Source organism: Desertivirga brevis (genome assembly GCF_017355835.1).
Window position 1 is genome coordinate 230685 of record NZ_JAFEWF010000003.1, and the last position, 57671, is coordinate 288355.

The window sequence follows — 57671 nt, forward strand, 5'->3', positions numbered from 1 at the left end:
GTTGAGAGACAAGTCAGAGAGTGAGCTTCTGGATCTTGCTTTGCAGGTCCTCAGCAATATCTTCGGGATCACCCAGCAACAGTTGAAAGCGGGTTTGAAGCAAGCATATGCCTGTAATTGGGCTAACAATCCTTTTTCTAGAGGAGCCTATACCTATACCACTGTCGAAGAGCCAAATGCGGCTGCAGTTTTAGGAAATGCTGTTCAGGGAACCTTGTATTTTGCCGGAGAAGGAATTTATCATGGCCCCCAAATTGGAACGGTTGAAGCTGCACTGATCAGCGGCCGGGAGGCGGCAAGGAGAGTAGTGAGCGGACTTTAGCAGGGATTAAGTTTGGCAAAACTGGTATTCTCTATGAATAATCTATCTTTGCGAAATGCACTATCTGCGTCTGCTTCTATATCCTTTTTCTATAATTTACGGAGCAATCGTCTTTGTAAGGAATAAGGCATATGATACAGGTATTTTCAAATCCAAGAGATATCCCATTCCTGTTATTTGTATCGGTAATCTTGCAGTAGGAGGAGCAGGTAAAAGTCCGATGGCCGAGTATATCATTCGCTTACTGAAAAATGAAAGAAGGCTAGCGGTTTTAAGCCGAGGCTACGGACGAAAAAGCCGGGGCTTCCGTTTTGTAGAGGAGGGAGATTTACCGGAATTCTCGGGTGATGAACCATTGCAATTTAAAAGGAAATTTAAGGACATTACCATAGCGGTTTCGGAAAAACGAGTTATAGGAATAGATATCTTAGCACCCAACCATGACGTGATCATTTTGGACGATGCTTTTCAGCATAGAGCAGTAGATGCTGGAATAAACCTCTTGTTATTCGAATATTCCCGCTTAAATGAACCTTTCATTGTGTTTCCAGCAGGCAATTTGCGTGAGCCTTTTGCAGGTAGGAAGCGAGCTCAGGTTATTGTTATCACCAAAACTCCGTCAACCTTAACAATGCAAGAACGTGAAAGAGTTATAGAGCGAATAAGACCTTTTAATCATCAAAAAGTATTTTTCTCCTTCCTGGATTATGGAAACTTGATTCCTGTATTTGATAGAACTGAATCATTAGCGCTTGGTGAACTATGTTCAGAAACTGTTATTTACCTTCTTTCAGGTATAGCAAATCCCCGTCCGCTTGTTGGTAAGCTGGAAAGTATTTTTCGAAATATTAAACATCATGAATATCCCGACCATCATCCTTTTTCAATAAAAAATATTACTAAACTTGTAGATGATTTTAATTCAGGTGCAGGAACCAAAAAAATTATTATCACCACAGAGAAGGATGCTCAAAGGTTGCATGCACCAGGCCTGAAAGAACTTTTAAACAATTTTCCGGTTTATTACCTGCCGGTAGCAGCAAGGATACATCCACCCGACGCTGACCGGTTCGACAATTTAATTAAGGAATATGTTAGTTGATATTTATAGCACTACAGAATATATTAAGAAACGAATAGGAGATTTTGTTCCTGAGATCGGCATTATATTAGGAACCGGCTTGGGTGGCTTGGTTTCTGAAATAGAGATCCAGCACAAACTGATGTACTCCAACATACCCAACTTTCCTATTTCTACGTTGGAGTTCCACTCTGGCCGCTTGATCTTCGGAACATTGAAGGGTAAAAAGGTTGTAGCAATGCAAGGGCGTCTTCACCATTACGAGGGATATGATATGAAGCAGATCACGTTTCCAGTAAGGGTAATGAAGATGCTGGGAATTAAACATCTTATCGTATCAAACGCAAGCGGGGCCTTGAATCCGGATATTAAAACCGGAGACCTGATGATCATTGAAGACCATATCAATCTACAGCATGACAATCCTTTGAGAGGTAGGAATTATGACGATCTGGGTCCTCGTTTCCCAGATATGAGTCAGCCTTACAGCAAAGAAATGATAGCTAAAGCTGTACAAGTTGCTAAGGAAAACAACATTACCTGCCATACCGGCGTTTACGTTTCTGTTGCAGGGCCGAATCTGGAAACTAAAGCAGAGTACCGGTTTTTAAGGATCATTGGAGGAGACGCTGTAGGGATGAGTACGGTGCCTGAAGTGATTGTTGCGAAACATATGGGACTGCCTGTTTTCGCCATTTCTGTGATCACAGATGAAGGATATCATGAAGAATTGGAACCGGTATCTGTTGAACAAATCTTGAAAGTAGCAGAAGAGGCAGAGCCAAAGATGACTCTTATCCTAAAAGAACTGCTGTCCTCTTTATAATGAAATATTATTCGCTACTCATAGGTTTAATTCTTACGTGCATAACATCAGCTTATGCTCAGGTTCGTCCTGCCAATCCAGCATCCGGTCGGAGTGCTGACAGTGAACTTGATTCGCTGAGAAGGCGGGAGGAAGAAAAGCAAGACACTGTTATTTTTACAGCAAAGTACATTCGCTATACCACTGTTGGTTTACTTAAAGACAGCACGCGAACTGTTTTTTTGGATACAACATTAACTCATTTTCATCATTACAATCCGCTTATCCTTCCCGAAAGGCCTACAATAAATCTTGGGAATATAGGTCAGCCAGCAAGGGACCTACTCTTTAATCCAAGAAAGAACATAGGCTTTGATCCCGGTTTTCATTCTTTGGATTTTTACAGATTGAACCAGGATTCCATTAGATACTACCGGGCTCGAACGCCATTTACTTCCCTATACTATGTGAATGGAACATCAAGGGAGCAGATCTTCAGAGTTACCCATGCGCAGAACATTAAGCCTAACTGGAGTTTTGGAGCAAATTACTTCCGCATTAATAACGAAGGTTTTTACCTTAATCAAAATACCAGCAATTTAAATGCAAGTGTTTTTACATGGTATGAGGGGCCTAAGAAGCGATATAATTTACTGCTAAACGGGCTTTTCAACACTCTAAAAAATGCCGAGAACGGGTCTGTTGTGAATGAGAATATCTTTGAAGAGAAAGAGGATAACGGCATTTCGTCAACTGTACGTTTGGGAGGAACCCCGGTGAGGCATGTTTGGAAGCAGAAGGAGTATTTTATAAAGCAGTTCTATTATATCGGAAGGCTGGATACAGCCAAGACAGCAGATTCGGTGATTGCAAGTGTGCGTCCTACCCAGCGCTTGTCGCATCAATTCACTTATGCTAATGATGGATACACCTTTAATAAGCCTATTGCAGGCTCGCAAAATGTATTTCCTGCTATGGTTGGTGATACACTGGCCTTCAAAGACTCCACTACTGTTAAAAGGATCAGTAATGAATTCAGATATAGTTTTTACCTGAGGGGAAGGTCTCTAAGCTTTGTGAAGAATGAATTGAAGCTGGACGTTGGACTGCAACATGATTTGTATAAGTACCAGCAGTTGCCTGTGGGTATAGAAAGCTTTCAAAATGTAACATTGAAAGGCGATCTGGGTTATCGGTTTAGCGACCGGGTTTATATCAACGGATCAATAAATCAAATTACCGTAGGGAGGAATGCAGGCGATTATCTATATGAAGCACAAAGCGAAATTCAGTTAAGTAAATCGGTTGGAAGGATCATTTTGGGCGCTTATATTCAAAATAAATCTCCTGAGGCTTTATTTGAAAGATCTACCTATCATTATCACAAATGGACCGAGTCTTTCGATAATACCAAAATCAATAATCTCTCATTCACCTATCTAAACCCTAAGTACAGTTTCAGGGCAAAGGCGGAGTATTTTTTGATGTCGAAGTACTTGTATTATCAAGTATCTGATACCAGCAGTCTACAGATAAGGCCAGTTCAATCCGACAATCTTATTAACATGCTAAAGATCACCGGTCGTAAAGACTTTCATTTTGGTAGGTTCAACCTTGAAAGTTACCTGGTACTTCAAAAATCAGACTTTCAAGATCTACTGCAAACTCCGGAGATCTATACCTTCCAAAGCTTTTATTATAAGAGAAGGTTTTCTCCTTCGGTTGCTGCTCATGCTGGCTTTGATGTTCGTTGGAGTTCAAAATACAATGCGCCTTCATACGCAATTAATGTCAGCCAGTTCTATGTTGGAAATGAAGTGCGGTTCTCCTCATACCCAATCGTTGATGTTTGGGGAGAGTTTGCTTTGAAGAGAGCCAATATATTCTTGAGGTACGATTACGCCAATCAGGGCCTGTTCTCAAAAGGTTATTATACAGTTAATCGTTATCCAATGCCTGGATCTTTGTTAAGATTCGGGGTTCAGTGGAACTTCTACGACTAGTAATTGTCTTTTAAACAAAGCTTCATTGTTACTGCGCGATTACAAGCTTAGGTCTTTTGTTTTTTCTTTTTAGCAGCTGGAAATAATACGTTGTTAAGTATTAAACGGTACCCTAAAGAATTAGGATGCAAACTTAAATCGGTTTGCGGGTCTCCTACAGCATGTTGATAATCTTCAGGATCGTGACCACCGTAAAAGGTCCATTGTCCTTTCCCAAATTCGCCATGAATATAACGTGCTTCGTTTGCCACCTTCGTTTCGCCCATAACCAATACGTCAGGCTTTAGCAGCTCCTTTTTGAAAGCAGTAGTTTGGCCCATAAAACCCTTAATCACTTTATCATGGCTTTGGGTAAGCATGGTAGGTACAATATCCCATTTAGCGGAAAAATCAAATAAAGTGAAAAAGTCGTTTTGCTGAATGAGATTGCGGGTAGGGGTGGCATCAATGTTAGAAAACTCGTAATTGTAAGGATTCATATCCAGTTTGAAGTTTTGGAAGGCGAAAGTTTTACTGAAATCGAGTTTGGATTGTGCCGATGCATCTACACCGTCTCCGTCAAACATACTTTCACAAATGTCAAGACCCTCAGCCGAAAGTGCGATATCAAAGCTATCGGTACCTGAACACATTGCAAATAGAAAGCCTCCTCCCGAACAAAAGTTCCTTATGCTTTTCGCTACAGCTAATTTCATTTGTGAGACCTTCTTGTATCCCATCTTTTTCGCAGTGGCTTCCTGTAGTTTAACATCCTCTATATACCAACTTGCAGTTCTGAATGTTGACCAAAAACGACCATACTGACCAGTAAAGTCTTCGTGGTGTAGATGTAGCCAGTCGTATTTAGGAAGATCGCCTTTCAAAACTTCTTCATCGTATACCACATCATAAGGTATTTCTGCATAAGTCAGGACCATTGTTACAGCATCATCCCAAGGAAGTTTATTCTTTGGAGAGTAAACGGCCATTTTTGGCGCCTTTTCCAACTTAACAATATCCATATTGACTGATGGATCTGCTAACTCTGTTAGTATGCTATTTACTTTTGCATCAGTGATCACCTCGTAAGAGACTCCCCTAACTTTGCACTCGTTTTCAAGTGACTGTGCATACCGGATTAAAAAACTGCCTCCCCGATAGTTAAGTAACCAGTCTGCTTCTGCTCCATTTTTTAATGTCCAAAATGCAATTCCATAAGCTTTAAGATGATTCTTCTGATCTTCATCCATTGGAATAAGTATAGAGGCTGCATTAGACAGCATCGATACAAATAATAAAATAAGCGTGATACCTAATTTTGGCATGCTTAAATAACGTAAATAATCCTGAGAAGTTATAGGTGTTGAGTTAATGAATGAGTGAATGAGTCAATTAGTGAATGATTGAATGAATGAATGAAGGAATGAATGATTGAAGGAAAGAATGAATGAGGGAGAGAATGATAGAATAAATGAAGGATTGAAGGATTAATTGTATACTACTTTGAAATAATTAACTTTGCCATCTTCAACATTAAACAGAAAGACATGAGCAAAGCGATTATAAAAACAGAGAAAGGCGACATGACCGTAGAGTTTTACGATAAAGATGCGCCTAATACGGTAGCTAACTTTTTAAAATTAGCTAAAGATGGATTTTATGACGGCGTTACTTTCCACCGTGTAATTCCTGATTTCGTTATCCAAGGCGGAGACCCTACAGGTACAGGTGCCGGCGGTTCAGGTACTCGTATCAAATGTGAGTTAACAGGTGAAAATCAGTATCATGACAGGGGTGTATTGTCTATGGCTCATGCTGGTCGCGATACAGGTAGCTCCCAGTTTTTTATCTGTCATAGCCGTAAAAATACAGCTCACCTTGACCGTAATCACACTTGCTTTGGTAAAGTAGTTGAGAATGTTGAGGTTGTAGATGCAATCCGTCAGGGAGACAAGATTTTAGGTATAGATATTCTTGAAGAAGACGCTAAATAAGATATAGAAACGGGACGAACCTGTCCCGTTTTTTATTTAAATAACCGTCAAATCTAAAATTAAAATGAATTTAAGAGGAATAGTTGCAGTTTCCGGAAAGCCGGGATTATATAAAGTGATAGGACAAAACAAGTCGGGGTTCGTACTGGAAAGCCTTGATGCCCAGAAGTTGAAGCTGGTAGTGAATCTAAGCACAGCAAAGCTCGCATCACTTGAAGATATTACAGTTTTTGGCGAGGATGATGATCTGAAACTGGTAGATATTCTTGAAAAGATCAAGCAAAGTGCTTCAGTACCTGATGCAAAAGCAGACGGAAAAACCTTACGGGATTTCTTCCGCGAAGTAGCACCAAGCCACGATGAGGATAGGGTTTATGGGTCGGATATGAAAAAGATCATAACCTGGTTTAATATTCTGAAAGATCTCCCTTTGTTTAATGAAGAACCTACTGCCGGAGAACAAGAATCACAGGAAGAATTAGTTGATAGTGAACCTGTAGCGCAGGAAGAGAAATCTGTTAATGAATCAAAAGAAACTAAGAAGGCTGAGTAATCAGCCTTTCTTGTTAAAAGAAATATATAATAATAATCAGGAACGCAATCCCGATTAAGAAAGCCAGCCAAAAGTGGTTTTTTTCAGATCCCGTGTTCGCTCCCTTGAAGCGATAGTTACGAGGTTTAAATCCTTCAATCATATTCCGAACGTTTATTATTAGTTAACGTTTTTCTACTCGTGGTGATATGGCTCCCCCTTTAAAATTGTAAAAGCCCTGTACAATTGCTCCACAAAAAACAGCCTTACCATCTGGTGGGAAAAAGTCATCTTAGAAAGAGACAATTTATCTTTAGCCTGTGTTTGCAAAGATTGATCGAATCCGTAAGGGCCCCCAACAATAAAGACTAGATTGTGCACACTGCTAAGCATTTTTTTATTGATAAATCCGGAGAATTGTACAGACGTAAATTCATATCCGTGTTCATCCAATAGTATAATATGATCCTGCGGACTTAAAAATTTATTGATTAGCTCTGCTTCTTTAACCTTCTGCTGATCTTCTGTAAGACTTTTTGTATTCTTTAATTCAGGAATCTCCTGTAGTTCAAATTTGATATAGTGCTTTAAACGTTTAAGATATTTCTCAATACCTTCTTTCAGATATTTATCCTCCGTTTTACCGATAACAAGTAAAGTAACTTTCATTATTTGTGCGAAGCTGGTTTAAGGCTTCCCGCTGAGTCAAAGGTATTGCTATTATTTATTTATCATAGGGATAATAGTAATGTAAAAAATCCGTATAGATCCAAGCTACGTATATTCAGGTGTCTTACAATAGCGTTACCTTTAATAAATATATGAAAACCTTACGTATTTTAGGCTGTCTTCTTTTTGTCGCTTTTACATCCTGTGCGCAGGAAAAGAAACAAGTTCAGTCGACGGATAACTCAAGTAAAAAAATGGAATATAATAAATTAACCCCTGAAGAAGAAAGAGTAATTGTTCACAAGGGTACCGAATATCCTGGGACCGGTAAACTGCTGAACAATAAAGAGAAGGGTACTTATGTATGCCGGCGTTGTAATGCTCCTCTGTACCGTTCAGAAGACAAATTTGACTCTCATTGTGGATGGCCTAGTTTTGATGATGAAATTCAAGGAGCAGTAAAGCGTATACCAGATCCGGATGGTATGAGAACCGAGATTGTGTGTGCTAAATGCGATGGTCATCTTGGACACGTTTTCCTTGGCGAAGGTTTTACTGGTAAGAATACCCGTCATTGCGTAAATTCGGTTTCTATGGCTTTTGTCCCAGCAAGTAAAAAGTAGTGTTTTTGTTTGTCTGGGGCAGTACCGGGGTACTTGCTAGGACAAACTTGTTTCAAGATACTTTGAAACCTCCATCATGTTTTTATATTTGTGTATATGAAACGGACGGTTGGGATAATTAGTAATAAGTATTTTCTTGTTTCGGCATTCTTTGTTGCTTGGATGCTTTTTTTCGACAGGAACGATTTATTTTCTCAATATGAGTATCGTAAGCAACTTCATAAATTAGAAGAGGAGAGAGACTTTTATACTACAGAGACAGAACGGGTTAAGAAGGATTTGAAAGAATTGACTACGAATCAGGAGATGCTTGAGAAGTTCGCCCGTGAAAAGTATCTAATGAAAAAAGATAATGAAGATGTGTATGTAATTATCAAAGAAAAGAACAAGGAAAAATCTTCGTTCTTCTAAAAGACACTAACCAGTAGCTGCCTGTGCTGAAATTATGCCCTTATATTATCCTATTGCCAGTATTGCTTCTTGCTAATGCTCCCCACACTTTGGCTGTTCAGGAAAATCCTTCGCAGACTGAAAGGATAGATGAACGCTTGGCATTTATTGGAGAAGTTAAAGGTCGCTCATATATTAAAATAGATATTCGTCCAATTAAGAAATCAGGCGAATTTGCTGCTGAAAACGAAAGTTTTCTGCGCTACCAGGGCACCTATTTTGAGTCTGTAACCGGTAATAAATACACCGTAACGGCGGATTTTAGTGCAGAAGATAGAGTTTGGACATTCCGTTGTTTTGATACCAATAACTGTCTTGTTTACGTGTTAAAAGGTAAACAGAAACAGGATGGTGACATAGATGGTACCTGCAAGGCTAAACTGAAATCTTATTCTTTTTATTTGCGGCCTCAATAGTTTAGATCTCTCCGTTCCTTTTTCTGCTGAACCATTCGAGAGTCAGGAGCGCAAGGATGATAAAGAATAACCACCAAAGGCTTATCATATCTTCGTAGCGCCTGTTTTCATAAGATATGTTTTTAATTAGCTCATTCTTTTCAAGCTTACCGGTTAGTGTATGAATAGCATCAGGATACACTAACTCTCCATCGCTTTGATTCGCAATATTATAGAGTATTTGATGATTAGCTGTAGTTTGTCGAAGTTCCAAAAGTGCTTTTGTAATAACTATCTTCCCGGATGACTGATATTTGTCGGATCCCAGCTGGGTAGTGCCAGTAAACGAGTATTCGCCCGAAGGCAAAGTTCCAGCATCTAAGACATAGGAGTTGCCGGTTCGTGAGAATTGGAAAGAATAGCTTCTGCCTTTGCTGTTCTTGAGTGTCAGCAAAACCTCTGGGGCGTTTATAAGCTCGTAAGCATTATTGTATAACTCGGCATTAAAGTTAATGTGTTCGTTCTCATCAAAAGTGTTTTTTGCCGGGTAAACTCTGAATTTTCGCTTATCATCCCTGCTTGATATAAACTGAACAGTTTTAGTTAGCAATTCATCTACGGCTTGGTGCGAGCCGTTGTCTTTGAAGTCCTCCAATCGCCAGCGCCATATTCCTTCTCCTGCAAGTACCGCAATACGGTGCTCTCCTTCTTTAGAGAATAAAAGCAATGGTCGCTCGGTCGCAATCTTCCCTATTTGCTGGCTGAATATGGTTGTTGTGTTAGTCTTAATCGCATAGTTCCCAAAGGGTGCGATAAGCGGAGGGAATCGTGTTATTTTAGTTTTAGAAGCTTCACTAATTACAAAATCGTAGAAGTTAGGATTATATCTGGGGAGCGCCTCATGACTATTGCCACTGCCAGTAATTGTTAAAAGATCCTGAATGGAGGAGAAACCACTAAGGTTTGTTTGCTCACCCAAAATAAAAAGCAGACTCTTACCAGAAATCAAGGGCTTTAAAGTAGAGGCGGGAACAGATTGAGAAGGCAGCTGATGAAGGACAATAAGATTTGCCTTCAAGATATCTTCACGGTTGAAGCTTCCCGCGAACTGAGTTTTTACTTCATAATTCTTATTTGTCCCAATGCTTTGCTTTAATGCTGTGATATCCGGGTGAGGTGAATTTGCCAGAATCAATACGTTTTGACGGCCATCTAAAACTTCAATAAAAAAGGTATAAGTATTATTCTCTGTTGATAGTTCTCCCTTAGTCGGACTAACATGGACTGAAAACTTCTGAATTCCTTTTTGTTTGGCCGAAAGAATGACCGGTATACGTAATCTGTACTCGTTGAGCGGAATGGAGATAGCTTTGTTAAATATTGGACCAGAATTGCCTGAAACAGTCAAGCGCGTGGAACTTCCTTTGCTTTGGTAAGCCTCAAGCTCTACCTCTATCTGGAAATCGTTGCCTAGATAAACGATATTGTTATAGTTGACATTTGCTATCAGAAGATCTTTTTTAGGAATAGTGTCCCCAAGAGCCACTGTATAAATAGGCGATTTAATACTTTGTGCTTCATACTGTGGATTACTCCCTCTGTTGTAGATGCCATCGGTAGCTAGAATAACAGCGCCAATGTTCTTGTTTCCAAAACGACTGTTAATGTAGGTAAATGCCTCTCCGATATTGGTTACCTTATCAGTATAGGACGAGGTGCTGTATGGTCTTATTGCCGCGCCAAAGTTCAGGGCTTTTACCTCGTAGTTCTTAGAAAGGTCTTTAATTAGTTTTCCGATGGATCTGTTATAGCTGTTAATGTTAAAGCCAGGCCCTTTTGATGCTTCAATTGAGGCAGAGTTGTCCTGCAATAGAAAAATAAGAGGTTTTTCAACAGTTTTATTTTCTGTTCTTACTAAAGGAGCAAGCAGGAGGAAGGTAATAAGGCTAACTGCTATTGTTCTTAAAGCAAACAAGACTTGCCTTATTGGTTTAGGTAGCTCGCTTTTTTTGGTATATAATAAGAACGCATAAGCTAAACCAACCAGTAAGCTAATCAGTACCCAAATTATCGAGAACGAGGTGAATTGTATTTGAAATAAAAATGGCATATGCACTGAACGTAAATATGCCATTTTCATTTAATTAATTTGCTTGTTACAGGCAAAGAAGCTATCATGGATAATTTTATTATTTTCTAAATAACGCAAAATTAGCCCGTGATAGTTTTATATAATTAGGAATTCCTAGTACCTTACAGCATTCCCCCATCAACAGCGATCACCTGGCCTGTGATGTAAGCCGCCAAATCAGAAGCAAGGAATACGCAGGCATTAGCCACATCCTCTGTTTCTCCGGCACGTTTTAATGGAATTCCAGCTTCCCAACCTTCTACAACTTTAGGATCAAGAACCTCGGTCATTTCCGTTTTAATAAACCCAGGAGCCACAACGTTAGTACGGATGTTCCTCGAGCCAAGTTCTTTAGCCATAGATTTAGAGAAACCAATGATACCAGCCTTAGATGCAGCATAATTTCCCTGACCAGCGTTACCCTGAACACCAACAACCGAACTCATGTTAATAAACACACCTTTACGGTTTTTCATCATGATCTTGGATGCAGCTTTGGTAACATTGAAAATTGATTTGAGGTTAACCTCAAGCACTTCATCCCACTGTTGTTCGGTCATTCTAAGTAATAGACCATCTTTAGTGATACCGGCATTATTAACAACGATATCCAGCGTGCCAAAGTCGGCCACAATATCATTAATTAATTTTTCAGCTTCGTCAAATTTAGAAGCGTCAGAACGGTAGCCTTTCACTTTTGTGCCTGCAGCCTGAAGTTCCTGCTCTAAAGCTTGTCCTTTTTCTACAGACGATAAATATGTAAAAGCTACATTAGCGCCCTGCTCTGCAAATTTTTCAGCTATTTTACGGCCGATGCCTTTTGATGCTCCGGTAACTAAAGCGGTTTTTCCTTCAAGTAATTTCATTGTTATCTATTTGAGGGCGTGAAGTTATAGAAATTTACAGAAAGTAGAACTCGCAAAAATGATTAAGTGGCAGGTGATTATAGGGTTATCCCCAATTTCTGCAAATGCTCGGTTATCGAAACAGGTTTTTTCGTAGCAGCATCTATCGCGACAAATGTTAAAACACCATGAATAGCCAATTCCCTACTTTCTTCATACATTTGCTCTATATAAATATCTACAGAAACCTTAACGCTTGTGCGGCCAAGATCTGTAACTTTTGCAACCACTTCAGCAATAGTGCCTTCAGGAATGGGCCTGGTAAAGTTGATGCGATCTGAAGAGACAGTAACCACAGGAAGCCGGGTAAAACGTGTTGCCGCAATGAATGCTGTATCGTCCATCAGTTTCATTGCTACCCCTCCATGTAGGGTGTTGTAATGGTTGGTGTCTGTAGCAAATACAGGTTTAAATATCTTAGTTTCGGATAAGGATTTTCGTTCTTCAAGAGTCATAGTCAGCGTTTTCGATCAAAGTTAAGTATTCTTGTTTCAGCTCCACCAAACAATTAGCACAAAGACAGCCTTCATAACGCTCGCTGATGTATTGCACCTCGTTTAAATTTAGCTGAACCCCACTGCATTGACATTGTGTGAAATTGTTAGCCTTACACTCAATTCTGGTCCGGCAGCGTTCACAACCGATTATTTCATGCTTTGTCAAACTTCTTAGCGTATTTCTGTAATGGATTTAAGCGAAAGTAGATAATTATTCTTTGATGTAGGAGAATGTATAATTATTAAGGTAATCCGTAATTCTTTATTACCGCGATGGTGGCACTTTCCATTCTTAATATTATTGAGCCCTTAAAGGATTTGTAGTGCTGCACAAATTAAGAGAGGGCTATGTCTTAGAATAAACACGCCCTCTTTCATTTAACAAACTTGACCTCTTTGATTGTGTTCTTATTTTTTTCTGCGGTTCTTTGATCCTTTACCATCACTGTAAACATCACGATCTTCAAAATCATGATCTCTATTTATCAAAGGATAATTTCGAGAATAAGATTGCTGTATTTTTTTTCTTTGTCCCGGAGGCATTCCATGGGGATGTTTTCCACTCCAACCCTTTTGCCCATCACTATAGTGGCCGCCTGGATACCGGTTGTAAACCTTTACCTGTTGGCTTCGGGTCTCGTAATGGCCGGGAATAGTTCTACCGCCTACTCCGAAAATTCCACCAACTCTTTGTTCGGGTATCCAGACTTGTTGTTTGCGAGTTTCATAATGATATTCCCCTTGCTGATCCCGGTATACTCCTTCTTGAGCATTGGCGCCCACAATTCCCGTTGCAGCCACCAATAGGGTTAATAATATCTTTTTCATCTGTGTGTGTTTGATGATTGGAATACGATTGATGTAAAAGGTTTAGTTACCCTAATATTTGTAACAAAATTTATCTCAGACCGTATATGCCATTCCATTAGAAGATCCCTATGCATTTTAAATCGTTCTCTGAAGACGTAAAGATTAGTGGCGAAGCGATATTAGCCTCGCTCAAGGCCCTGTCGGAATACTCATTATCAATTGACGGGCTTTTAAATAAATATGGTTTGAAGGATATAAAAGAAGGTCAATGGTACAATTTTCAGAACTGGTTAAACGTACTTAAGGACGTATCGAGTAAATATGGACCTAATACCATCTTCACTCTTGGGAAAGGGGTAGCGAATAATGTTCCTGATATGAAGCTTGATTTTCGGTCTCTACTTGGAAGTATTGATCGGGGATATAAGATGAACCACATTGATGGAGATGTTGGGTACATTGAGCTAGAGGCCTTCGATGATGCTGGAAGATCCGCTCGCTTGAAAAACCGGACTCCATACCCCGGCGATTATGGAAGGGGTGTGTTGGTTGGTCTTATCAGAAAATTCAGGCCTGTACCAGGGGCTGTTCCAAAAGTGGAAATAGAGACTACAGATGAGGAAGATGTGGTTTATCTAAATGTTTATTGGTGATTTAGAGACTAAACACATTTCATAAAAGAAACCTGATCCACTGTTTATTATAGTATCAGGTTTTTTTATGGAAATATAAGTGGTTCGGAAAGGTCAAAAAGACCTTTCTGAAAATGAATTCTCCGCTGTTGAGTTGCTGCTAATCAAATTTATGCGTAATGTAGAAGCAGGGCATCATTCAGTTTTTAAAGTTGGCCTGTAACTAAAAACTGAGCATTTAGTATAATAAATTGTAACCATTTATCAAGCCCAAGAGATGTTATTATGAGTAGAAAAACTCCACTCAATATTTGTACCTATTTAAGTTTCCTATTAACTGTAGTGATGGTCCTAGGTAGATCTGCGTCAGGACAGGATTTTCAACGCTTAACCAGTCTGGAGGGATTGTCGCAGAGTAATGTCACATCTGTTGTTCAGGATAAAAAAGGATTTGTTTGGGTTGGGACTACGGACGGACTGAATCAGTATGATGGGTATAAGTTCAAAGTTTTCCGTCATAACAGCACCAGGAAGGGTAGTATTAGTAATAATAATGTTGTTTCCACTTTCGTCGATAAAGCAGGGGTACTTTATGTGGGTACTCACGAGGGTGGATTGAATGTTTATAATTATGCAACTAACTCCTTCACTTCCTACCGCCATAATCCTAAAAATTCCTCCAGTATAAGTTCTGATCGCGTAACAGCAATTTATGAAGATCACAAGGGAGAATTATGGATTGGGACAGAAGGAGGTCTGGATATTTTCGACCGGAAGAGAAAGGTGTTTATTCATTTTGAAGGGAAGCTCGTTAGTAATCTCATAAGAGCAGTAACAGAAGACAAGAGTAATAATCTTTGGATCGGAACAGAGGACGGTATATCTGTAATTGCTGCGGATAGGAAGTCTTCAATTACCTACAGGAATATTCCGGGTGACGAGAAGAGTTTAAGTGCGAATGGAATTAGGGCGATTTTTACTGATAGTCGAGGCAATGTATGGATAGGAACTGCTTTTGGCGGTCTTAATGTTTTAAGAAGAAAATCTAAGGCATTTAGTCGTTTTAAACATAAGCCCGGTGATAGTTCAAGTTTATTAGGAGATTATGTTCCAGGAATTTGTGAATCGAGAGATGGAAAAATTTGGGTAGCTACCAACTGGGGTGTCAGTGTTTTTGATGAAGACTCAGCATCCTTTGAAAATCACATTTCTGATCCATATAATTCTAAGTCTCTTATTGATAATGGTTTAAACGGCATTTATTGTGATCTTGAAGGTAATATTTGGGTAAGCAGTATCGTTGGGCTTTCGGTAAAGGATTTTCATCCTCCAAAATTTGCCCATTATTTGAACATCCCGGGTAGACTTGAAAGCCTGGGAAGTAAGGAAGTCTTCAGCTTTTATGAAGACTCAAGGCAGAGAGTATGGATTGGCTTAAGGGAAGGATTTGATGAATTCGATCGTAAATCAAAAACATTTATACATCACAGGTTTAAACCAGGAGGGCAAAGGGTAGGAACAGTCACTTCTTTTTTAGAAGATAGCAGAAATAATTTTTGGATTGGGACATTCGACGCAGGATTGCAGATTTACGATCGCGAGAAGGGAACATTCAAGGCTGTGAAGGGTTATAATTCCATCACAAAACAGGAGGTACCGCTACGGGATATCTGGTACATAAAAGAGGGAACAAAGGGGGATATATACATTTCTACCTTTACCACTGGCATCTTCAAGTATAACTTCCGTGACGATTGCTTTTACTCATTGTCCTGGCCAGGAAAAACTTTACCGGGAAGAGGTGTTACAGCTCTTCATATCGGAAAGGATGAAACTCTTTACATCGGAACTAATATTGAAGGGCTTTACCGGATTAACCAGCAAAAAGGTGTCTTCCAACAATATACTCACAACGCTAAGAATGCTTCATCCATAAGTAGCAACAATATAATTCAACTTCATGAAGATATAAAGGGAAGGCTCTGGATCGGTACAAATAATGGGCTCAATTTAATGAAGGGTTCTGGTATCTTCCAAGCGTTTGGTGAACATGAAGGAGTTTCTAACAATACGATCAATAGTATCGAGGAAGACTATCAGGGAAATTTGTGGTTAGGGACAAACAAGGGTCTTACTCGTTTTAAGCCTGATACCCGGTCATTTAAAATTTTCAGTGTAAAGGATGGCCTTCAGCATAATGACTTTCTTCCACGAGCTTCCTTTGCCCTTTACAAGGGTGAAATCCTTTTCGGGGGGCTAAATGGCTTTAATTTATTTAATCCATCCCAAATCAATGTTAATTCATTTGTGCCTCCGGTATATATTACTAATTTTCAATTATTTAATAAACCTGTTCCATTAGGTGAAAAGGATTCGCCCCTGAAAAAGAGTATCATCGAAACTAAGACAATCGTACTCAAGTACTGGCAGTCGGTTTTTTCCTTCGAATTTGTCTCGCTCGACTTCAGTGGTATAAAGAACATCCAGTACGCCTACAAGTTGGAAGGCTTCGAAAAAGATTGGAACTTTATCGGCCCTGAGAACAAGGCCTCTTATACAAATCTGGATCCCGGAGAGTACACATTCCTGGTAAAATCAACCAATACCGATGGGGTTTGGAGTAAAAGCCCAACCCGGCTTACAATTATAATTACTCCTCCTTTCTGGATGACCGTATGGTTTAAAGTTCTGGTATTTGTTCTGGTTGCGGGAAGTATTTATTCTATTTATCTCTACAGGATAAACAAGATAAAGGCTCAGAAAGCCGAATTAGAGAAGCAGGTAGAAGAGCGTACGGCAGAAGTTCGGCAAAAAGCGAGTGAACTTCAGGATATGAACGAAGAGCTGCAGGTGCAGGCTGAAGAGCTTACGGTGCAGTCAGAGGAGTTGCAAAATCAGTCTGAGCATTTGCAGGTGTTAAACGAGGAACTGCAACTGCAGAGAGAATATGAACAAAAAGCCCGGGAGGAAGCAGAGAAAGCTAACCTGGCTAAAAGTACTTTCCTTGCAACTATGAGCCATGAGATAAGAACACCAATGAATGGAGTGCTTGGTATGGCTGCACTATTGTCGGAAACTAAACTGGATGAAGAACAGCGAGAGTATACCGATACCATAAGAAATAGCGGAGATGCTCTGCTAAGTGTTATTAATGATATCCTTGACTTCTCAAAGATAGAGTCGGGAAGCTTAGAAATAGATCCTCATGATTTCTCTATACGCCAATGTGTAGAAGATGTAATGGATGTTTTTTCTACAAAAGCAGCAAACATAGGTATCGACCTTGTTAGCTTCATTGATCCTGAGGTGCCGGTCCAGGTCGTAGGAGATAGCATGCGTTTAAGGCAAGTGCTTATTAATTTGATAGGTAATGCTATTAAGTTTACCCAAAACGGTGAAGTATACCTGAGTGTGAGCCTGAAGAAGCAGATAGGCAGTAATGCTTTCGAGCTGTTGTTTCAGGTGAGGGACACCGGTATAGGAATTCCGGAAGATAAGGTTAACAGGCTATTCAGAGCATTTTCACAAGTTGATTCTTCAACCACCAGGAAATACGGAGGCACGGGGCTTGGTTTGGTTATAAGCCAGAGGTTGATTCAGTTAATGGGGGGAGAGATTAGCGTGAGAAGTCGCGAGGGAGAAGGAACTACCTTTGAGTTTTTTATAAATGTTGAAGGAAGTTCTGCTCCTATTGCTGTAGTACCAGAAATATCTTTAGAAGAATGCGCAGGGAAAAGAGTATTGATCATAGACGATAACCATACAAATCTGCGGATATTGAAACTCCAATTGGAGCAGTGGAAGCTTGTGCCCGAAACAGTCATCTCTGGCACAGATGCTTTGCGGATGTTGTCGGAAGGAAGAGAATTTGAACTGGTAATAAGCGATATGCAAATGCCTGAAATGGATGGTGTTGAACTAAGCAAGCAGATTAAAGGCAAATTTCCGAAGCTTCCTATTATACTCCTAAGTTCTATCGGAGATGAGACAAAGAAAAAGTATCCGGATCTGTTTAATGCTATACTCACAAAACCAATAAAGCAGCAACAGTTAGGAAAGGTAGTAAAGGAAACACTTACATCAGTTGTGCGAGAGTCTTCTTCTCAGCCTCAGGCCACTTTACTAAACTCCGATTTCGCTGCTCAAAATCCCCTAAACATCCTGATTGCCGAGGATAATCTTGTAAACCAAAAGCTGATTACAAGGGTACTTAATAAGCTAGGATACCAACCGCAACTGGTTGAAAATGGACTGCAAGTAATAGAAAAGGCTCGCGAACTTAAACCCGACCTTATCTTTATGGACGTCCATATGCCAGAAATGGACGGATTGCAAGCAACGCGGGCGATAAGAGCAGACTTTGAGGAACAACCCATAATTGTAGCGATGACGGCAAATGCCATGGTTGAGGATAAAGAAGAATGTTTAGCTTCAGGAATGGACGATTATATTTCGAAACCGATTAAGATGGAAGAACTACTGTCTATGCTACAGAAACAATCTAAAAAAGTATCTGATAATAACTAAGCAGAGGAACCCTGCTAAAAGAGAAAAGCTCCGTATTTACAACGGAGCTTTTCTCTTTTAGCAGGACCTTATTTAAGCAGGCATTTTAAAACAGCCTGTCAATTTCCTCACTTATGCTTCTTCCAGATTAGCGCCAGTAACGGCTTCTCTGATCTTTGCTTCAAGCTCATCCATTAGATCAGGATTATCAAGGATTAACTGTTTAACAGCATCTCTTCCTTGGCCCAGCTTAGTGTCATTGTAGCTAAACCAGGATCCGGACTTACGAATAATTTCATATTCTACACCCAGGTCTATGATCTCACCAGCTTTGGAAATTCCTTCACCGAACATGATGTCAAATTCAGCTAAGCGGAAAGGAGGAGCAACTTTGTTTTTAACAATCTTAACCTTAACCCTGTTCCCTGATACTTCGTCAGAATCTTTGATCTGAGATATACGACGAACATCCAAACGAACTGAAGAGTAAAATTTCAACGCGTTACCACCTGTTGTAGTTTCAGGGTTACCAAACATCACCCCAATTTTATCCCGCAATTGGTTGATGAAGATACAGCAACATCCTGTCTTAGAAATTGTACCAGTTAATTTACGCAATGCCTGAGACATCAAACGTGCCTGAAGACCCATTTTAGAATCTCCCATTTCCCCTTCAATTTCACCTTTTGGTACTAAAGCTGCAACAGAGTCGATTACGATAATATCAATCGCTCCTGAACGGATCAGATTATCGGCAATTTCTAACGCCTGCTCTCCATTGTCTGGTTGAGATATAAGAAGGTTTTCAATATCTACACCAAGCTTTTTGGCATAGAACCTGTCAAAGGCATGTTCTGCATCAATAAAAGCTGCAATGCCGCCTTTCTTTTGCGCTTCAGCAATGGCGTGTATAGCTAAGGTAGTTTTACCAGAAGATTCAGGGCCATATATTTCGATAATACGCCCCTTCGGCAACCCACCAATTCCTAATGCAATGTCAAGACTGATCGATCCTGTTGAAATAGCATCAAGAGGCTCTACGGCAGTATCTCCCAGCTTCATAATCGTGCCCTTACCGTATGATTTTTCTAATTTATCCAGCGTCAGCTGTAACGCTTTTAATTTATCTGCGTTGCTCATTATTTTAGTTAATGTAATTGCGAATGTAATAAAATAACTTAAATTGCTAAAAATTTTATCAAAATAATTAAAGCTCTTAGCAACAATAAAATTATTCTTTTACTTCGAGTTTTTTCAGTGCAATAGAAAGTTTATTTGCTTTTTTTCGTTGTTGTGCTTCCCGCTCTTTTTTTCGGAGTATTACCTCTGCTTTCTTCAATGCACCAGCCGTTTGCTGTTGTTCGTAGTATTTGCAGAAATGAGTTATAGGACAAATATTGCATTTTGGACTGCGCGCTACGCAGATATACCGGCCATGTAGAATTAACCAGTGATGGGCATGTCTGATCGTTTCTTCTGGCAGGTATTGTACCAGTTGCTTCTCAACAGCAAGGGGTGTAGTAGCATTTCTGGTTAAACCTAAACGGTTTGCCACTCTAAACACATGGGTGTCGACGGCAAGGGCTGGAGCTTCAAAAACAATGGAAGTAATAACATTGGCAGTTTTTCTTCCAACTCCGGGAAGTTTTTGCAGATCTTCCATGGATGATGGAACTTCTCCGTTAAATTGTTCCACCAGGATCTTTGACATTCCCGCTAGATGCTTCGCCTTGTTATTTGGATAACTTACAGAGCGGATATATTCAAAGATCTCCTCAACGCTTGCTTTTGAAAGGGCGAAGGCATCAGGAAAACGTTCGAAAAGCTTAGGAGTAATTTGATTAATGCGCTTGTCTGTGCATTGGGCCGACAAGCTCACTGCAACCAATAACTCGTATGGATTGGTATAATGAAGTTCAGTTTTAGCTTCAGGATTGTTTTTTGAAAAATAATCCACGAATGCTTTAAAACGTTCTTTTCTAAGCATGTATAAACTAAGGTCGGAAAAATTGAACTAAAGACTTTTTGAGTAAGCCATTATCCTTTCGATTGTAGAAAGGTGCGGCTCTCTGGTTTCTTTGTTTAACTCTGATTTAATCGAGTTGTAAAAGCTTTCGTCCTCACGGGTAAGGGAACAAGCAGGCTCCTCTAAATTCTCAAGGAGCAGGTGGTAATGTTCTTGTGTAGAAATTTGAATCATAAGCAACGCCGTTTTTTAATAAATATATCAAATAAACGGCGTTGCAAAAACTATTATTTTACTGATTCAAAATTATTTTTGAAATTAAGTCAGCCTTAGGCTTAATTCCTTAGTTTGCAGCATTTTGCGTAGATTGTTCAATGCGTAGCGCATACGGCCAAGGGCAGTATTGATACTAACATTAGTCACATCTGCAATTTCCTTAAAGCTCATTTCACCGTAGTGGCGCATAATGAGCACTTCTTTCTGCTCTGATGGTAGCAATTGAATCAGTGCCTTCAGATCCTTATGGGTCTGATCGCGAACAATTTTGTCTTCAATGCTCTCGTCGTAAAATCCAAGCACATCAAAGATGTCGAAACCATCGCCATTCGTAATTACTGGGGTACGTTTCTCCTTACGGAAAAAGTCGATCACCAGGTTATGCGCAATTCGTAAAACCCAAGGCAAAAATTTACCCTCTTCATTATACCTGCCCGATTTTAACGTATTGATTACCTTGATGAAAGTATCCTGGAAAATATCCTCAGCAAGGAACTCGTCTTTTACGAGCATATAAATAGAAGTATAAATTTTGGTTTTATGGCGCCTGATGAGTTCTGACAAAGCGGCCTCTTTACCCGCAATGTAAAGCTCTACCAGTTCTTGATCATTTTTATTTTGAAACATCATAGGACTCTCTCGTTTAATTCCCTCTTAACTAATTCGTGTACAATAATTTGAGTAGAGTTTTAGCCTATAGTTTAATCTCCTTTAAAAAATAATTTATGAATGGAATTTGTGTGTGTTGCAGTTCAAATTTAATTACAAAAAAATTAATGTGCAAACATTTATCTAAAAATGTTCCCTTGTTTGATAGTACTTTTGCCCTTTGTTCAGATCGAAATACTACGGTTTGAAACTAAAAAAATGAACGATTAGCGGTACTGCAGCAAGTAATTATAAAAACGTCATGCTACTTTTGCTGTTATACCGTTTACGTTACTTACGATATATTTAGCACTCCGGTTTTCAATGAGTACAGAATCAGAAAAAGATCCCCAGAAACATATAATAATTAAAGGAGCACGCGTTCATAATCTAAAGAATATTGATGTTGCGATCCCAAAGAACAAGCTTGTAGTCATTACAGGGATGTCGGGATCCGGTAAATCGTCCTTAGCTTTCGATACACTGTACGCTGAAGGACAACGACGGTATGTCGAAAGCCTTTCTTCCTATGCACGCCAGTTCATGGGAAGGATGAATAAGCCTGATGTTGATTATATCAAGGGGATAGCTCCGGCTATTGCTATCGAGCAGAAAGTTATAACAAGTAATCCGAGATCAACAGTAGGTACATCTACCGAGATCTATGATTACCTCAAGCTGTTGTTTTCAAGGATTGGAAAAACTTATTCTCCTGTTTCAGGAAGAGAGGTGAAGCGGGATAATGTTACTGATGTGGTAAATTTTATCACAGCATTGCCTGAAGAGACAACTGTCACTATATTTTGTCCTTTGCATCCGCATAATAACCGGGCGGTTAAAGAAGAGCTTGCTGTACTCCTGCAAAAGGGTTTTCAACGCGTTTACTACAAGGGACAATTGTCCCGGATCGAGACTTTGTTGGAAGATGAATCAATCAAGAACGATAAACTTCTAGACTCCGAAACACTTCGTATCGTTATCGACCGGATTTCAGTGAACCAGGAGGAAGAAACACTAAGCCGCATGGCTGATTCCATTCAGACTGCCTTTTTTGAGGGTAAAGGCGACTGTTTCGTGGAGGAGAATGAGAATGAGCATTTCTTCTGCGATCGCTTCGAACTTGATGGGATGCGTTTTGAAGAACCTAATCCAAATTTTTTTAGCTTCAATAATCCCTATGGAGCTTGCCGGCGTTGTGAAGGATACGGAAAAGTTATAGGCATTGATGAAGATCTGGTTATTCCAGATAAGAGTAAGTCATTATACGATGGAGCAATAGCACCATGGCGTGGTGAGAAGATGCGGGAATGGCTTGATGAGCTTCTTAAAAGCGCCCTTAAGTTTGATTTCCCGGTCCATCGTTCTTACAATCAGTTAACTGATGAACAAAGAACCCTGGTGTGGACGGGGAACAAGTATTTTCGCGGCCTGGATGCTTTCTTCCAGCATCTGGAAGAGCAAACCTATAAAATTCAATACCGTGTGATGTTGTCCCGTTACCGCGGAAAAACAACCTGTCCGGATTGTAAAGGAAGCCGCCTTCGTAAAGACGCATCGTATGTTAAGGTGGAGGGAAAATCCATTACAGATATTGTTCTAATGCCATTAGACTCTGCCTTGGAATTTTTTCAGGCCCTAAAGCTGAACGAGAACGAGGCCAAAATATCGAAAAGATTATTACTGGAAATTTCTAATCGCATCAAATTTTTAACTGATGTGGGTTTAAGTTATCTCACATTAAACCGCCTAAGTAACACTCTTTCCGGTGGAGAATCGCAACGCATTAACCTTGCAACTTCACTAGGAAGTTCCCTTGTCGGCTCGGTTTACGTATTAGACGAGCCAAGTATAGGCCTGCACCCCCGGGATACCCACCGCTTAATCGGTGTGTTGAAGTCTTTAAGGGATGTGGGTAATACTGTTCTGGTAGTTGAGCACGAGGAGGAAGTGATGAAAGCTGCCGACTATCTTATAGATATCGGCCCGGCCGCGGGAACCCATGGGGGGGATTTAATTTTTACAGGCGTTTACGATGAAATTGTAAAGGACGATAACAGCTTAACCGGGAAATATCTGAGTGGGAAGGAAGCCATTGAAATTCCAAAGAGCAGAAGAAAGTGGAGTGACTTTATCGAGGTAAAAGGAGCCCGTGAGAATAATCTTAAAAATATAGATGTAAAGTTTCCCTTAAACGTTTTAACCTGTGTTACCGGCGTTTCTGGTTCAGGAAAGACATCACTTGTGAAACGGATCTTACAGCCTGCAATCCAGAAGGCGATAGGTAATTATTCCGGAGAGCAGACCGGGGCTTACGACGAGCTTATAGGGGATATAGATAAAATACAGCAGGTTGAGCTGGTTGATCAAAACCCGATAGGAAGGTCTTCCCGCTCTAACCCCGTAACGTATGTAAAAGCTTGGGATGATATACGCAACTTATATGCATCGCAAACGTCTGCCAAAGCAGCGGGGTTGAAACCTGCAGCATTTTCATTTAATGTAGAAGGGGGGCGTTGTGACGTATGTCAGGGAGAAGGAGAGGTCAAAATTGAAATGCAATTTATGGCTGATATTTTCCTGCCCTGTGAATCGTGCAACGGTAAGCGCTTCAAACAGCATGTTCTTGATGTTACCTATAAAGAAAAAAGCGTTTCGGAGGTACTAGATCTGACTATAGAGGAAGCCCTCGAGTTTTTTAAGGATGAAACAAAGATCGTAACTAAACTGCAACCCCTCGCAGATGTCGGCCTGGGCTATGTGCATCTTGGTCAGTCTTCAAACACCTTATCCGGTGGAGAAGCGCAGCGGATTAAGCTCGCTTCATTTCTTATAAAAGGAAATAACAGCAGCAAAACCCTGTTTATTTTTGACGAGCCAACTACCGGCCTTCATTTTCATGATATCAAGAAGCTATTGAAATCTCTTAATGCGCTTTTGGATCAGGGAAACTCTATCCTAGTTATTGAACATAATATGGATGTAGTAAAGTGCGCCGATTGGGTTATCGATATTGGACCTGAGGGTGGAGACAGGGGAGGTTATCTCGTTTTTGAAGGCACTCCCGAGGAATTGGTTACTCACAAAGATTCATATACTGGTACTTTTTTAAAAGATCATCTGAAATAGTTTAAAAATAAATCTATAGATGCTATATGCTTTGTATTTTTGCTCCCCGTAAATAAGACTGGCATTAATATGGATAATCAAAGTCCCGCCGAACCGGAAGTGTACACCGACGAAGACGTAGCGGAGAATAAGAAGGAGCAATCAAAGCTTAAGATTGCATTTAATTTTATTGGTTTATTAGTGATTTGTCTATCGGTAGGACTTCTGTGGAGTTATGTTCCTGCCTTCAAGTCAACGTTTACCGATGTGTCTCCAACCTTCTATTATTTCCTTATTGCGGGTTTCATTTTCGCAATGATAGATGGAGCAATAGGCATGTCCTATGGTGTAACCTCTACAGCTTTTAGTATTTCCATGGGAATTCCGCCGGCCTCTGCAAGTACGGCTGTTCACTTGTCAGAAATTCTCAGCAATGGTATAGCTGGAGTGATGCATTATCGCATGGGGAACGTGAATAAGAAACTTTTCTGGCTACTCGTTATCCCCGGAATTATTGGCTCTGTAACGGGCGCATACATATTATCCTCACTGGAATATTATAGTAAATACACGAAACCTGTTGTTTCCTTTTATACACTTATTTTAGGTATTGTCATTTTACGTAAGGCATATGCCATGCTTAAAAAGAAGAGTTCTTCAGCAAATAATTCGTCAAAGGGTGGTAAGATCAAAAATATAAGAGCACTGGGATTATTTGGAGGCTTTGTAGATGCAGTAGGTGGCGGAGGATGGGGCTCTATCGTCCTTTCGACACTTATAGCTGGGGGGCGTCATGCACGATTCTCTCTTGGAGCCGTTAAGGCTTCCCGGTTTTTCGTAGCTTTTATGAGTTCCTTAACATTTATAACGATGTTAGAGCATTTGCACTGGGATGCCATAGGCGGTTTAATCCTGGGCAGTGCCGTTGCTTCTCCAATAGCAGCCAAGGTTGCCAATAAGATTTCTGCTAAATCTATCATGATTGCAGTAGGGATTATTGTTATTTTGGTCAGCCTCAGGTCTATTTTAAAGTTTATACTATCAGTAATTTAACAGGACTTCAGTAAATTGCCTAATTTGGTAACAGCCCATCAGGTGTTTCTGAAAACCCTAATACTTATTTTTAATGAAAGAACAATCGAGACTAATACGTAATCAGGCAGAGCGAACACACAATCGCGAGCACTCTGTTCCCTTATACCTTACATCAAGTTTTATTTTTGACGATGCTGAACAGGGCAGAGCCATTTTTGCCGACGAGATGGAAGGAAATATTTATTCCCGTTACTCTAACCCTAATACCACCGAGTTTATTAATAAGGTGTGTGATTTGGAAGGGGCGGAAGCTGGTTTAGCATTTTCTTCAGGTATGGCTGCTATTTTTGCTTCTTTCGCAGGCCTACTTAGAAGCGGCGATCATATTATTGCCTGCCGGTCTGTATTTGGCTCAACTCACCAGTTGTTAAATCAATTGTTTCCTCGCTGGGGTATAACCCACACTTACGTAGATGCAGGGAAACCTGAGGAATGGGAAGCTGCAATTCGTCCGGAAACAAAGATGATTTTCCTTGAAACTCCATCAAATCCAGGATTGGAGCTGGTGGATCTGGAATGGTTAGGTGAGTTAAAGAAAAAGTATCCGAACATTATATTCAATATAGATAATTGCTTTGCCACGCCCTACTTGCAGAAGCCTCTGCAATATGGCATCGACCTGGTTGTTCACTCTGCAACAAAATATATGGATGGACAGGGACGGGTGTTGGGTGGTGTAATTGCCGGAAAAGCGTCAATTATAAAAGAGCTGATGTTCTTTATCCGCCATACTGGCCCGGCTATGTCAGCCTTTAATGCCTGGCTGCTTTCTAAAAGTTTAGAAACACTTACTTTAAGAATGGACAGGCATTGCGGTAACGCTCTTAGATTGGCTGAGATGTTAGAGCAACATCCCGAGATTGAACTCGTGCGCTACCCTCATTTGCCATCACACCCACAATATGCATTAGCTAAAAAGCAGATGAAGCTAGGTGGAGGGATAGTAACCTTCATCGTTAAAGGAGGTTTTGAAAGAGCAAAACGGTTCCTGGATGCTTTACAAATGATCCTGTTTACGTCGAACTTGGGCGATTCCCGTTCTATTGCTACCCATCCAGCTTCCACAACCCATTCCAAATTAACGGAGGAAGAAAGAGGCCTACTAGGTATTCAGCCAGGTTCAATTCGTATTTCTGTCGGACTTGAGGATATCGACGACATCCTTGAAGATGTAAAGCAGGCTTTAGAGCGTTCGAAATAATATTGAGAGGGAAAGTATAAAGGTTTTACTACTAACTTTGTAAAAGGGTAAACAATACATATGAAAGTAGAATTAAAAAGAGTTAATGACGCCGTTCATTTTGAAGCAAGCGGCATGACTGATGTGAAAATAAGTATAGATGGTTCTCCCGAAATCGGAGGACAGAATTTAGGAGCCCGCCCAATGGAGCTGGTATTAATGGCACTTGGATCCTGCAGTTCCCTTGATTTATTATCTATCCTGAAAAAACAACGCCAGGACGTACAGGATGTTAATGTTTCTATCGACGGTGAAAGAGCGGACAAAATTCCTGCGGTCTTCACTAAGATTCATATGAATTTTGACCTTATTGGTAATATCGACGAAGCTAAAGCTGAAAAAGCAGCTGAGCTGGCAGTGAAAAAATACTGTTCTGTTCATGATATGCTTGCAGCAGGTGGTGTAGATATCACCTATTCTGTAAATGTGAAGGCAGCAGAAGAGCCTTCTAAATAAAGCTTCGGTATAATATTGATAGAGAAGGCGGATAATAGTTATTCGCCTTTTCTATTTTATTTAACTGTTATTGTCTTCTTTAACCCTTTCTGGCTTTCTAGAGCCATTTATATTCCATATACGCTCGGCACGACTGCCAATTAGCCAGAACGATATTGCCAGTATGGAGAAGAATAGCGCTTTATTGGTGATGTCCCAGAAATATTCAAAGTATCTTGTATAGATATTGATCAGCAGAAAACTAATGCCGAATTCACGGGCAATAGAATCTTTTTTCTTCAAACCATATAACATCAGACCAAAAGAGAATAGTGCTGACAAAATTCCCCAGTAGAAAAGGTCTTTCTGCTTTACTTTCAACCAGTCCTCTATATTCCCGAAATTTCCGAATATAGACAACAACCAAAGAGATACGAATAGATAAGAGAGGCCGATGACATAGGTTATATTTTTAAGGAAAGCAAAGCGTTCAATTCTTGCCATTAGTAAGGCTAGTCCCGAAAGAAAAGCCCCAAAGAACACGAAGCGTAGAGGGTAGTTCATTTTTAAAAAATAGTCGCCCCATTGTGTCTGGTATCCTGTCTCTGTGCCGAACCAACTTCCCAAAGATATTAGAGCAAAAGCCCAGATAAGCTGCGAGCTGAACCTCAAGGCAAGCAGGCCGTACACGAATACTGAAAAAAGAAAAAGCAGCGAGAAATGCCCTTTACCATTATCAATAACCTTTCCCAGGAAAGCTATGGCACTGGCAGTAAAAAGTACACCAATAAACAGAATGGCTTCGTTACTGAATACACGTTCCGGGTTTGCGTTCTTACGTTTCTGTCCAAGAAAATAGAAATAGGCAGCCAGAATAGCGGATATGATACTGATAACGATATCAGGAGTGTCGGATAGTTTGGCTATGAGGTTAAGTATAGCATCATCTACAACTAGCGAAGCGAATGCGATCAAACCACAGGCTAGCGCAATCCAAATACTGTATTGAGCCAAACGCCGCCAGTCAAACTGCTTGACATCATAAGATCGCAAAAGTTTGTCACTTGTTGTTTCGTCCAGCAAACCTTCACTTTTCCAATGATGGATCGTTTGATTGAGGAAGTCGGCTTCTTGTTTATCCAGGTTAAGTTTGGCCACCTAATGTTAATTTAATTCCTTTCGGGATAACAAAATCTGACCATCTTAGTTCTGTGACTAATCTTGTATCAGTAAAGTAGCTTCAACACCGCTTGTTTATCCTGTTCAATCTGGTTCTTAAGCTCATCCATATTATTGAACCGCATGTCGTGCCTTACGAAGTTCTTGAAATGAACGCGGATGTATTGCCTGTAGATCTCTTTGTCAAACTCAAATATATTAACCTCTATATTACGGGTCATGCCGTTAATAGTAGGGCGGTTACCTATATAAGCCATTCCTTTCAAGATGTTTGCAGTGACGGGTGATTTGGAAGTAACCAGAGGTTGGTCGAGGGGATAAGCTCCCTGTTTTTCCATTAATTCAACTTCCACAGCGTAAATACCGTCTGAGGGAACCAGTTTGTAGCTTTCTTCTATCAGGAGGTTGGCTGTTGGGAAACCCATTTGCCTTCCAAGTCGGTCACCCTTAATTACCTTACCAGTTAGAAAGAAGGGATAACCAAGGAAGTCCTCAGCAGTTTCAACATCACCAGATAGTAGTGAATCCCGGATTTGTGTGGAGCTAACCTTTACCTCATGGATGTCCTGTTCAGGGATCTCTTCTACCTCATAGTGGTATTGAGCAGCGTGACGTTGAAGTTCAGCCAAATTTCCCTGACGATCTTTACCAAAGCGGTGATCAAAACCGATAATTATCTTTTTTGTGCCGATCTTTTCAACGAGGACTTGTTGTATATAGGTCTGTGCAGAAAGGTTAGAGAAATCCCTGGTGAATGGAGTTATAATGAGGTGATCAACCCCTAACTTCTCAATCAGTTCGGCTTTTTCTTCAATTGTCGTGATTAACTTAAGTGAAGAGTTTTCCGGATGAAGGATCATCCGGGGATGCGGAAAAAAAGTAAGGATAACACTTTCTCCACCGCTTTGATCTGCTACTTCGGTAAGCCGGTTTATTATCTTACGATGTCCAAAATGAACGCCATCAAAAGTGCCAATTGTTACAACAGCATTATTCAGTTTTTGGAATTCATTAATGTGTCTGTAAACTTTCATCTGCGTTGTAAAAATATAAAAGATGCGTTATTTAAGAGCAGGTTCTTCTTTGTCTTTCAATCCCCTGATATGATTTACCAATTCCATAACCTCAAAAGCTTCATCTATTTTAAAATCTCCGCTTCTGGTTCTCCGGAGTTTGGAAAGATATGCGCCTGAGTTTAACGCTTTTCCAAAGTCGAAAGCCAAAGATCTGATATAGGTTCCTTTGCTGCAAACCACCCTGAAGTCTACTTCTGGAAGCTCTATGCGAGTAATTTCGAACTCTGTGATGCTAACCTTACGTGATTTTAACTCAACCTCTTCTCCTCTGCGGGCTTTTTCATATAAACGCTCCCCATTCACTTTAACAGCAGAGTGAGCTGGTGGAAATTGTTCAATATCTCCAAGGAATAATTTGCATGCTTCAACTATTGCATCGTTTGTCAGACCGCTAATATCAAAGGTCTGATCAATTTCAGTTTCCAAGTCGTAGGAGGGAGTGGTGGCGCCGAGTACCAGTGTCCCGGTATATTCTTTTTCCTGAGCCTGGAAATTGTCAATCTGCTTCGTCATTTTGCCCGTGCAAATAATAAGTAAGCCGGTTGCAAGCGGATCTAATGTTCCTGCATGCCCCACTTTCAATTTTAAAGGCTTAAATGAATTCCTGATTTTTCCGACAACGTCAAAGCTTGTCCAATGATAAGGTTTGTTAACTAACAAAAGCTCGCCCTCTGCAAAGTTAAACTCCCTGAATTTTGTATCTCCCACAACTAAACCCGTAGAATAAAATGATCTTAAATAATTTCAAGGCTATGTCCTGATAAAAGGAATGCCAGGATAACAAGTCCTACAATAATGCGGTACCAGCCAAAAATTTGAAAGCCTCTCTTTTGAAGGAAGGTAATGAAGGATTTAATAGCTAGCATAGCTACAATGAAGGCAACGACATTACCTATTGCTAAAAGCTTAATCTCTTCGCCGGTAATAACGTATCCGTCTTTATAAAAATCGTAGATCTTCTTGGCGGTAGCGCCGAACATAGTAGGAACCGCAAGAAAAAAAGAAAATTCTGCAGCAACGGTCCGTGTCATGTTTTGCGACATACCGCCTACAATAGTTGAAGCTGACCGGGAAGTGCCGGGAATCATAGCCAGGCATTGAAAAACGCCGGTTATGAAAGCTGCCTTGTAGTCAATATTACGCGTATCACGAATACTATTGCGCTGGAAAAACTTATCAATGAAAAGAAGGATCACACCTCCAATTACCAGGGCTACTGCAACAGTGGTCGGGCTCTCTAGTAGCTCGTCTATTTTATCACTGAATAACAAGCCTGCTATCGCAGAGGGAATAAATGCTACTAATAGTTTAAAATAGAAATCCAGCGTTTGGAAAAAACGTTTCCAGTAAAGAACAAGCACAGAAAGGATTGCGCCTAATTGAATAACTACCGTGTAAAGTTTTACGAAATCGTTAGACTGAATGCCCATCAACGACGATCCTATGATCATATGACCGGTTGAAGAAACAGGAAGGAACTCTGTAATACCTTCAATTATCGCGAGGATAATGGCTTGAATAATGCTCATTAATTCTCGCGTTTTTTAAGAATAGAATAGAATCCAATACCAAAGCCTACCAACACTACAAACGGAGCAATCACGGTTTTCCTGAAATCGTAAATGTCTGTTTCTCCTATCATCAGAATAAATCCTAAAGCAATTACTGCTATTGAAACCAGCATAAGCCTGTAATTGCTTTTACCAAACACAAATTCTACCGGTGTATTTGTAGATGTAGTTTTCTTTAATGCCATTATCTGTAAAGGTTATTAACTTTTAATCTTAAGTATTTTGTTACTGCAAAGTAGGTGCTCAAACCTGCTATCAGGATACCTATCGCTACCACTCCGGCAAATACAAGTGCAAATTCGTACCAGTTCTTCAAGATAACCAATTCCGGAATTTGTTGTTGAGCCAGGTATAAGGCTCCCAGAAGCAGAATAATAGCAATCAATGATCCTAGCAGCCCGTGTATGATACCATACCCAATAAAAGGAGCCCGGATGAAGTTTTTCGTAGCGCCAACCAGTTGCATAGACTTGATCAGGAAGCGTTGTGAATAGATCGCCAGACGTATGGTGTTATTAATAAGAGCAATAGCAATAATTAATAAGGTACCTGCGAAAGCTAAGATCACAAGACTGATAACTTTGATATTTTGATTTACCATGTCTATTAGCGACTTCTGATAGATCACTTCTTTTACCAATGGATTTTTGGATAATTGCCTGCTGAAGGTCTCAATGCTGGCGTTATTAGCATAGTCTTCCTTCATGTACACATCGATAGACGAAAGTAGTGGATTATAGCCGAGAAATTGTACAAATTCTTCTCCTAAATCTTTCTGCAGGTTACGTGCTGCAATCTCCTTACTAACATATTGAGATCTTAGTACATAAGCATGGGTATCTAATTGCTTCTGCAAAGCAAGCACATCTACTTCCTTAGCTCCATCACTTACAATAATATTGAGAACGATGTTTTCCTTAACGTATTTAGAAAGATTGCGAGCATGAACCATGATCAGTCCAAGCAGGCCAATCATCAACAATACCAGTGCAATACTAATCACAGTTGATATATATACTGGTTTAGTTTTCTTTGCAGCGGTGCTTCCTTCGAATTCTTCCATAGCCTGTTTAATTACGCGAAAATAACTATTTAACTAAAGCCCTTAACGTAAATTTCAATATTTAGATATTTTTAACAAAGAAAGAGCGGGGAATTTACGAATTACGAATTACGATTTACCCTTTGTGGGATGCCAATGCGATACGTTGGTGGGTGGGAGGGAGACATAATAGAGTTGAAGAATGTAATGTCAATGTCAGGCTTTATTTAAGTCTAAAGTTTTGGTAACCTTCTGTTTTTTAGTGCGTAATAATCATCAAATACCAAATTGAAAAACATGGGAAAGCAAATATCTAACCTGATTGAAGGATTATCAAATCAGATCTTCGGCCTAAAGCCACAAGCAGTAGCAGTTTTAAAAAATGGAAAGCAAGTAGTTGTTCCGGTTCGGAGATAACTAGTTTAAGATATATTTAGAATAAGGGTTTAGTTTTTTAGTGTATTTTTTAGGTTAAAGGTTGATTGTTAAGAGGCTGTTCCAGGAAAGAACAGCCTCTTTCTTTTTATAATCCTTCCTTATTGGAGTGTTACGGTATAACTTGAGTTTAAAGCAGCTTTTAATTGGTTGTAAAGTTGTACGTTAGAAGTAGAACTGATAATAATTTTATTATCTGTCCATGTTGCGGTTGGCAGTTTAGAAATATCAATAGCGGCCAAAAGCTTATTTACCTCCATCTTTACAACTGCTAAGTAGTTGTCGCGCCTAACTTGTGCCGGAAGGTTTTTAACGTTAACGCGTAAAGCAGCTTCGTCATTGAAGTGAAGCTCAACCGGAACCACACCTTTTGTAGGAACAGTAACAAGTGCCTTTAAAGTAAGTGGTGGACGTTCTGCAGATGGTTTTAAATAAACCATGCCATCCACTTCATCAAATTTACTATAGGTACGGAATGTAATAGTTAAAAGCTCACTATTATCGGCGAGCATATTGACATTCCATAATCCGTCCATTGCATTGCCTCCTACCACATTTCCATTACTTTTTAATTTCACATCAAAGCTTGCCAGATTTAACATAGCGTATGTCCATTCTACCGACGGAAAGCTGGTTCCAGAGCTTGATGTGTTATCCAGTTGGAATTTAAAATCAATGGTTTGTTCGGCTTCTTGAGTTTCGTCTTTCTTACAGCCTGAAAATGTTACGGCACTAACAAGTAGAGCAAAAATGCTAAGTTTTAAATGTTTTATCATGGTAGTAAAAGTTTACAATATCATATCGTCAATTAAGATATTAGAAGCAAGTAAGAAGAGCTGGCAATTGTTTCTATAAACTTAAAAATGTTGATTGCCTTCTATTAATCCCAACCTTAACAATTACTAGTCAGTGGGAATTTGTATTTTCGCAACCCAAGTATTAGTACAATGGATTACCAGTATAAAGAGATTGAAAAGAAATGGCAGGAGTTCTGGGCCGAAAACCAGACTTATAAGGTTGATAACAACTCTGAAAAGCCAAAATATTATGTCCTTGATATGTTTCCTTATCCTTCAGGTGCAGGCTTACATGTGGGGCATCCGCTGGGATATATTGCGTCGGATATTTTTGCCAGATATAAACGATTAAAAGGGTTCAATGTATTGCATCCCATGGGTTACGACTCCTTCGGGTTGCCCGCAGAGCAGTACGCTATTCAAACCGGTCAGCACCCTGCGCTTACCACTGAACAAAATATTTCCACTTATCGCCGTCAGTTAGACCAGATCGGCTTCTCTTTTGACTGGAGTCGTGAAGTCCGTACCAGCGATCCCGAGTACTATAAATGGACTCAGTGGATATTCATGCAGCTTTTCAATTCCTGGTATAATCTTGCTGCTGAAAAAGCAGAGTCGATCGAGGTCCTGGTTAACCATTTTGAAACAAAAGGAAGCTCAGGCGTTAAAGCTGTTTCAGATGAGGATGTTTTAAGTTTTAGTGCCGAGGAGTGGAATGCTTTCAGTGAGGCACAGAAACAGGAAGAACTTCTGAAATACCGTCTAACATATTTGAAAGAAAGCACTGTAAACTGGTGTGCAGCCCTTGGAACTGTTTTAGCTAATGATGAAGTTAAAGACGGAGTTTCCGAGCGGGGTGGATATCCTGTTGAACAAAAGAAAATGATGCAATGGAGCATGCGCATCACTGCTTATGCTGACCGTTTACTTCAGGGTTTGGATACCATTGACTGGCCGGAACCTTTGAAAGAAATGCAAAGGAACTGGATCGGGAAAAGTACCGGAGCGAGTGTGAAGTTTCCATTAGAATATGGTGAAGGAGCGATTGAAGTTTTCACAACCCGTGTCGATACTATTTTCGGAGTAAGCTTCTTAGTAATTGCTCCTGAGCATGAATTGGCAGCTTCTTTAACTACTCCGGAACAAAAGGAAGAGATCGAGTCGTATATCACTCAAACTAAGAAGAAATCAGAACTTGACCGAATGGCTGATACTAAAACTGTATCAGGTGCATTTACCGGAAGCTACGCCCTAAATCCTTTAGATGGAACTAAGATTCCGGTTTGGATTGCAGATTACGTATTAGCAGGATATGGAACGGGAGCGGTGATGGCAGTGCCGTCAGGCGACCAGCGTGACTTCCTGTTTGCAAAACACTTCAACCTTCCGATTATTCAGATACTGGATGGTCAGCAAGATATCGAGCATCAGGCAGACCCAACCAAAGAAGGTAAATATATTAATTCGGGTTTCATCAATGGGCTTACTTATCAGGAAGCGATTCCTGCTTTGATCGCCAAGTTGGAGGAATTGAATGCTGGTAAAGCAAAGATTCAATATCGTATGCGAGATGCCATATTTGGTCGTCAGCGTTATTGGGGAGAACCTGTTCCTGTTTACTTTAAGGATGAACTTCCTCATCTTATTGAGGAAAATGAACTTCCACTATTGCTTCCGGAAGTAGATAAATACCTGCCTACAGAAACCGGCGAGCCTCCATTGGGCCGGGCAACAGATTGGAAATATAAAGGCGAGGCTCACTATGAGCTAAGTACCATGCCTGGCTGGGCTGGCTCAAGCTGGTACTGGTACCGCTACATGGCTTCGCCTGAAGATCGTAAAGAAGATGCTTTCGCACCGAAAGCTGCTATAGAATACTGGAAAGATGTCGACTTATACATTGGCGGATCAGAGCATGCCACTGGCCATTTGTTATATAGCCGTTTCTGGAACAAATTCCTTAAAGACCTGGGTTATGTGGTTGAAGAAGAACCTTTCAAGAAACTGATTAACCAGGGTATGATCCAGGGTCGTTCTAACTTCGTTTACCGCGTATTGGATGAGGAAGGAAAAGGCACAAATACCTTTGTTTCTTACAACCTTAGAGACGAGTACAAAACCACTCCTCTTCACGTTGATGTTAACATTGTAGAAAACGATGTGCTGGATCTAGACAAGTTTAAAAAATTCAGGGCAGAGTTTGAAAATGCCGAGTTCATCCTGGAGAACGGTAAATACGTATGTGGTGTAGAGGTAGAGAAGATGTCTAAATCCAAATTCAATGTTGTTAATCCTGATGACATCATCGAACGTTATGGTGCAGATACTCTTCGCTTATACGAGATGTTCCTTGGCCCGTTAGAGCAAAGCAAACCATGGAACACTAATGGTATAGAAGGAGTATTTAAGTTCCTCCGTAAATTCTGGAAGTTATTCCACAACGATAAGTTCGAACTTTCAATTTCAAACGAAGAGCCAACAAAAGCAGAGTACAAAGCTTTGCACAAGATCATTCGAAAGGTAGAAGAAGACATCGAGAGGTTCTCTTTCAATACCTCGGTTTCAAGCTTCATGATCTGCGTGAATGAGCTGCAGGACCTAAAGTGTAACAAGCGCAAGATCCTTCAGGACCTTGTGATTGTGCTTGCTCCTTATGCTCCTCATATTTCTGAAGAGCTTTGGTCTCTTTTAGGCAATGCCTCAGGCTCCTTGTCGTATGCCCAGTATCCTAAATTCAATCCTGACTACCTTGTTGAGGATGAATTTGCTTATCCTATTTCGGTAAATGGGAAGATGAGAATGAATTTGAATATCTCATTGACATTGGAAGCTGCCGATATAGAGAAGCTTGTACTAAGCAATGAAGACGTTCAAAAATACCTTGACGGAAAGACACCTAAGAAGGTAGTTGTTGTGAAAGGCAGGATCGTAAATATTGTTATTTAAGAGCTGAGTTCAGTAAATATATTGATACAAAAACGGCGGGGACAAAGGTCCTTCGCCTTTTTTTATGCGTTTGTTCATCTTTCAATCGATTTCCAGTGAACAAGTATGAGAAGGCTGTATTTTATCATCTTTATCTAAAAAGCCACTAATTCCCGCAGCTGCTTGTAACAAAGCATATACCTTTGCGACTAATTCTACAGTCCTGTTCATCAAGGTTCAGGACCCATAACGATTTTATTCAATGAAACACTTATTCATAGCCTTATCAGCATTTTTCTTTTTTAATACTGCTTTCGCACAAGTGCCCGTTGGTGGGGCAAGCATAACAGGTCGAATATCAGGAACGGTGCTCGACTCCCTTACTAAAAAGCCTGTAGACTATGCTTCCGTAGGATTGGGAAGAGCCAGCTCAACTAAAAGTACTAACGGTTCGATCACCGACTCAAAGGGAGTATTTAAGATAGATAATATTTCTCCGGGCAAGTATAAGTTAACGATCAGCTTTATTGGCTACCAGACTAAAGTGATTACCGGTATCGAAACAACTCCGGGTAAGCCTGATGCAAATCTTGGACGAATACTGCTTTCTCCTTCTGCAAACGCATTAAAGGAGGTAACTGTTACCGGCCAGGCTGCAATAATCGAGAACAGGGTAGATAAAGTGGTTTACAATGCAGAAAAAGACGCAACGGTTTCGGGAGGAAATGCGGGCGACGTCCTGCGTAAAGTTCCAATGGTTACAGTAGATCAGGATGGTAATGTGGCTTTAAGGGGTAGTCAGAATGTACGGGTTTTGATTAACGGAAAACCTTCAGGAGCGGTAGCAAGCAGTCTGGCTGATGCAATGAAAATGCTGCCAGCAGATCAGATCAAAAATGTGGAAGTGATCACCAGTCCTTCTGCTAAATACGATGCAGAGGGTTCGGCAGGTATCATTAACATTATCACCAAAAAGAAGGAAATGTCGGGTGTAAGTGGTTCTGTAAGTGGCGGTTTGGGTACAAGGCAGAATAATGGCAATGCAAATCTTAACATCAATAAAAACCGGCTTAGTTTTACCGGGAATTTCGGGGGAAACCTTACGTGGCCTCAAACTTCCCTTACGGATATATTTATTGCTACGAATGATTCTACCCACAGTCAGATAGGAGAGACGCGTCTTAAAAGATATGGCTACTCTACTTCTGGAAACTTAAGCTACGACTTTAATGCAAATAACAGTATTTCCTCCGGTATAAGATATAACCAGGGTGGATTTTCTACAGACGGAGCATCAACTAAGCTTAGTAATGCAATAGCCAGCTCCCTTGGTCCCAATTCTGAGATAATAGATAACGAGAATGATAACAAATTCCAAGGCTTCGACTGGAATGCTGATTTCACACATAAGTTTAAAAAAGCAGGACATGAGTGGAGTGTGGCAGGGCAGTGGACCGAATTGAAATCTAACACTGATTTCGAAACCTTTAATAGCCGCGCGATTAATAATGACCAGATCGGTAAGAATACCGGAATTAATGACGAGTATACATTTCAATCAGATTATTCCCTACCGGTATCGTCAAAAGTAAAATTGGAGCTGGGCGGTAAGTTTATTGCCAGAAGGATAGACAGTGATTACGATTTCGATAAAAGAGAGGGAGGTGATTTCGTACGGAATACAGCCTTGTCTAATATTTACCATTACAATCAAGATGTTTATTCAGGATATTCCGTGTGGACTTTTACTTTGAAAAATAACTGGGGTTTACAGGCTGGAGGACGTTATGAATTGACGAAGATTACAGGGCAAGTGGAAAATGAAACACAGAATTTGAGTCCACTGGGCAATGACTACGACAATTTTATACCAAGCCTTTCTATCTCAAAAACGATCAAGACAAATTCCTTCAGGCTAAGTTATAGCAAGCGTATCCAACGTCCAAGCTTGCAATATTTGAACCCTTTCAGGAATACAAGTAATCCGCTTACCCATACTGTAGGAAATCCGGAATTAAGCCCAGAGATTTCACAAAGCGTTGAGTTCAACTTCTCAACATTTATTAAAACTTCGGTAATTAATGCCTCAGTTTATTTCAGACATACCGACGATGTAATTGAGAATTTCGTTGCACGCGAGGCATACCAGTTTTCTGACGGAGTTACCAGAGATGTTTCTGTTTCAACCTTCCAGAACATTGGAAACAACAATTCAATAGGCGCCTCATTCTTCGGACAGATTCAGCCGGTTAAAAAGCTGACTTTAAGAGGAAACGTAAATCTTTATACGTACAAACCTACAGTAAACAGGACCTTTGCATCTGCTGCATCTAATAATAACGAAACTTATCTAATGTATAATGCATTTCTTGGAGGCTCTTATACGATCCTTCCTGGATTCTTAATGGAAACTTTCGCTATTATCAATGCCCCACGCCGTACTGCTCAGGGACGCAACCCATCTTTCAACATGTGGCAGCTCTCGTTTAATAAGGAGATCCTGAATAAGAAAGGTAAGTTGGGCTTGAATATGGTAGATCCCTTTAACGAGCGTAAAAGCTTCAATAGCAGCTTCGTTGGTAATGGTATAACTCAAACCAATTCTTTCTCTGTGCCATTCCGTTCTATTGGTATTAACTTTAGTTACCAGTTCGGTAAAATGAATTTCGCGCCACAGCAGCCTAAGAGGAAACGTGGTGTTAATAACGACGACTTAAAACAGGATAGCGGACAGGGAGGTCAGGGCCCAGGAATGTAGACCTAAGAAAATATATATTGGGAGACCGGCAATTTTTGTAGCCGGTCTTTTTTTTGAAGTTGTTTTCCTTCTTGCTTGCAGGAAAAGCGGAACTTCACTCTTATCACCTCGCTGGTGTGTTCAAGCTTATTATCGCAGGTTCAGTCCTAAGGTTTTTTATTATTCGGTCAATTTATGTGCAATTGATATTAACTTTGACACCAAATTAATAGCCATGTCCTCTAAAAGAATTGTATCGCTTCTACCGGCCTCAACAGAGATAATTTACGCCCTTGGACTTGAAGGTCAGCTGGTAGGACGATCGCATGAATGTGATTATCCTGAATCTGTAAAGGAACTTCCGGCATGCTCCTCAACCGTAATTGAAGAAGGAGTTTCCAGCAGTGCGATTGACACTCAGGTAAAACAGACAATAGCAGAGGCCTTATCTGTGTATAATGTTGATTCTGTGCTTTTAAAGCGTCTTAATCCTGATCTTATCGTAACCCAGGCTCAATGTGAAGTGTGCGGAGTGAGCCTTTCGGATGTCGAAAAGGCCTTGGGTGAGGATCAGAATAAGGATGTGGAGGTATTATCCCTAAGTCCCAATACCCTGGAGGGCATTCTAGCAGACATAAAAGAAGTCGCCTGCAAATTGGAGGTTTCTGAAAGGGGTAAGGTTTTGTTGGAGGAGTTGGAGGAAAGGCGGGACCTGATAAAGCACAAATTGAAGTTTGTCGAAAATAAGCCAAAGGTTGCTTGCATCGAATGGCTAGATCCTTTGATGATCGCTGGGAACTGGACCCCTGAACTTGTTGAAATAGCAGGAGGAGTACCCGTTCTCGCTACTAATGGTTCGCACTCTCCGTACATTAAACCGGAAGACCTTTGCGCAGCCAACCCTGATATTATTGTTGTAGCGGCTTGTGGATTTTCAATAGAGAGAACCCTTCAGGAAATTTCCTTGTTGATGCAGCTTTCTGGTTGGAATGAAATAGAGGCGGTGAAAAACAACAAGGTATTCATAGCCGACGGAAACCATTATTTCAACCGTCCAGGTCCAAGGATCATTGATACGATTGAGATACTTGCGGAGATCATTAATCCTAAGCAATTTATTTTTGGTTACGAGGGACAGGCTTGGGTGAAGTTTGACCTGGTGTAGTCAAATTAGCTGAAAGCCGATTCGTAAAAACAAAGCCTTAAATGCTTTGTCATTATCGCACAATACATTTGAGGTTATGAGCTTGCTTTTTAGTCCCTTGAAAATAAGGGAAGTTGAATTTAAAAATCGTATCGGTGTTTCACCCATGTGTCAATATTCCAGCGATAATGGCTATGTAAATGATTGGCATCTTGTTCACCTTGGAAGCAGGGCAGTTGGTGGAGCAGGTCTTATCTTGGTGGAAGCCGCTGCAATAGCTCCAGAAGGCCGGATAACTCCTAAAGACTTGGGAATCTGGAGCGACGACCATGTTCCGGGCCTGAAACGTATAGTTGATTTTATGCATGTTCAGGGGAGTGTAGCTGGTATTCAACTAGCTCATGCCGGTAGGAAGGCAAGTACCAGCGAACCCTGGAATGGGGGATCTTTTATTCAGGGCCAGGAAGGTGGATGGCAGACAATTGCGCCTAGTGCAGTTCCCTTTTCTGAAGGTCACGGCACGCCACAGGCATTATCTTCTGGGGATATTGAGCGGATTAAAATAGAATTTCAAAATGCTGCTAAACGCGCGCTGGATGCAGGATTCAAGGTTGTCGAAATACATGCTGCCCACGGATATCTTCTTCACGAATTTTTGTCGCCTTTGTCAAACTTGCGTACTGATGAGTACGGAGGTTCTTTCGAGAACAGGATACGGATGCTACTGGAAGTTGTAGAAGCGGTAAGAATAACCTGGCCCGGGCACTTACCTTTATTTGTAAGAATATCAGCAACGGATTGGGTAGAAGGTGGCTGGACAAAGGAAGATTCTATTGCCCTGTCTGAGATCCTGAAAACAAAAAGTGTTGATTTGATAGATTGCTCTACCGGAGGAAATGTACCTAAGGCCAATATACCAGCAGGTCCTGGATATCAGGTGGAGTTTTCCGAAGCTGTAAAACAAACAGGGATACTAACAGCTGCTGTTGGAATTATTACATCTCCTGAACAAGCAGAAGCCATTATTGCTGAAGGCAAGGGAGATATGGTCCTGCTTGCTCGTCAAATGCTTCGGGATCCTTATTTTCCGCTGCATGCAGCAAAGGCACTAGGGGTAGATGTTCCCTGGCCTGTTCAATATGAGAGGGCAAAACGATAAAAAAAACCTCCAGGCAATTCACCTGGAGGTTTCTCTAATATATATCTAACTATATTCTTATTACAAACCGGCATTCAACTGTGCTTCATTTTTATTGAAGCTATCTACAGCTAATTTCTCGTCAAGAAAGGCAGATGCATAGGTTTTAGTAGCAGGGCCATTGATAAATAGGGTTGTTCCTCCTTTAATTGCATCAATGATAGCTGGTGTCAATTCTACCGGTAAGGCAGGACATCCGTGACTGCGACCAAGGCGTCCATGTTGGTTAATGAAGCTTTGGCTTACATACTCTGCACCGTGCACTACAACAGCTCTGTTTAAAGCATTAGTATTGTAACCGTTATCCATTCCGTTTAGCTTTAACGACAGGCCATGCTTACCGAAATAAGTATTGCTTGTAATATAGAAGCCAAGACTGCTTTGATGAGAGTTTGCAAGGTTGGAGAAACTGGTAGCATAATTATCTCCGCTACCTTGACCATGCGCAACTAAAGTATTAAATAATACCTTTTTAGATGCAAGATCAACAATCCACAAACGTTTTTTTGTGCTGGCTCTTGTAAAGTCTACGATTGAAATTACTTCTTTTGCAGACGAAACCAGGCTAGAATTTTTTAAATTATAATATCCCGTAACTGCTTTCTTAAACACACCATAATCAAGACCAGAGGCATCCAGATCTGCTGAATAATAAATTTCAGAAATGTGTTTGTTAAAAAGCGCTTCGGCAGAAACTGGCTCGGCAGCTACAGATGTCTCAACAACGGTAGTATCTTTTGCGATGGCAGCTTTAACATCAGTAGAATCACTTAAACTCCAACCGATAGCAGGTAAACTTAATGTTAAAAGAGCTACACTTGCCCCACGAAAAATCCTTTTCCTCATAATCTTTCCCTCAGTAAATTAAGTAGAGTTTTATACGATAGACGTTGTATTAAGTTTCTCTGGTTTTGTGTTACAAAGGTAACACCTTTTTATTGAATGTCAAGGAGTTCGGTGATTTATATTTGTCATCTTAGTTTAATTAATCTCTTAGAACTTTCTGCCCATTGCATAAAGAAAGTACTAAGAATTAATTTTTGCCCTTATTCAGGGTAGACAATTACAGCTAAGGTGATAAACGACCAAAGCCGTTCGGTTGAACGGCTTTGTGATATTATAACTTTCGATTGCTGGTTTTATCCCAGTAAGTTTTTCCAGCTAACCATATTTCCGATGATCTGATCTAACTGATCAATGGCAACACGTTCCTGAGCCATTGAGTCACGATGACGGATAGTAACCGTGTTATCCTCTAAGCTTTGGTGGTCTACAGTAATACAGAACGGTGTTCCGATGGCATCCTGGCGGCGGTAACGTTTTCCGATTGCGTCTTTCTCCTCATAAACTACATTATGATCAAGCTTCAACCTGTTCATAATCTCGCGGGCTTTCTCTGGAAGTCCGTCTTTTTTAGTAAGAGGGAATATCGCTGCTTTGACAGGAGCAAGGCAAGGATGTAATCTCAATACGGTACGGCTATCTTTCTTGTCACCTTCACTCAGATCCTCCTCCTCAAAGCAGTTGATTAAGGTTAACAAGAACATACGGTCAAGACCTATTGAAGTCTCGATAACATAAGGCACATAATTCTGATTAATTTCAGGATCGAAGTACTGCAGTTTTTTACCTGAAAACTTCTGATGCTGACTTAAATCGAAATCTGTACGGCTGTGGATACCTTCCACTTCTTTAAATCCAAATGGGAATTCAAACTCAATATCTACTGCAGCATTTGCGTAGTGAGCTAACTTCGTGTGATCATGGAAACGATATTTCTCGGGATTCGTTCCCAAGGCTTTATGCCATTTTAATCGGGTTTGTTTCCAGTAATCATACCATTCCATTTCAGAACCGGGACGAACGAAGAATTGCATCTCCATCTGTTCGAACTCTCGCATACGCATAATGAACTGGCGGGCAATAACCTCATTACGGAAAGCTTTTCCAATCTGAGCAATTCCAAATGGGATTTTCATCCTACCCGTTTTTTGCACGTTAAGGTAGTTAACGAAAATACCTTGAGCCGTTTCCGGACGAAGATAGATCTTGTCTGACTCTTCAGCGATGGCACCAATTTGTGTAGAGAACATCAGGTTGAACTGACGAACATCTGTCCAATTACGAGTTCCTGACACCGGGCATGCAATTTCGTGTTCAACGATCAGGTCACGTAAAGCAGCAAGATTATCACTTTTTAAAGCCTCGTCCATTGCTTGTTGAAGCTCTTCTGCTTTCGCTGTTTTACCGTCTTTTTCGTATCGTGCAATTTTGTCTTCAAGAAGTTGGTCTGCACGGTAACGTTTTTTAGAATCCTTATTATCGATCATAGGATCGTTGAATCCGTCAACGTGTCCGGAAGCTTTCCATGTGGTAGGATGCATGAAAATCGCGGCGTCGATGCCGACAATGTTCTCGTGCATCTGCACCATAGATTTCCACCAGTATGTTTTTATGTTGTTTTTTAATTCAGAACCGTTTTGACCATAGTCATATACAGCACTTAAACCGTCGTAAATCTCACTTGATTGAAAAACAAAGCCATACTCCTTAGCATGGGATATAACGTTTTTAAAAAGCTCGTCGTTATTTTTGCTCATGATCCTGCAAATATAAATTGATTTGTGAATTGTGACTTAGGATTTACGATTTTGTTCAATACTCAAATTGCTATCTTGCAGCTATCAAATGGCTACCCCTAATATACCCGCTCTCTGTTGCGCTCATTTTGCTCCTTACTACCTCTTTGCGATGTGGTATATAGAGGAGTGCTCTTTTATAAAATCTTTTTTAGCCTTATCCTTGTATTAATTATGCAGATTGAAGATTCGGTATCGTCTGTCTCTTTTTTCAAATCTGAAATCTCATTCATATAACTATGAGCGTAAAAGTAGAACAGCTTACCAAAATATACGGAGAGCAAAAGGCAATAGATGCTATCTCTTTCTCAGCAGAACCTGGTAAAATTCTTGGTTTTCTTGGTCCGAATGGTGCTGGTAAATCTACTACGATGAAGATTGTCTCTTGCTTTATTCCACCAACCTCAGGAAAAGCAAGCCTTTGTGGCTATGATGTGACTGAACATCCGCTGGAAGTTAGACGTAATCTGGGGTATCTTCCGGAACATAACCCTCTATATCTCGACATGTATGTGAAGGAAACCTTATCCTTTATAGCGAACATCCATGGCTTGTCAAATGTAAAAGGCCGCATTGATAAGGTAATTGAGCTTACTGGCCTAGGTCTTGAGCAGCATAAGAAAGTTGGAGCTTTGTCAAAAGGGTATCGGCAACGTGTAGGCTTAGCTCAGGCAATTATTCATGATCCACAAGTATTGATCCTTGACGAACCTACTTCAGGTCTGGATCCTAATCAATTGATAGAGGTACGGAGTTTAATTAAGGAATTAGGTAAAACTAAAACGGTGATCCTGTCTACACATATAATGCAGGAGGTTGAAGCTATATGCGACAGCGTAGTGATTATCAATAGAGGTCGGATTGTGGCAGATAGTATGCTGAGCGAGTTGCGTCAAAAGTTCTCAAATCAATCTTTAGAGCAGGTATTTTTACAGGTTACAAGAGGCTAATTTTGAAAAGTAGCGCTTTGCCGTTCTGTTCTTAAAAAGGAAATTCAATATCGATTTCAGGTTTCAGAAAACTGTTATTAATTAAAAAGAAAAGGATAGTAGTTCTTTCTACTCCAAGACGTTCCTCAACGGGCATCCTACAGGGACTTAACCCGGGAATAACCCGGACCTCACCCGGTAAAATGCGGGTAAGGCACGCGCTATTTACCTGCTATGCTTAAGTTAATTTTAGGTTAAGATTAGTGTCTTTGTTGTTCTGCCTTCCTTTCGGACAATAATTATTTGGTCTAATATCTACTGTTTCTGATTCCCTGTTTTCCAATATTATAGTAAGATTTCGTGAAGAATAATTGAAATGTTTGAAGTTTAATCATGGTTCGATTAGTAAACTTTATTCACCTTTTTGTGTCTTTTGTTTAAGGTCCAAATAGTTTTGTTCCGATTAACAAAATCACATTTATGAAAAAACTTTTTTTACTTATTGCGATGTCGGGCGTCTTTTTTTCTGCCTCCGCTCAAATTGAGCCAATGAGAACAAGATACGGAATTGCTCTAGAAGCTGGTCTTCCTGTTGGTAAAACCGGAGACATTTATGATCTGGCAATTGGAGGATCTTTATTCCTGGATTATCCTGTATCTCCAACGTTCAATGTCACAGGTTCTGCCGGTTTCACAAATCTAACTATTAAGGAAGAAGTTACCTGGGCTGGTGATAACCCAAACTTTGTTCCCTTAAAAGTAGGGGCAAAACTTTCCTTCCTTAACAATTTCTTTGCGCAGGCTGAAGTGGGTGCCGCTGTTGCTGTGAGCGGCAACCGGTCTACTGCGGCTATTATAGCACCGGGAGTAGGATTATCATATCCTGTATCTGGTCGAACTAATTTCGAAGCTGGTGTTCGTTATGAAAGCTGGGCTGCTGATGGCGGGAGTATAGATCAGGTTGCATTCAAAGCAGCGTTAAAGTTTTAACCAGGTGACCCCAAGCTTTTCGACGTATCTTAAGTAACGCGTTTTAAATTGAGTTTTATTCCTAAAACTTCATATTCAGTCAATCAAAAAAAAGAATCTCCCGTTAGTTTATACTAGCGGGATTTTCGTTTCGGTCCTGCTGCCCTTAAATCCTTAATCTGTTGATGGTCGTGCTTTTGAAGCATTAGCCGCTACAGTTATTGTTTAACGAAATATTTGTTACTACTTTCGGCAATCTATTATGCTTTCAGTTTTCAATAAAGAGATCGGTAGTTTTTTCAGTTCCCTTGTGGCTTATATCACTATAGGTGTCTTTTTATTGGTGATGGGACTATTCCTTTGGGTATTTCCAGATTCCAGTATCCTCGAGTACGGTTATGCTGGTCTAGATAGTCTTTTCAGTACTGCACCCTATGTATTTATGTTCCTTATACCCGCCATTACAATGCGTTCCTTAGCGGAGGAAAGGAAAGAAGGTACATTCGAGTTGCTCGCAACCCGGCCTTTGACGGACTGGCAAATTGTGCTGGGCAAATATTTTGCCTGCCTTTTAATAGTCCTTTTCGCCCTATTACCTACCTTGATCTACTATATCACTGTTTATCAATTAGGAACTCCACAGGGAAATATTGATACAGGCGCAGTAATTGGATCTTATATAGGTTTGTTCCTGTTGGGCGCATCATTCGTTGCAATAGGGATCTTTTCCTCGTCGCTTTCAAAAAATCAAATCATAGCTTTTACTATAGCTGTTTTTCTAAGCTTTATAGCCTTTAGTGGTTTCGATTCAATTAGCAGGCTCCTGTCGTTACAGTCGGTCGAGACCTATATAACAGCCATAGGGATCAATGAACATTATGAGTCGATAAGCAGGGGAGTACTTGACACCCGCGATCTTGTTTATTTTCTAAGTTTTATTGCAATCTTTCTCGTGATAACGAAAACGATCTTAGGAGGTAGAAAATGGTAAACAGAAAGAAAAAAGATCTAAGTTATCTGGCTGCATTTGGTCTGGGCTTAATCGTCGTTAACGTCCTGTCTTCTTTTCTTTATACACGATTCGATTTTACCGCCGAAAAGAGGTACACGCTTTCTGATATCACTCGTAACGAACTCAGTAATCTAAATGACGATATCCTGGTAACGGTTTACCTTGAAGGTGATTTTCCTTCAGCGTTCAAGCGATTAAGGAACTCGACACGCGAATTGCTTTCTGATTACAAGTCTTATTCCAATGGCCGGCTTCGGTTCGACTTTGTTAATCCCTTAACAGGAAATGAGCAAGAGCAACAAAATGCTTATCAAGACTTGCTTGCTAAAGGGCTTGAACCAACTAATCTTAGTGTGAAGACTGAGGAAGGCCTGACACAAAAGATCATTTTTCCCTCAGCTTTAATCACCTATCAGGGCAGGCAAATGCCGGTTAGCCTTTTTCAAAACAGGGAGGGCTTACCACCAGAGCAAGTACTTAATAATTCTATCCAGAACCTGGAGTATGCTTTTACAAGTGCAATAAGAAAAGTGACCAGTGGAGGAAAGCCGAGAATTGGTTTCACTGAGGGGCACAGGGAGTTGAACGACCTGCAGTTGGCCGATGCAATGAATGCCCTGCAGTCTGGTTATGAAGTAGGCCGGGTAGATCTTAAAAGCATTACATTCGAAGGACTTGCAAAACTGAAGGTTCTTATAGTGCCTAAGCCCGACAAAGAGTTTTCTGAAGCAGAGAAGTATAAAATCGATTATTTGCTGATGAACGGTTGCCGCGTATTTTTTGCTCTTGATAACGTTAATGCCGAATTGGATAGCCTTAGAGGTGCTGGAAGCCAGCTAGCTTTTCCAAAAAAGTTAAACCTAGATGATATGCTTTTCAAGTATGGTGTTAGAATTAACTATGATCTGATCGCTGATATGAGTTGCTCCCAAATCCCGCTTAACATAGGCAATGTAGGAGGACAGGCGCAGCTGCAAATGGTGCCATGGCTTTTTTATCCGATCTTTGTTCCTGTATCTAAACACCCGCTTGTGAAGAACCTGGATGGTATCCGCAGTGAGTTCGCCAGCACAATTGATACTATCGCTGTAAAAGGCTTGAAAAAGACGATTGTGTTAGCAAGTTCGCCCTTTAACCGGACCTTAAAAACACCGAACCTGATCTCCTTACAAATGGCTGCAGAGGAACCTGACCCCAGAGCGTTCAGGAGTCAACCGAAGCCGGTAGGAGTACTTCTCGAGGGTTCTTTTTCATCGAACTTCGCGAATCGTCCACTTCCTGAGGGTGTGGAAGCAGGGCATAATCTTCCCGAAAGAAGTAAGCCTACCAAGATCATCGTGGTTTCTGACGGCGACATCCTTAAAAATCAAGTTAGTTCACAAGATGGCTCGCACTTTCCTCTCGGATATGACAGGTACTCCCAGAAACAGTATGGAAATAAGAATTTCTTGTTAAACATTGCCGACTTCCTTACAGATGAAAGCGGAATTATTGAGCTCCGTAACAAAGAAATTAAAGTGCGGCTGCTTGATCGCGCACGAATTAAATCAGAAAAGGCTTTTTGGCAGGCAATGAATATCGTACTTCCGCTAATACTGTTACTGTTATTTGCGCTGGGAGGGCAGTATTACCGAAAACGGAAATACGCTTCTTAAGATTTTGTGCTTCAAAGGAGATATTACCTTTATAATCTGCTTTTCCACACTATATTTTAGAATGTTAGGATTTTTCTTTCCTGTATGGTTTAGCTTTTTCTATTTTTGGTCTTCGCTGTTATGTCCATTAAGTAACAGTCGCATTAATTCAGATTTTTAAGATATCAATTATATGAGATTCATCGTTTCGACGTCGACTTTATTGAAGCAGTTGCAGGCAGTTAACGGAGCATCAAGCAGTAGCACTGTTTTGCCGATACTCGAAAACTTTCTTTTTGAAATCAGAGATGGGATTTTAACTATTTCAGCTACAGACCTGCAAACTAGCATGACCACTTCTTTGCCTGTAGAGTCGAAAGAGGAGGGTAAAATCGCTATCCCTGCTAAAATTCTGATGGAAACGCTGAAGACTCTTCCCGATCAGCCGATTGCTTTCAATATCGATGAAACAACTTTCGCTATTGAGATTAACGCAGGAGATGGGAAATATAAACTAAGCGGAGAAAACGGTGATGATTTTCCTAAGATCCCAACTGTTGAAAATGCTTCAGCCGTAAATCTTCCAGCATCTGTACTATCAGAGGCTATCAACAAAACAATCTTTGCTGTAAGTAATGATGAGTTGAGACCTGCTATGACCGGTGTGTACTGTCAGTTAACTCCTCAGCATCTTACTTTTGTTTCTACTGATGCTCATAAACTGGTTCGCTACAGAAGAAAAGATGCGCGGTCGGAGACGAACACCTCGTTTATCCTGCCTAAGAAAGCCCTTACCCTTTTGAAGTCCTCACTTCCTTCAGATGACGTGAATGTTTCTGTAGAGTATAATTCAACAAGTGCGTTCTTCCGCTTTGGAAATATCAACCTTATTTGTCGCCTTATCGACGAGAGGTACCCTGATTATGAAGCCGTAATCCCACAGAACAATACCAATCAGTTAAGTATCGACAGAGCGTTGTTCTTAAACTCGCTGCGCCGTGTGGTTATCTTCGCTAATAAAACTACCCATCAGGTGCGTTTGAAGATCACAGGAAGCGAATTGAATATTTCCTCTGAAGATATCGACTTTTCTAACGAAGCGCATGAGCGTTTAAGCTGTCAGTATGAGGGCGAAGATATGGAGATCGGCTTTAATGCGCGTTTCCTGATCGAGATGCTGAATAACCTGAGCGGGGAAGAAGTTACCTTGCAAATGAGTACACCTAATCGCGCAGGACTGTTAATTCCGCAGACCAATGATGAGCGCGAAGATGTTCTTATGCTGGTAATGCCGGTGATGCTTAATAGCTATGCATAGCTGTGTAAGATTTAGTACGATCTATTATTAATATAAAAAAAGGATCCCCGGGTTTATCCACCTGGGGATCCTTTTTTTAGGGTAATCTCAAGCACTTGCAATAATAGTTCAGGTAAGGTATATTAGAACGGGATTTTGGCGAGACTTTTGTTAATACTAATCTCTCTAACTAATGCTTCAACACGATGAATAACATACCTTTACGATCTAGAAAAAATCAAGGATATTTTTTAGTAACTTTATTAGCGCTACTTTTTGTTTCTGTCCTTTCGTCCTGTAGGAAAGACGATGATGAAGTAGTTAGCCCGGATCTGTCTTTTATTACGTTTGTTCACTCCTCGCCCCAGTATCCGGCCACACCTTTAGATTTTTACATTGGGGGTGTCAAAACTACCCAGGCGCTGCAGTTTACAGAAAGCTCGACCCGTTATACAGGAACTCCTTATTTCGGTCTTTATTCAGGGGCTTATTACATTCAGGTAGGTCTGGGTGGGACCACGCAGCAAGTTTTAGGCGGAAATATGGAATTTAAAGCGAATGAGACTTATTCGTTTTTCATCACTACCAAAAGTCCTACCGTCGACTCAGCTTTTGCCATTGTAACTACTGATAATCTTTCTGCACCATCTGCGGGTAAGGCTAAAGTGAGGTTTGTTAACCTGTCAAGGTCGGCAACAGCACTTGATCTGGCTCTAGGTGGTCAACCAATCTTTACTAATAAGGCCTATAATACGTACACCGACTTCATGGAAGTAAATCCAGGGCAGTCTTTAACTTTCCAGGCTAGAGATGCAGGTACAAGCAACGTAAGAGCTACTTCTGCAGCTTTAAATATAGAAGGCGGAAAGATCTATACGATCTGGGCAAGTGGAGCAACCGGAGCCTACGGATTGCAGATGATCGTTAATAAATAATTAAAAATACAAATAGGGGTATCAGACTTGAACTGATATTCCTATTTTTGGGCGATACCAAAACAAATTGCCTTGGAAGTTATCCAATCTATCATCGACTTTATTCTACATATTGATAAACATCTTGTTGATATTGTAAGCGAATATAAAACCTGGACCTATTTAATTCTTTTCCTGATCATCTTTGCCGAAACAGGTTTTGTTGTAACTCCATTCCTTCCCGGAGACTCATTGCTTTTTGCTGCGGGGGCATTAATTGCCACTGGCGATACAGGTTTGGATATTTACCTAATGGGTGTTATCTTAATCGTTGCCGCAATCACTGGCGACGCAGTTAACTATTTCATGGGTAGATCAATTGGCCTCAGAGTATTCAAGCCAGGAAATAAGATCCTGAAGGTGGAATATTATCAACAAACCTCAGCCTTCTTTAATAAACATGGCGGTAAGGCGGTTATGTTTAGCCGGTTCCTGCCTATTATCCGTACCGTTGCTCCTTTTGTTGCCGGAGTAGGACATATGCCTTTCCATCGTTTTACCATGTATAATATTATTGGTGGTATCTTTTGGATCATCAGCTTCTTAGGCCTGGGCTATGCATTTGGTAATATTCCAGTAGTGAAAGAAAACTTCACACTTGTAGTATTTGCTATTATATTGATCTCGGTGATCCCTCCGGTCTATGCTGCTGTCTCTGCTAAAATGAAGAAGCCTGCCGTTTAATATTCCGGCCGGCCCATTGCTTCATTTTCTTTGTAAAGGGCTTCAGCTTTTTCGAGGCTGTCTTTTTCTATTATAGCTGAGGTGCTTAGTTTAAACCTTGAGAGTTCTGGCTGCCCGGCGTCTATCCAGGCCGAGTACCAGTAACTTCCGATAGAAAGTATAGAATTACGCATCTGGTGTTCAACCATGCCGTCTAAAAGCTTGTGGTATTCTTCCGCGTACTCCTCAGAATATTGTTTAAGTGCCTTCCCATTTCTATTGAAGTAAGAGTATTTCCGGTCTGAAGGGAAGTTTTTGACGAGGCGTGCTTCCACTAGAAGTACCGAGTCTTTTAAACTAAATGTGTGTTTTATTATTTTCCAGGCTTCTTTCAATGGGTCTTCTATATATACTGCCCTTCCTGTGAAGAAGTCATAGTCACCCGAAAAGAGTTCAGGCAACCTACTTTCCCAAAAGGCATGAATGCCCACTTGATTTGTAAGCTGGCCGTTATGATTTTGGGTGGTATGCAAAGGAACATGTGCGTCGGCTATGTAGTGTCCCAGATCGGAGGAGTATTTAAGTATTTTAACGGAATCCCGATCCTTAAAAGCTTTAGTAAGCGACCCGTAGGTTCGTTGTATTTGCCATGGAAGCAGTCCATGTTCTTTCAAGGTGTCGAGGGTGTACTTTTTCACGGCATCGTTCCATCTTTCAGGTAAACTATCGAAAGGTGAGATACCGTAGTGGTCTGAGTCGAGATAATGACGAGGAGCTTCAGCGGGATCAATATACCGGCGCTTATCTGGGTCGCTGGCGTGTTCGGTGACGTATGAAATGTTGTTTTTATAAAACCGGACCATTGGCTGTGGTAAAGTAAACACTGCCAGATGATTGATTTTTCTGTGTGCAAAAAATCCCCAGGAGCCGAAAAGCAGGGTGATTGCAATGAGAGGCAAAAGGATTAAGGTTTTCCTGAACATCTGTTGAAGTAATAAGGTGCTTGAAGTTAATACATTAGCTGCAGAAATAAAGGAGAAAATTTTAAATAAAAGTTTTGTAGTTAAAATAGATCATCCTATATTTGCAGTCCGAAAAAATAGAAGTTAAAAAGCTTACAAATGGCAAATCATAAATCAGCGATTAAGAGAATCAGAGCGAATGCTACTAAGCGCTTACGTAACCGCTACCAGGCGAAAACTACACGTAACGCAATTAAGAAATTACGTGGAACTACATCTAAAACAGAGGCAACTCCACTTTTAGCTAAAGTTTCGTCAATGCTTGATCGCCTTGCAAAGAAAAATGTAATCCACAAAAATAAAGCTGCTAACAACAAATCGAAGTTAACTAAATTTGTTAACAGCTTAGCTTAAGATATTCTTTATTATAAGTTAGGAAAGGGATGTTCTGCATCCCTTTTTGTTTTTTATAAAGGTTTTTATAGTTTTAACTTTACTATGGAACCTTATAGTCAAAAGATCACAATTAAATCCTGGGCAGAGGAAGATCGTCCCCGGGAAAAACTGCTTTCTCAGGGCAGAAGAAGTTTAACAGATGCAGAGCTGATTGCAATCCTAATCGGATCGGGAAGCAGAGAGGAAACAGCAGTTGAACTTAGTAAACGAATTCTTCATTCTTTAGATAATGATCTTGAAAAATTAGGGAGGCTTTCTGTAACGGAGTTATCCAAGTTTAAAGGGATAGGCGAAGCGAAAGCTATAACGATCATCGCGGCCTTAGAGCTTGGCAGGAGGAGAAGAGATTCTGATAAACCTAAAAATCCAGCTATCACCTGTAGCAGAGATATTTTTAACCTGCTTCACCGGCAATTTCGCGATCTTAATCACGAAGAATTCTGGATACTTCTGCTCAACAGGGCGAACATAGTTATTTCTCAGCATTTGATCAGCAAGGGTGGTCAGGCAGGCACTATCGCCGATCCCAAGATCATATACAAAACTGCGCTGGAGAACAATGCTGCTTCCATAATCCTTGCCCATAACCATCCTTCGGGAAATTTAAAGCCAAGCCAGGCCGACGTGAATTTAACCAGGAAGCTTCGTGAGGGAGGGAACTTGCTCGATATTTCAGTTTTGGATCATTTAATCTTTACCGACACGGCTTATTTGAGCTTCGCGGATGAGGGGATAATTTAAGGATCGCTTGGGTTGGGCAGCTTTATCTTTTTCCTATCTTTGCCGCAATTACCTTTATAGCATATAATGAAGATATCCTACAACTGGTTAACACAGTTCATAAATACTGAAAAAACGCCTGAGGAAATATCTCAGATCCTTACCGCCATTGGTCTTGAGGTAGAGAGCCTGGAAAAAGTGCAAACTATCCCGGGTGGACTTGAAGGGCTTGTGGTTGGTTATGTTAAAGAATGTGGACAACATCCTAATGCAGACCGGCTGAGAGTAACTAAAGTAGATATAGGCCTTGGACAAGACCTTGCTGTTGTTTGCGGGGCACCAAACGTAGCTGCGGGACAAAAAGTAGTGGTAGCAACTGTTGGAACTACAGTGCATCCTACAAATGGCGATCCCTTTAAGATCAATAAATCAAAGATCAGAGGCGAGGTTTCGGAAGGAATGTTGTGTGGAGAAGATGAGGTAGGCTTGGGGAATTCTCATGCAGGTATCCTGGTATTGGATGAGAACGCTGTAGTGGGAACAGCAGTAAAAGATTATTTTGGAGTTAAGGATGATTTTCTGTTTGAGATAGGCTTAACCCCGAATCGTGCTGATGCAGCGTCACACTTAGGTGTTGCTCGGGATCTGGCCGCTTATTTAAGAACTACGATAACCCTTCCTGAAGTGGCGGGTTTCAAACCGGATAACCTTCATAGACCTATTCCGGTAACGGTAGAAAACGATCAGGCTTGTCCCCGTTACTCCTCTTTGACTATCACTGGTGTTGAAGTAAAGGAATCGCCAGACTGGCTTAAAGATAAATTGAAGGTTATTGGTGTTCGCACCATTAATAATATCGTCGATGTAACCAACTACGTGCTTCATGAACTTGGTCAGCCCTTGCATGCCTTTGATGCGGATCATATTACAGGCGGGAAAGTAGTTGTGAAGAATTGTGCAGAAGGAACGCCTTTTACCACACTTGATGAGGTTGAGCGGAAGCTTTCATTAGAAGATCTGATGATCTGCAATGCTGAAGAACCAATGTGTATTGCAGGTGTATTTGGCGGAACTAAATCGGGAGTGACCGAAAGTACAACATCTGTATTCCTTGAAAGCGCTTATTTTAATTCTGTTTCGGTTCGTAAAACAGCGAAGAGACACGGTTTGAAAACGGATGCTTCCTTCCGTTTTGAAAGAGGAACAGATCCGGAGATCACCGTGTTTGCATTAAAAAGGGCTGCGTTGTTGATCAAAGAAGTAGCAGGAGGCGAAATCTCTTCAGAGATCGCTGATTTCTATCCGGCTCCTATTGCTCCTTTTAAAGTTTCTATCGCCTACTCGAACGTTAAACGTCTTATCGGCGCTGAAATCCCCGTTGGAACCATTAGAGATATTGTAAAGGCTTTAGGTATTGAACTGTTAGGCGAAACCTCGGAAGGACTGGAACTTCAGGTTCCAACCTACAAGGTAGATGTTACACGCGAGGTAGACGTGATCGAGGAGATACTTCGGATCTATGGATACAACAACATTGCTATTCCAACTCAAATCCGTGCCTCCCTGAATTATGCCGTTAAACCGGATAAAGAAGTGGTGATGAATCAGGTGGCCGATATGCTTTCGGCAAATGGTTACTCTGAAATTTTGTCGAACAGTTTAACAAAGTCTGCCTACACCGAAAATGAGGCTACAGCTGTTAAAATATTGAATCCACTAAGTGGTGATTTGGATACTATGCGTCAGAGTATGCTATACTCAGGTTTGGAAGCTATTGCCTATAACCAAAACAGGAAAAACGCGGATCTGAAGTTATACGAGTTTGGAAAGGTTTACTCTACTTCAGAAACCGGGTTTATTGAAAGCTCAAGGCTTGCGGTATTCTTAAGCGGCGCGAAACAGTCTCAGCAATGGAATCACGATAAAAAACAGAGTTCTTTCTATAATCTGAAAGCTGCTGTTGATGCTATCGTTAAGCGTTTAAATATACCAGGCTTGTCTCAGGAGGATTTTGAGAACACCCATTTCCAGCAGGCGATTCAATATAAAAAAGGATCTAAAACCCTCGTTTATTTCGGTGCTGTTGCAAAGAGTATACTGAAGAAGCTAGATATAGATAAAGATGTTTTCTATGCTGATTTTGATTGGGATGAAGTTTTAAAAGCAATTCGCAAAAACAAAATCGTTTATCAGGAAGTTGCCAAGATCCCGGCAGTAAGGCGAGATCTGTCGATGTTGATCGACCAGAATATAACATTTAATCAATTGAAGCAGCTTGCGCAGAAGACGGAAAGAGGGTTGTTGAAAGAAGTGAATGTTTTTGATGTGTACGAGGGTGATAAACTACCGGCAGGCAAAAAATCGTATGCTTTGAGCTTTTTGCTTCAAGATGAAGAGAAAACGCTAACTGACAAGCAGATCGATGCAGTAATGAGTAAATTAATCAGTAATTTCGAAAAGGAACTCGGAGCGGAGGTTAGAAAATGACAGAAGGAGAGATTGAGAGAATGATAGAATAATTCATTCATTCAATCCTTTATTCATTCAATCATTAAAAAAAATGGCTGTAACGGATCAGTTAAATAACGTACTTGATAAGACACAACGACTGATAGCATTGTGCGACTCTCTAAAAGAAGAGAATGATTTGCTTCGGCTTGAGAATCAGTCGCTACAGGTTGCATTAGAGGCTGGGAAGTCGAAGGTTGCCGACCTGGAAGAGAAAGCAAGGGCGTTGAAATTAGCTCGTTCTTTAGAGGAAATCGCGGTTGCTAAGCAGGGCACTAATGAAAAAGCTCTTGACATAAAGCAAAAAATTAGCGAATTTGTGCGGGAAATTGATAAGTGCATAGTATTACTGAAAAAGTAATACATTTGTGAAACTAAAGCTCAATAATGGGAGAAATCTCAATAAAAATAAATATTGCTGACCGTATCTACCCCTTAAAGGTTGATATGGAAGAGGAAGAGGTGATAAGGAGGGCAGCTAAACTGATTAATGACCGGATCAAGGAGTATCAGGAAAATTATGAGGTGAGGGATAAGCAAGATCTGCTTGCTATGAGTGTATTGCATTATGCCACTGCTGCACTAACAGCAGAGAAGAAAATGGTAGAAGACGATACCCATGTAGCGGATAAAGTTTACCAATTAGACCGAATGCTTGACGATTTCTTTAAGAAGTAATATACGTTCTTTTAAATATACATAAGAGCACTAAAGATTTAACCGCAGTTAAATTTTCAGGTTTCACTATTTTATAAAACTTAACGCTTCTATATCAGCAGAGTTAAAAAAATGCAAATCATCTGGCTTCGTCCACCTGATTATGATTAATACTCTAAACTTGTTTGCTGAAGTTTTAAAATACTGGGATCTGGATTTTTGACTGCGGTTTTTTTATGAATACTCGCTTGTGAATACTAATTCATACGCGTTCTTTGAATATGAATTGTTTTTATAGCCATTAAGAAGCTGCGAATCTTACTATAGTATTGTGTTTGCAGGAGCTCATGGCAATTTTTTTATAAATATATATGGAGGTAGTATTATACATTTTTGTTGGACTGGTTATCGGGGTACTGATAGGAAGGTATCTCTTACAAAAGCTGCTAAAGAACCAGGAGATTGCAGCTCAGAATAAGGTAAAGAAGATTTTAAAAGACGCTGAAAATAATGCTGAGATCTTAAAGAAGAATAAGCTTCTTGAAGCGAAGGAAAAGTTCCTTCAAATGAAGGCTGAGCATGAGCAGGAGGTAAGTGCGAAAAACAACACACTCAACCAACGTGAGAATTCTATTAAACAGAAGGAGCAATCTTTGAATCAGCGCCTGGAGAATGTTAACCGTAAGGAGCAGGAGCTGGATAATCAGAAAAAGAACCTAGAGAAGCAGCTTGACCTTACTCAAAAGAAACAGGACGAGATCGAGCATTTGAAGAATCAGCATATCCAGCAATTGGAGACCATCGCGGGTTTGTCTGCCGAGGAGGCGAAAAATCAGCTTGTTGATTCCTTAAGGGAGGAGGCAAGAAGTAAAGCCATGATGCAGATTAAGGATATTGTGGATGAGGCTAAGCTTACAGCTACTAAAGAAGCTAAGAAAGTTGTTATTCAAACTATCCAGCGTACAGCCACTGAGTCTGCTATCGAAAACACTGTTTCTATTTTTAACATAGAGAACGACGAGATTAAAGGACGCGTGATCGGTCGCGA

General features: G+C 40.5%; 52 protein-coding genes (2 of these 52 cut by a window edge). 32 read left to right on the forward strand and 20 right to left on the reverse strand.

Translation table 11 applies throughout. From position 1 onward, the window contains the following. The 4 genes in view from J4N25_RS11450 to J4N25_RS11465 are tightly spaced (at most 55 nt apart) and all read left to right on the forward strand, a layout consistent with a single transcriptional unit that may run on beyond the window. Window positions 1-322, forward strand: partial view of a flavin monoamine oxidase family protein gene (locus J4N25_RS11450; RefSeq protein WP_207422335.1) — the 3' end only. The gene continues 953 nt to the left of window position 1, outside the view; the window shows 322 of its 1275 coding nt (coding positions 954-1275); its start codon lies beyond the left edge, outside the window; it ends in the stop codon at window positions 320-322. Window positions 323-377: 55 nt separating this feature from the next. Beyond that, window positions 378-1424, forward strand: a complete 1047-nt coding sequence (gene lpxK / locus J4N25_RS11455; RefSeq protein WP_207422336.1) for a tetraacyldisaccharide 4'-kinase — start codon at window positions 378-380, stop codon at window positions 1422-1424. Further along, window positions 1414-2229, forward strand: a complete 816-nt coding sequence (locus J4N25_RS11460; RefSeq protein WP_207422337.1) for a purine-nucleoside phosphorylase — start codon at window positions 1414-1416, stop codon at window positions 2227-2229. The genes lpxK and J4N25_RS11460 overlap by 11 nt, the downstream gene beginning before the upstream one ends. Continuing rightward, window positions 2229-4211, forward strand: a complete 1983-nt coding sequence (locus J4N25_RS11465) for a putative porin (RefSeq protein WP_207422338.1) — start codon at window positions 2229-2231, stop codon at window positions 4209-4211. The genes J4N25_RS11460 and J4N25_RS11465 overlap by 1 nt, the downstream gene beginning before the upstream one ends. A 47-nt stretch (window positions 4212-4258) precedes the next feature. Here J4N25_RS11465 and J4N25_RS11470 read toward each other — a convergent pair whose 3' ends face one another. Then, window positions 4259-5440 carry an asparagine synthetase B gene (locus J4N25_RS11470; protein WP_207422478.1) on the reverse strand — a complete coding sequence of 394 codons (1182 nt, stop codon included), beginning with the start codon at window positions 5438-5440 and terminating at the stop codon, window positions 4259-4261. A 297-nt stretch (window positions 5441-5737) separates the two neighbouring features. Here J4N25_RS11470 and J4N25_RS11475 point away from each other — a divergent pair, with 297 nt between their 5' ends. Both J4N25_RS11475 and J4N25_RS11480 read left to right on the forward strand, forming a co-directional pair. After that, window positions 5738-6184 (forward strand): peptidylprolyl isomerase, encoded by a 447-nt coding sequence (locus J4N25_RS11475; protein WP_207422339.1) that lies wholly within the window; start codon window positions 5738-5740, stop codon window positions 6182-6184. Window positions 6185-6248: 64 nt separating this feature from the next. Continuing rightward, a complete protein-coding gene (locus J4N25_RS11480; RefSeq protein ID WP_207422340.1) occupies window positions 6249-6737 on the forward strand; it encodes a DUF5606 family protein in 489 nt (162 codons plus the stop codon). Window positions 6738-6911: 174 nt separating this feature from the next. Here J4N25_RS11480 and rlmH read toward each other — a convergent pair whose 3' ends face one another. Continuing rightward, window positions 6912-7385 (reverse strand): 23S rRNA (pseudouridine(1915)-N(3))-methyltransferase RlmH, encoded by a 474-nt coding sequence (gene rlmH / locus J4N25_RS11485; RefSeq protein WP_207422341.1) that lies wholly within the window; start codon window positions 7383-7385, stop codon window positions 6912-6914. Window positions 7386-7537: 152 nt separating this feature from the next. Here rlmH and J4N25_RS11490 point away from each other — a divergent pair, with 152 nt between their 5' ends. The 3 genes from J4N25_RS11490 to J4N25_RS11500 all read left to right on the forward strand — a co-directional run bounded on the left by J4N25_RS11490 (window position 7538) and on the right by J4N25_RS11500 (window position 8874). Beyond that, entirely contained in the window at window positions 7538-8008 is a 471-nt protein-coding gene (locus tag J4N25_RS11490) for a methionine-R-sulfoxide reductase (protein WP_207422342.1), read from the forward strand. 96 nt (window positions 8009-8104) lie between these two features. Continuing rightward, on the forward strand, window positions 8105-8419 hold the full coding sequence (locus J4N25_RS11495; RefSeq protein ID WP_207422343.1) for an FtsB family cell division protein: 315 nt from the start codon (window positions 8105-8107) through the stop codon (window positions 8417-8419). A 23-nt stretch (window positions 8420-8442) separates the two neighbouring features. Beyond that, window positions 8443-8874 (forward strand): hypothetical protein, encoded by a 432-nt coding sequence (locus tag J4N25_RS11500; protein ID WP_207422344.1) that lies wholly within the window; start codon window positions 8443-8445, stop codon window positions 8872-8874. Window position 8875: 1 nt separating this feature from the next. Here the strand turns inward: J4N25_RS11500 and J4N25_RS11505 are convergent, their stop codons facing one another. The 5 genes from J4N25_RS11505 to J4N25_RS11525 all read right to left on the reverse strand — a co-directional run bounded on the left by J4N25_RS11505 (window position 8876) and on the right by J4N25_RS11525 (window position 13214). After that, window positions 8876-10987, reverse strand: a complete 2112-nt coding sequence (locus tag J4N25_RS11505) for a hypothetical protein (protein ID WP_207422345.1) — start codon at window positions 10985-10987, stop codon at window positions 8876-8878. A 119-nt stretch (window positions 10988-11106) separates the two neighbouring features. Beyond that, window positions 11107-11850, reverse strand: coding sequence for a 3-oxoacyl-[acyl-carrier-protein] reductase (fabG, locus tag J4N25_RS11510; RefSeq protein ID WP_207422346.1), 744 nt, complete (start codon window positions 11848-11850; stop codon window positions 11107-11109). Between the two features lie 77 nt (window positions 11851-11927). Further along, window positions 11928-12344 (reverse strand): acyl-CoA thioesterase, encoded by a 417-nt coding sequence (locus J4N25_RS11515; RefSeq protein ID WP_207422347.1) that lies wholly within the window; start codon window positions 12342-12344, stop codon window positions 11928-11930. After that, a complete protein-coding gene (locus tag J4N25_RS11520) occupies window positions 12334-12552 on the reverse strand; it encodes a cysteine-rich CWC family protein (protein ID WP_207422348.1) in 219 nt (72 codons plus the stop codon). Before J4N25_RS11520 ends, J4N25_RS11515 begins: the two co-directional genes overlap by 11 nt. A 242-nt stretch (window positions 12553-12794) precedes the next feature. Continuing rightward, window positions 12795-13214, reverse strand: a complete 420-nt coding sequence (locus J4N25_RS11525; RefSeq protein ID WP_207422349.1) for a hypothetical protein — start codon at window positions 13212-13214, stop codon at window positions 12795-12797. Window positions 13215-13324: 110 nt separating this feature from the next. Between J4N25_RS11525 and J4N25_RS11530 the strand changes: the two genes are divergently transcribed. Further along, complete coding sequence (locus J4N25_RS11530; RefSeq protein WP_207422350.1) at window positions 13325-13849, forward strand: hypothetical protein; 525 nt, start codon at window positions 13325-13327, stop codon at window positions 13847-13849. Window positions 13850-14113: 264 nt separating this feature from the next. After that, the gene (locus J4N25_RS11535) at window positions 14114-18355 is read left to right on the forward strand and encodes a hybrid sensor histidine kinase/response regulator (protein ID WP_207422351.1); all 4242 of its coding nucleotides are present in this window, start codon (window positions 14114-14116) and stop codon (window positions 18353-18355) included. Window positions 18356-18466: 111 nt separating this feature from the next. Here J4N25_RS11535 and recA read toward each other — a convergent pair whose 3' ends face one another. The 3 genes from recA to J4N25_RS11550 form a co-directional block, all read right to left on the reverse strand. Continuing rightward, a complete protein-coding gene (gene recA / locus J4N25_RS11540; RefSeq protein ID WP_207422352.1) occupies window positions 18467-19474 on the reverse strand; it encodes a recombinase RecA in 1008 nt (335 codons plus the stop codon). Window positions 19475-19565: 91 nt separating this feature from the next. Further along, the gene (gene nth / locus J4N25_RS11545; protein ID WP_207422353.1) at window positions 19566-20321 is read right to left on the reverse strand and encodes an endonuclease III; all 756 of its coding nucleotides are present in this window, start codon (window positions 20319-20321) and stop codon (window positions 19566-19568) included. Between the two features lie 297 nt (window positions 20322-20618). Further along, window positions 20619-21206: an RNA polymerase sigma factor gene (locus J4N25_RS11550; RefSeq protein ID WP_207422354.1), complete on the reverse strand. Its 588-nt coding sequence runs from the start codon at window positions 21204-21206 to the stop codon at window positions 20619-20621. A 342-nt stretch (window positions 21207-21548) separates the two neighbouring features. Between J4N25_RS11550 and uvrA the strand changes: the two genes are divergently transcribed. The 4 genes from uvrA (at window position 21549) to J4N25_RS11570 (ending at window position 27120) form a co-directional block, all read left to right on the forward strand. Then, on the forward strand, window positions 21549-24350 hold the full coding sequence (uvrA, locus tag J4N25_RS11555) for an excinuclease ABC subunit UvrA (RefSeq protein ID WP_207422355.1): 2802 nt from the start codon (window positions 21549-21551) through the stop codon (window positions 24348-24350). Between the two features lie 69 nt (window positions 24351-24419). Next, the gene (locus J4N25_RS11560) at window positions 24420-25382 is read left to right on the forward strand and encodes a sulfite exporter TauE/SafE family protein (protein WP_207422356.1); all 963 of its coding nucleotides are present in this window, start codon (window positions 24420-24422) and stop codon (window positions 25380-25382) included. A 73-nt stretch (window positions 25383-25455) separates the two neighbouring features. Then, window positions 25456-26625, forward strand: a complete 1170-nt coding sequence (locus J4N25_RS11565) for a trans-sulfuration enzyme family protein (protein WP_207422357.1) — start codon at window positions 25456-25458, stop codon at window positions 26623-26625. A gap of 60 nt (window positions 26626-26685) precedes the next feature. Further along, on the forward strand, window positions 26686-27120 hold the full coding sequence (locus tag J4N25_RS11570; RefSeq protein ID WP_207422358.1) for an OsmC family protein: 435 nt from the start codon (window positions 26686-26688) through the stop codon (window positions 27118-27120). A 60-nt stretch (window positions 27121-27180) separates the two neighbouring features. On the opposite strand, the gene J4N25_RS11575 is transcribed toward J4N25_RS11570, so the two are convergent. From J4N25_RS11575 to J4N25_RS11605, 7 genes are all read right to left on the reverse strand, one after another. Further along, complete coding sequence (locus J4N25_RS11575; protein ID WP_207422359.1) at window positions 27181-28257, reverse strand: DUF2157 domain-containing protein; 1077 nt, start codon at window positions 28255-28257, stop codon at window positions 27181-27183. 68 nt (window positions 28258-28325) lie between these two features. Beyond that, window positions 28326-29312, reverse strand: a complete 987-nt coding sequence (locus J4N25_RS11580) for a bifunctional riboflavin kinase/FAD synthetase (protein ID WP_207422360.1) — start codon at window positions 29310-29312, stop codon at window positions 28326-28328. A 27-nt stretch (window positions 29313-29339) separates the two neighbouring features. Continuing rightward, a complete protein-coding gene (gene truB / locus J4N25_RS11585) occupies window positions 29340-30062 on the reverse strand; it encodes a tRNA pseudouridine(55) synthase TruB (RefSeq protein WP_207422361.1) in 723 nt (240 codons plus the stop codon). A 26-nt stretch (window positions 30063-30088) separates the two neighbouring features. Then, on the reverse strand, window positions 30089-30883 hold the full coding sequence (locus J4N25_RS11590) for an undecaprenyl-diphosphate phosphatase (RefSeq protein WP_207422362.1): 795 nt from the start codon (window positions 30881-30883) through the stop codon (window positions 30089-30091). Then, complete coding sequence (locus J4N25_RS11595; RefSeq protein ID WP_207422363.1) at window positions 30883-31110, reverse strand: DUF3098 domain-containing protein; 228 nt, start codon at window positions 31108-31110, stop codon at window positions 30883-30885. Before J4N25_RS11595 ends, J4N25_RS11590 begins: the two co-directional genes overlap by 1 nt. Next, window positions 31110-31988, reverse strand: a complete 879-nt coding sequence (locus J4N25_RS11600) for a cell division protein FtsX (RefSeq protein ID WP_207422364.1) — start codon at window positions 31986-31988, stop codon at window positions 31110-31112. The genes J4N25_RS11595 and J4N25_RS11600 overlap by 1 nt, the downstream gene beginning before the upstream one ends. 515 nt (window positions 31989-32503) lie before the next feature. Continuing rightward, complete coding sequence (locus J4N25_RS11605; RefSeq protein WP_207422365.1) at window positions 32504-33178, reverse strand: hypothetical protein; 675 nt, start codon at window positions 33176-33178, stop codon at window positions 32504-32506. A 171-nt stretch (window positions 33179-33349) separates the two neighbouring features. On the opposite strand from J4N25_RS11605, the gene leuS reads away from it, so the two are divergent. From leuS to J4N25_RS11625, 4 genes are all read left to right on the forward strand, one after another. Next, window positions 33350-36145: a leucine--tRNA ligase gene (gene leuS, locus J4N25_RS11610; RefSeq protein ID WP_207422366.1), complete on the forward strand. Its 2796-nt coding sequence runs from the start codon at window positions 33350-33352 to the stop codon at window positions 36143-36145. Between the two features lie 241 nt (window positions 36146-36386). Further along, entirely contained in the window at window positions 36387-38882 is a 2496-nt protein-coding gene (locus J4N25_RS11615) for a TonB-dependent receptor (protein ID WP_207422367.1), read from the forward strand. A gap of 214 nt (window positions 38883-39096) precedes the next feature. Beyond that, window positions 39097-40026 carry a cobalamin-binding protein gene (locus tag J4N25_RS11620; protein WP_207422368.1) on the forward strand — a complete coding sequence of 310 codons (930 nt, stop codon included), beginning with the start codon at window positions 39097-39099 and terminating at the stop codon, window positions 40024-40026. Between the two features lie 76 nt (window positions 40027-40102). Then, on the forward strand, window positions 40103-41164 hold the full coding sequence (locus tag J4N25_RS11625; protein ID WP_207422369.1) for an NADH:flavin oxidoreductase/NADH oxidase: 1062 nt from the start codon (window positions 40103-40105) through the stop codon (window positions 41162-41164). Window positions 41165-41224: 60 nt separating this feature from the next. Here J4N25_RS11625 and J4N25_RS11630 read toward each other — a convergent pair whose 3' ends face one another. Together J4N25_RS11630 and J4N25_RS11635 are read right to left on the reverse strand one after the other, a co-directional pair. Further along, window positions 41225-42049, reverse strand: coding sequence for a murein L,D-transpeptidase catalytic domain family protein (locus tag J4N25_RS11630; RefSeq protein ID WP_207422370.1), 825 nt, complete (start codon window positions 42047-42049; stop codon window positions 41225-41227). 293 nt (window positions 42050-42342) lie between these two features. Continuing rightward, complete coding sequence (locus tag J4N25_RS11635; RefSeq protein WP_207422371.1) at window positions 42343-43803, reverse strand: glycine--tRNA ligase; 1461 nt, start codon at window positions 43801-43803, stop codon at window positions 42343-42345. Window positions 43804-44081: 278 nt separating this feature from the next. On the opposite strand from J4N25_RS11635, the gene J4N25_RS11640 reads away from it, so the two are divergent. From J4N25_RS11640 to J4N25_RS11670, 7 genes are all read left to right on the forward strand, one after another. Then, the gene (locus J4N25_RS11640) at window positions 44082-44792 is read left to right on the forward strand and encodes an ATP-binding cassette domain-containing protein (RefSeq protein ID WP_207422372.1); all 711 of its coding nucleotides are present in this window, start codon (window positions 44082-44084) and stop codon (window positions 44790-44792) included. Window positions 44793-45251: 459 nt separating this feature from the next. Further along, the gene (locus J4N25_RS11645) at window positions 45252-45761 is read left to right on the forward strand and encodes a hypothetical protein (RefSeq protein WP_207422373.1); all 510 of its coding nucleotides are present in this window, start codon (window positions 45252-45254) and stop codon (window positions 45759-45761) included. A gap of 241 nt (window positions 45762-46002) precedes the next feature. Next, a complete protein-coding gene (gene gldF, locus J4N25_RS11650; protein ID WP_207422374.1) occupies window positions 46003-46731 on the forward strand; it encodes a gliding motility-associated ABC transporter permease subunit GldF in 729 nt (242 codons plus the stop codon). Beyond that, the gene (gldG, locus tag J4N25_RS11655; protein WP_207422375.1) at window positions 46725-48407 is read left to right on the forward strand and encodes a gliding motility-associated ABC transporter substrate-binding protein GldG; all 1683 of its coding nucleotides are present in this window, start codon (window positions 46725-46727) and stop codon (window positions 48405-48407) included. The genes gldF and gldG overlap by 7 nt, the downstream gene beginning before the upstream one ends. A 172-nt stretch (window positions 48408-48579) precedes the next feature. Then, complete coding sequence (dnaN, locus tag J4N25_RS11660; RefSeq protein WP_207422376.1) at window positions 48580-49704, forward strand: DNA polymerase III subunit beta; 1125 nt, start codon at window positions 48580-48582, stop codon at window positions 49702-49704. Window positions 49705-49889: 185 nt separating this feature from the next. Next, a complete protein-coding gene (locus tag J4N25_RS11665) occupies window positions 49890-50618 on the forward strand; it encodes a DUF4397 domain-containing protein (protein ID WP_207422377.1) in 729 nt (242 codons plus the stop codon). Between the two features lie 72 nt (window positions 50619-50690). After that, window positions 50691-51341, forward strand: coding sequence for a DedA family protein (locus J4N25_RS11670; RefSeq protein ID WP_207422378.1), 651 nt, complete (start codon window positions 50691-50693; stop codon window positions 51339-51341). On the opposite strand, the gene J4N25_RS11675 is transcribed toward J4N25_RS11670, so the two are convergent. Next, on the reverse strand, window positions 51338-52303 hold the full coding sequence (locus J4N25_RS11675) for a zinc dependent phospholipase C family protein (RefSeq protein WP_207422379.1): 966 nt from the start codon (window positions 52301-52303) through the stop codon (window positions 51338-51340). The genes J4N25_RS11670 and J4N25_RS11675 overlap by 4 nt on opposite strands. A gap of 138 nt (window positions 52304-52441) precedes the next feature. Between J4N25_RS11675 and rpsT the strand changes: the two genes are divergently transcribed. The 6 genes from rpsT to rny all read left to right on the forward strand — a co-directional run. Further along, window positions 52442-52696 carry a 30S ribosomal protein S20 gene (gene rpsT, locus J4N25_RS11680; RefSeq protein ID WP_207422380.1) on the forward strand — a complete coding sequence of 85 codons (255 nt, stop codon included), beginning with the start codon at window positions 52442-52444 and terminating at the stop codon, window positions 52694-52696. An 84-nt stretch (window positions 52697-52780) separates the two neighbouring features. After that, a complete protein-coding gene (gene radC, locus J4N25_RS11685; protein ID WP_207422381.1) occupies window positions 52781-53479 on the forward strand; it encodes a RadC family protein in 699 nt (232 codons plus the stop codon). Window positions 53480-53545: 66 nt separating this feature from the next. Continuing rightward, window positions 53546-55945, forward strand: a complete 2400-nt coding sequence (gene pheT, locus J4N25_RS11690) for a phenylalanine--tRNA ligase subunit beta (RefSeq protein WP_207422382.1) — start codon at window positions 53546-53548, stop codon at window positions 55943-55945. A gap of 73 nt (window positions 55946-56018) precedes the next feature. Further along, window positions 56019-56327: a coiled-coil domain-containing protein gene (locus tag J4N25_RS11695; protein WP_207422383.1), complete on the forward strand. Its 309-nt coding sequence runs from the start codon at window positions 56019-56021 to the stop codon at window positions 56325-56327. Window positions 56328-56353: 26 nt separating this feature from the next. Further along, window positions 56354-56644: a cell division protein ZapA gene (locus J4N25_RS11700; RefSeq protein ID WP_207422384.1), complete on the forward strand. Its 291-nt coding sequence runs from the start codon at window positions 56354-56356 to the stop codon at window positions 56642-56644. Between the two features lie 350 nt (window positions 56645-56994). Next, window positions 56995-57671, forward strand: partial view of a ribonuclease Y gene (gene rny / locus J4N25_RS11705; RefSeq protein ID WP_207422385.1) — the 5' end (the start) only. Its footprint extends 877 nt past the window's final position; 677 of the gene's 1554 nt are visible here — the first part of the coding sequence; it begins with the start codon at window positions 56995-56997; its stop codon lies off the right edge, out of view.

What these genes read in the sequence shown, in the direction of transcription:
- leuS (WP_207422366.1), top strand. Translation starts at nt 33,350, where the DNA reads ATGGATTACCAGTATAAAGAGATTGAAAAGAAATGGCAGGAGTTCTGG.
- radC (WP_207422381.1), top strand. Translation starts at nt 52,781, where the DNA reads ATGGAACCTTATAGTCAAAAGATCACAATTAAATCCTGGGCAGAGGAA.
- gldG (WP_207422375.1), top strand. Translation starts at nt 46,725, where the DNA reads ATGGTAAACAGAAAGAAAAAAGATCTAAGTTATCTGGCTGCATTTGGT.
- fabG (WP_207422346.1), bottom strand. Translation starts at nt 11,850, where the DNA reads ATGAAATTACTTGAAGGAAAAACCGCTTTAGTTACCGGAGCATCAAAA.
- J4N25_RS11615 (WP_207422367.1), top strand. Translation starts at nt 36,387, where the DNA reads ATGAAACACTTATTCATAGCCTTATCAGCATTTTTCTTTTTTAATACT.
- J4N25_RS11605 (WP_207422365.1), bottom strand. Translation starts at nt 33,178, where the DNA reads ATGATAAAACATTTAAAACTTAGCATTTTTGCTCTACTTGTTAGTGCC.
- J4N25_RS11525 (WP_207422349.1), bottom strand. Translation starts at nt 13,214, where the DNA reads ATGAAAAAGATATTATTAACCCTATTGGTGGCTGCAACGGGAATTGTG.
- uvrA (WP_207422355.1), top strand. Translation starts at nt 21,549, where the DNA reads ATGAGTACAGAATCAGAAAAAGATCCCCAGAAACATATAATAATTAAA.
- J4N25_RS11560 (WP_207422356.1), top strand. Translation starts at nt 24,420, where the DNA reads ATGGATAATCAAAGTCCCGCCGAACCGGAAGTGTACACCGACGAAGAC.
- J4N25_RS11645 (WP_207422373.1), top strand. Translation starts at nt 45,252, where the DNA reads ATGAAAAAACTTTTTTTACTTATTGCGATGTCGGGCGTCTTTTTTTCT.
- J4N25_RS11600 (WP_207422364.1), bottom strand. Translation starts at nt 31,988, where the DNA reads ATGGAAGAATTCGAAGGAAGCACCGCTGCAAAGAAAACTAAACCAGTA.
- J4N25_RS11530 (WP_207422350.1), top strand. Translation starts at nt 13,325, where the DNA reads ATGCATTTTAAATCGTTCTCTGAAGACGTAAAGATTAGTGGCGAAGCG.
- J4N25_RS11675 (WP_207422379.1), bottom strand. Translation starts at nt 52,303, where the DNA reads ATGTTCAGGAAAACCTTAATCCTTTTGCCTCTCATTGCAATCACCCTG.
- J4N25_RS11580 (WP_207422360.1), bottom strand. Translation starts at nt 29,312, where the DNA reads ATGAAAGTTTACAGACACATTAATGAATTCCAAAAACTGAATAATGCT.
- J4N25_RS11595 (WP_207422363.1), bottom strand. Translation starts at nt 31,110, where the DNA reads ATGGCATTAAAGAAAACTACATCTACAAATACACCGGTAGAATTTGTG.
- J4N25_RS11535 (WP_207422351.1), top strand. Translation starts at nt 14,114, where the DNA reads ATGAGTAGAAAAACTCCACTCAATATTTGTACCTATTTAAGTTTCCTA.
- J4N25_RS11515 (WP_207422347.1), bottom strand. Translation starts at nt 12,344, where the DNA reads ATGACTCTTGAAGAACGAAAATCCTTATCCGAAACTAAGATATTTAAA.
- J4N25_RS11635 (WP_207422371.1), bottom strand. Translation starts at nt 43,803, where the DNA reads ATGAGCAAAAATAACGACGAGCTTTTTAAAAACGTTATATCCCATGCT.
- J4N25_RS11490 (WP_207422342.1), top strand. Translation starts at nt 7,538, where the DNA reads ATGAAAACCTTACGTATTTTAGGCTGTCTTCTTTTTGTCGCTTTTACA.
- gldF (WP_207422374.1), top strand. Translation starts at nt 46,003, where the DNA reads ATGCTTTCAGTTTTCAATAAAGAGATCGGTAGTTTTTTCAGTTCCCTT.
- J4N25_RS11470 (WP_207422478.1), bottom strand. Translation starts at nt 5,440, where the DNA reads ATGGATGAAGATCAGAAGAATCATCTTAAAGCTTATGGAATTGCATTT.
- recA (WP_207422352.1), bottom strand. Translation starts at nt 19,474, where the DNA reads ATGAGCAACGCAGATAAATTAAAAGCGTTACAGCTGACGCTGGATAAA.
- J4N25_RS11625 (WP_207422369.1), top strand. Translation starts at nt 40,103, where the DNA reads ATGAGCTTGCTTTTTAGTCCCTTGAAAATAAGGGAAGTTGAATTTAAA.
- J4N25_RS11565 (WP_207422357.1), top strand. Translation starts at nt 25,456, where the DNA reads ATGAAAGAACAATCGAGACTAATACGTAATCAGGCAGAGCGAACACAC.
- J4N25_RS11630 (WP_207422370.1), bottom strand. Translation starts at nt 42,049, where the DNA reads ATGAGGAAAAGGATTTTTCGTGGGGCAAGTGTAGCTCTTTTAACATTA.
- J4N25_RS11665 (WP_207422377.1), top strand. Translation starts at nt 49,890, where the DNA reads ATGAATAACATACCTTTACGATCTAGAAAAAATCAAGGATATTTTTTA.
- J4N25_RS11550 (WP_207422354.1), bottom strand. Translation starts at nt 21,206, where the DNA reads ATGATGTTTCAAAATAAAAATGATCAAGAACTGGTAGAGCTTTACATT.
- J4N25_RS11475 (WP_207422339.1), top strand. Translation starts at nt 5,738, where the DNA reads ATGAGCAAAGCGATTATAAAAACAGAGAAAGGCGACATGACCGTAGAG.
- lpxK (WP_207422336.1), top strand. Translation starts at nt 378, where the DNA reads ATGCACTATCTGCGTCTGCTTCTATATCCTTTTTCTATAATTTACGGA.
- pheT (WP_207422382.1), top strand. Translation starts at nt 53,546, where the DNA reads ATGAAGATATCCTACAACTGGTTAACACAGTTCATAAATACTGAAAAA.
- J4N25_RS11495 (WP_207422343.1), top strand. Translation starts at nt 8,105, where the DNA reads ATGAAACGGACGGTTGGGATAATTAGTAATAAGTATTTTCTTGTTTCG.
- rpsT (WP_207422380.1), top strand. Translation starts at nt 52,442, where the DNA reads ATGGCAAATCATAAATCAGCGATTAAGAGAATCAGAGCGAATGCTACT.
- J4N25_RS11590 (WP_207422362.1), bottom strand. Translation starts at nt 30,883, where the DNA reads ATGAGCATTATTCAAGCCATTATCCTCGCGATAATTGAAGGTATTACA.
- J4N25_RS11465 (WP_207422338.1), top strand. Translation starts at nt 2,229, where the DNA reads ATGAAATATTATTCGCTACTCATAGGTTTAATTCTTACGTGCATAACA.
- dnaN (WP_207422376.1), top strand. Translation starts at nt 48,580, where the DNA reads ATGAGATTCATCGTTTCGACGTCGACTTTATTGAAGCAGTTGCAGGCA.
- rlmH (WP_207422341.1), bottom strand. Translation starts at nt 7,385, where the DNA reads ATGAAAGTTACTTTACTTGTTATCGGTAAAACGGAGGATAAATATCTG.
- J4N25_RS11460 (WP_207422337.1), top strand. Translation starts at nt 1,414, where the DNA reads ATGTTAGTTGATATTTATAGCACTACAGAATATATTAAGAAACGAATA.
- J4N25_RS11505 (WP_207422345.1), bottom strand. Translation starts at nt 10,987, where the DNA reads ATGGCATATTTACGTTCAGTGCATATGCCATTTTTATTTCAAATACAA.
- J4N25_RS11695 (WP_207422383.1), top strand. Translation starts at nt 56,019, where the DNA reads ATGGCTGTAACGGATCAGTTAAATAACGTACTTGATAAGACACAACGA.
- nth (WP_207422353.1), bottom strand. Translation starts at nt 20,321, where the DNA reads ATGCTTAGAAAAGAACGTTTTAAAGCATTCGTGGATTATTTTTCAAAA.
- J4N25_RS11640 (WP_207422372.1), top strand. Translation starts at nt 44,082, where the DNA reads ATGAGCGTAAAAGTAGAACAGCTTACCAAAATATACGGAGAGCAAAAG.
- J4N25_RS11480 (WP_207422340.1), top strand. Translation starts at nt 6,249, where the DNA reads ATGAATTTAAGAGGAATAGTTGCAGTTTCCGGAAAGCCGGGATTATAT.
- J4N25_RS11700 (WP_207422384.1), top strand. Translation starts at nt 56,354, where the DNA reads ATGGGAGAAATCTCAATAAAAATAAATATTGCTGACCGTATCTACCCC.
- J4N25_RS11620 (WP_207422368.1), top strand. Translation starts at nt 39,097, where the DNA reads ATGTCCTCTAAAAGAATTGTATCGCTTCTACCGGCCTCAACAGAGATA.
- J4N25_RS11570 (WP_207422358.1), top strand. Translation starts at nt 26,686, where the DNA reads ATGAAAGTAGAATTAAAAAGAGTTAATGACGCCGTTCATTTTGAAGCA.